36 protein-coding genes and 2 pseudogenes (1 of these 38 running past the window's edge) are annotated in these 57,671 nt (G+C 49.3%); 14 read left to right on the top strand and 24 right to left on the bottom strand.

Translation table 11 applies throughout. The features are described 5' to 3' along the window. The 3 genes in view from RW114_RS08850 to hemC are tightly spaced (at most 10 nt apart) and all read right to left on the bottom strand, a layout consistent with a single transcriptional unit that may run on beyond the window. A protein-coding gene (locus RW114_RS08850; protein ID WP_340122388.1) for a uroporphyrinogen-III C-methyltransferase crosses the window boundary here: on the bottom strand, window positions 1-369 show its start. The gene continues 894 nt to the left of window position 1, outside the view; the window shows 369 of its 1,263 coding nt (coding positions 1-369); its start codon is at window positions 367-369; its stop codon lies off the left edge, out of view. A gap of 10 nt (window positions 370-379) precedes the next feature. Beyond that, entirely contained in the window at window positions 380-1,147 is a 768-nt protein-coding gene (locus RW114_RS08845) for a uroporphyrinogen-III synthase (protein ID WP_340122387.1), read from the bottom strand. Between the two features lie 2 nt (window positions 1,148-1,149). Next, on the bottom strand, window positions 1,150-2,091 hold the full coding sequence (hemC, locus tag RW114_RS08840) for a hydroxymethylbilane synthase (protein WP_422614798.1): 942 nt from the start codon (window positions 2,089-2,091) through the stop codon (window positions 1,150-1,152). A gap of 207 nt (window positions 2,092-2,298) precedes the next feature. On the opposite strand from hemC, the gene argH reads away from it, so the two are divergent. From argH to pyk, 3 genes are all read left to right on the top strand, one after another. Continuing rightward, window positions 2,299-3,705: an argininosuccinate lyase gene (argH, locus tag RW114_RS08835; RefSeq protein ID WP_340122385.1), complete on the top strand. Its 1,407-nt coding sequence runs from the start codon at window positions 2,299-2,301 to the stop codon at window positions 3,703-3,705. A gap of 184 nt (window positions 3,706-3,889) precedes the next feature. Beyond that, window positions 3,890-4,903 (top strand): type I glyceraldehyde-3-phosphate dehydrogenase, encoded by a 1,014-nt coding sequence (gene gap, locus RW114_RS08830; protein ID WP_340122384.1) that lies wholly within the window; start codon window positions 3,890-3,892, stop codon window positions 4,901-4,903. A gap of 15 nt (window positions 4,904-4,918) precedes the next feature. Then, window positions 4,919-6,358, top strand: a complete 1,440-nt coding sequence (pyk, locus tag RW114_RS08825; RefSeq protein ID WP_340122383.1) for a pyruvate kinase — start codon at window positions 4,919-4,921, stop codon at window positions 6,356-6,358. A gap of 576 nt (window positions 6,359-6,934) precedes the next feature. Here pyk and RW114_RS08820 read toward each other — a convergent pair. Next, window positions 6,935-7,048 (bottom strand): annotated as a pseudogene (locus RW114_RS08820) (ISAs1 family transposase); the annotation flags it as partial. A 275-nt stretch (window positions 7,049-7,323) separates the two neighbouring features. Here RW114_RS08820 and RW114_RS08815 point away from each other — a divergent pair. Then, complete coding sequence (locus RW114_RS08815; RefSeq protein ID WP_340122382.1) at window positions 7,324-7,557, top strand: transposase; 234 nt, start codon at window positions 7,324-7,326, stop codon at window positions 7,555-7,557. 157 nt (window positions 7,558-7,714) lie between these two features. On the opposite strand, the gene amoB is transcribed toward RW114_RS08815, so the two are convergent. From amoB to amoC, 3 genes are all read right to left on the bottom strand, one after another. Further along, the gene (gene amoB / locus RW114_RS08810) at window positions 7,715-8,959 is read right to left on the bottom strand and encodes a bacterial ammonia monooxygenase, subunit AmoB (RefSeq protein WP_340122381.1); all 1,245 of its coding nucleotides are present in this window, start codon (window positions 8,957-8,959) and stop codon (window positions 7,715-7,717) included. Window positions 8,960-9,067: 108 nt separating this feature from the next. Continuing rightward, window positions 9,068-9,811, bottom strand: a complete 744-nt coding sequence (gene amoA, locus RW114_RS08805) for a bacterial ammonia monooxygenase, subunit AmoA (RefSeq protein WP_340122380.1) — start codon at window positions 9,809-9,811, stop codon at window positions 9,068-9,070. A 122-nt stretch (window positions 9,812-9,933) separates the two neighbouring features. Beyond that, window positions 9,934-10,686: a bacterial ammonia monooxygenase, subunit AmoC gene (gene amoC, locus RW114_RS08800; protein WP_340122379.1), complete on the bottom strand. Its 753-nt coding sequence runs from the start codon at window positions 10,684-10,686 to the stop codon at window positions 9,934-9,936. 282 nt (window positions 10,687-10,968) lie between these two features. Here amoC and RW114_RS08795 point away from each other — a divergent pair, with 282 nt between their 5' ends. Further along, complete coding sequence (locus RW114_RS08795) at window positions 10,969-11,406, top strand: hypothetical protein (protein WP_340122378.1); 438 nt, start codon at window positions 10,969-10,971, stop codon at window positions 11,404-11,406. A 260-nt stretch (window positions 11,407-11,666) separates the two neighbouring features. Here the strand turns inward: RW114_RS08795 and rpmE are convergent, their stop codons facing one another. Further along, on the bottom strand, window positions 11,667-11,867 hold the full coding sequence (gene rpmE / locus RW114_RS08790) for a 50S ribosomal protein L31 (RefSeq protein ID WP_340122377.1): 201 nt from the start codon (window positions 11,865-11,867) through the stop codon (window positions 11,667-11,669). Window positions 11,868-11,962: 95 nt separating this feature from the next. Between rpmE and RW114_RS08785 the strand changes: the two genes are divergently transcribed. Then, window positions 11,963-12,145 carry an endonuclease/exonuclease/phosphatase family protein gene (locus tag RW114_RS08785; protein WP_340122376.1) on the top strand — a complete coding sequence of 61 codons (183 nt, stop codon included), beginning with the start codon at window positions 11,963-11,965 and terminating at the stop codon, window positions 12,143-12,145. Window positions 12,146-12,706: 561 nt separating this feature from the next. Here the strand turns inward: RW114_RS08785 and RW114_RS08780 are convergent. After that, window positions 12,707-14,044 (bottom strand): AmpG family muropeptide MFS transporter, encoded by a 1,338-nt coding sequence (locus tag RW114_RS08780; protein ID WP_340122375.1) that lies wholly within the window; start codon window positions 14,042-14,044, stop codon window positions 12,707-12,709. A 194-nt stretch (window positions 14,045-14,238) separates the two neighbouring features. Then, window positions 14,239-15,552: a sodium:proton antiporter NhaD gene (nhaD, locus tag RW114_RS08775; RefSeq protein ID WP_422614799.1), complete on the bottom strand. Its 1,314-nt coding sequence runs from the start codon at window positions 15,550-15,552 to the stop codon at window positions 14,239-14,241. A 203-nt stretch (window positions 15,553-15,755) separates the two neighbouring features. Between nhaD and RW114_RS08770 the strand changes: the two genes are divergently transcribed. The 5 genes from RW114_RS08770 to RW114_RS08750 all read left to right on the top strand — a co-directional run bounded on the left by RW114_RS08770 (window position 15,756) and on the right by RW114_RS08750 (window position 23,000). Next, window positions 15,756-17,408 (top strand): nitrite/sulfite reductase, encoded by a 1,653-nt coding sequence (locus RW114_RS08770; protein ID WP_340122374.1) that lies wholly within the window; start codon window positions 15,756-15,758, stop codon window positions 17,406-17,408. Beyond that, window positions 17,395-17,847, top strand: coding sequence for a DUF934 domain-containing protein (locus tag RW114_RS08765; RefSeq protein WP_340122373.1), 453 nt, complete (start codon window positions 17,395-17,397; stop codon window positions 17,845-17,847). Before RW114_RS08770 ends, RW114_RS08765 begins: the two co-directional genes overlap by 14 nt. Window positions 17,848-17,927: 80 nt before the next feature. Next, on the top strand, window positions 17,928-18,374 hold the full coding sequence (locus RW114_RS08760; protein ID WP_340122372.1) for a nucleoside deaminase: 447 nt from the start codon (window positions 17,928-17,930) through the stop codon (window positions 18,372-18,374). A 401-nt stretch (window positions 18,375-18,775) separates the two neighbouring features. Further along, window positions 18,776-21,583: a class I adenylate cyclase gene (locus tag RW114_RS08755; RefSeq protein ID WP_340122371.1), complete on the top strand. Its 2,808-nt coding sequence runs from the start codon at window positions 18,776-18,778 to the stop codon at window positions 21,581-21,583. 385 nt (window positions 21,584-21,968) lie between these two features. Continuing rightward, a complete protein-coding gene (locus RW114_RS08750; RefSeq protein ID WP_340122370.1) occupies window positions 21,969-23,000 on the top strand; it encodes a sterol desaturase family protein in 1,032 nt (343 codons plus the stop codon). 98 nt (window positions 23,001-23,098) lie between these two features. Here RW114_RS08750 and treY read toward each other — a convergent pair whose 3' ends face one another. The 7 genes from treY to RW114_RS08715 all read right to left on the bottom strand — a co-directional run bounded on the left by treY (window position 23,099) and on the right by RW114_RS08715 (window position 36,756). Further along, window positions 23,099-26,104 (bottom strand): malto-oligosyltrehalose synthase, encoded by a 3,006-nt coding sequence (treY, locus tag RW114_RS08745; protein ID WP_340122369.1) that lies wholly within the window; start codon window positions 26,102-26,104, stop codon window positions 23,099-23,101. After that, on the bottom strand, window positions 26,101-27,933 hold the full coding sequence (gene treZ / locus RW114_RS08740; RefSeq protein WP_340122368.1) for a malto-oligosyltrehalose trehalohydrolase: 1,833 nt from the start codon (window positions 27,931-27,933) through the stop codon (window positions 26,101-26,103). Before treZ ends, treY begins: the two co-directional genes overlap by 4 nt. Beyond that, window positions 27,930-30,059 (bottom strand): glycogen debranching protein GlgX, encoded by a 2,130-nt coding sequence (gene glgX, locus RW114_RS08735; RefSeq protein ID WP_340122367.1) that lies wholly within the window; start codon window positions 30,057-30,059, stop codon window positions 27,930-27,932. The genes treZ and glgX overlap by 4 nt, the downstream gene beginning before the upstream one ends. Window positions 30,060-30,246: 187 nt before the next feature. Continuing rightward, window positions 30,247-33,585, bottom strand: a complete 3,339-nt coding sequence (gene treS, locus RW114_RS08730; protein ID WP_340122366.1) for a maltose alpha-D-glucosyltransferase — start codon at window positions 33,583-33,585, stop codon at window positions 30,247-30,249. Beyond that, complete coding sequence (locus RW114_RS08725; RefSeq protein ID WP_340122365.1) at window positions 33,582-33,839, bottom strand: maltotransferase domain-containing protein; 258 nt, start codon at window positions 33,837-33,839, stop codon at window positions 33,582-33,584. The genes treS and RW114_RS08725 overlap by 4 nt, the downstream gene beginning before the upstream one ends. Continuing rightward, on the bottom strand, window positions 33,836-35,776 hold the full coding sequence (gene glgB, locus RW114_RS08720) for a 1,4-alpha-glucan branching protein GlgB (RefSeq protein ID WP_340122364.1): 1,941 nt from the start codon (window positions 35,774-35,776) through the stop codon (window positions 33,836-33,838). The genes RW114_RS08725 and glgB overlap by 4 nt, the downstream gene beginning before the upstream one ends. A gap of 665 nt (window positions 35,777-36,441) precedes the next feature. Further along, a complete protein-coding gene (locus RW114_RS08715; RefSeq protein WP_340122363.1) occupies window positions 36,442-36,756 on the bottom strand; it encodes a BON domain-containing protein in 315 nt (104 codons plus the stop codon). An 802-nt stretch (window positions 36,757-37,558) separates the two neighbouring features. Between RW114_RS08715 and RW114_RS08710 the strand changes: the two genes are divergently transcribed. The 3 genes from RW114_RS08710 to RW114_RS08700 all read left to right on the top strand — a co-directional run bounded on the left by RW114_RS08710 (window position 37,559) and on the right by RW114_RS08700 (window position 48,650). Continuing rightward, on the top strand, window positions 37,559-38,017 hold the full coding sequence (locus tag RW114_RS08710; protein ID WP_340122362.1) for a BON domain-containing protein: 459 nt from the start codon (window positions 37,559-37,561) through the stop codon (window positions 38,015-38,017). Window positions 38,018-38,019: 2 nt separating this feature from the next. Then, on the top strand, window positions 38,020-39,150 hold the full coding sequence (locus tag RW114_RS08705; protein ID WP_340122361.1) for a DUF1207 domain-containing protein: 1,131 nt from the start codon (window positions 38,020-38,022) through the stop codon (window positions 39,148-39,150). Between the two features lie 962 nt (window positions 39,151-40,112). Then, window positions 40,113-48,650, top strand: a complete 8,538-nt coding sequence (locus tag RW114_RS08700) for a GH36-type glycosyl hydrolase domain-containing protein (protein ID WP_340122360.1) — start codon at window positions 40,113-40,115, stop codon at window positions 48,648-48,650. A gap of 46 nt (window positions 48,651-48,696) precedes the next feature. On the opposite strand, the gene RW114_RS08695 is transcribed toward RW114_RS08700, so the two are convergent. The 7 genes and pseudogenes from RW114_RS08695 to RW114_RS20965 form a co-directional block, all read right to left on the bottom strand. After that, window positions 48,697-50,916 carry a sensor domain-containing protein gene (locus tag RW114_RS08695; protein ID WP_340122359.1) on the bottom strand — a complete coding sequence of 740 codons (2,220 nt, stop codon included), beginning with the start codon at window positions 50,914-50,916 and terminating at the stop codon, window positions 48,697-48,699. Window positions 50,917-50,982: 66 nt separating this feature from the next. Beyond that, entirely contained in the window at window positions 50,983-51,243 is a 261-nt protein-coding gene (locus RW114_RS08690) for a hypothetical protein (protein WP_340122358.1), read from the bottom strand. Beyond that, the gene (locus RW114_RS08685; protein ID WP_340122357.1) at window positions 51,224-54,154 is read right to left on the bottom strand and encodes a chemotaxis protein CheB; all 2,931 of its coding nucleotides are present in this window, start codon (window positions 54,152-54,154) and stop codon (window positions 51,224-51,226) included. The genes RW114_RS08690 and RW114_RS08685 overlap by 20 nt, the downstream gene beginning before the upstream one ends. A 227-nt stretch (window positions 54,155-54,381) precedes the next feature. Next, window positions 54,382-55,176 (bottom strand): hypothetical protein, encoded by a 795-nt coding sequence (locus RW114_RS08680; protein ID WP_340122356.1) that lies wholly within the window; start codon window positions 55,174-55,176, stop codon window positions 54,382-54,384. A 223-nt stretch (window positions 55,177-55,399) separates the two neighbouring features. Next, window positions 55,400-56,026, bottom strand: a complete 627-nt coding sequence (locus RW114_RS08675; RefSeq protein ID WP_340122355.1) for a septal ring lytic transglycosylase RlpA family protein — start codon at window positions 56,024-56,026, stop codon at window positions 55,400-55,402. A 255-nt stretch (window positions 56,027-56,281) separates the two neighbouring features. Next, entirely contained in the window at window positions 56,282-57,052 is a 771-nt protein-coding gene (locus RW114_RS08670) for a Crp/Fnr family transcriptional regulator (protein ID WP_340122354.1), read from the bottom strand. Between the two features lie 76 nt (window positions 57,053-57,128). Next, window positions 57,129-57,314, bottom strand: a pseudogene (locus RW114_RS20965) (IS1 family transposase); the annotation flags it as partial. Window positions 57,315-57,671 lie beyond the last annotated feature (357 nt).

Genomic DNA, 57,671 nt, shown 5'->3' with positions numbered 1-57,671 from the left:
GTCCAGTTTTTCGCTATGCAGCCGCGAAAAATCCGCCAGTGTTTTGGTAAAATGGGCATCTTTGCCGGCAACATCAGCTTCTACTGTTGCCAATTGCGATTGCATGGCGGCAAGTTGCATCTGATAACCGCTAATCTGTTTTGACAGCTCGATTAGATGCATATCGCCTTTATTAACTTCGCCACCTAGATTATCCTGTTGAGAGCGTAATTGCTGAAAAAGATAAAAACCGGCACCTGCCACACTGATAATAATGAGCAGCACAATGATGCCAAGCCAGAGCCCGCTACGCGACTTGCGAGGGGCGTTAGCAGGAACGGAAGTTTTGCTGCTATTTTCACTCACCTTTTGTTCTTGTTGTTCACTCACTTCGGCCACTCTATTCCCCTGTCACACACGTTATTACTGTCTCAAGAATTGCTGTATCGATAGGTCTATCGGTCACAGTAATTCGATTAAATCCCATATCGGCGGCTATGCACCTGATTCTATCGCTAACTACCACCAAGGGTATTAATGACAATAGCTTGTTGTTTTTTTCATCCAGCATGACATTCAAATTTTGCAAGGCTTCTGCACTGGTCACGGTAATGACATCCAGGCGATGTTGCGCAAGCAACTCGACAACCGGTGAACTATCAATACGGGGAATTATTCTTTTATAGACTTCCAGATAGTTAACTGCTGCGCCTCTGCTGCGTAACGTAGTCGCCAGCTGTTCGCGTCCACCTTTACCACGAACGATTAAAAAATCCTGCCCTTCGACCTGCTGTAGCTGTGGCATTGCCAGCAACGCTTCACTGTTATAAGTCTTTTCAGGCACTAAATCGACGGGTAACCCCGCCATTTTCATAGCCAGCGCCGTTGACTGCCCTACTGCGGCAAAACGCACAGATTTCATGAATCTTATTTTGCCACCATTCGCCTTTAGAGCAAAATTTACTGCATTGGCACTGATGAAAATAACCCAGTGGAAGCTATCCAGATTATCCAGCGTAGTTTTTATCGGTTCGGCATCATCCAGTGAAATAATCTCCAGCGTTGGAAACCGAACGGCTATGCCACCCCGCTGTTCAATTAAATGGCTCAGGTTTTCCGCCTGATGCTCAGGCCGCGTCACTAAAACATGCGCGCCATTTAAAATCATAATCAGTCAAACAGCGCTTGCAGAATTTTATCTGCGCCTTGAGCCAATAAGTCTTCGGCAATCATTGTGCCGATAGCTTCAGCTTTATCCAGTCCACCTGTCCGCTCAGACCGATAGATCACACTACCATCAGGACTGCCGACCAATCCGCGCATGAACAGTTTCTCACCCTGCAACCGTGCGAAACCGGCAATCGGCACCTGACAGCCGCCATTCAATCGCGCGCTCATGGCTCTTTCTGCCGCCAAACATAGCCCCGTTTCGCTATCATGCAACACGCTCAGCATCTGATTAACTTCCAGATCATCAACCCGACATTCTATGCCTATAGCGCCCTGACCGATCGCAGGCAAACTGATGCCGATATCCAGGCATTGGCTAATACGCTCTGCCATGCCCAATCTTTTTAATCCGGCTGAAGCCAGAATAATGGCATCGTATTCGCCTGCGTCCAGCTTGGACAGACGGGTATTCACATTTCCCCTTAACGACAATATCTCGGCATCGGGGTAAAGCTCTTTAATTTGGCATTGTCTGCGCAAGCTGCAGGTGCCGATTCTGGCATTAGCCGGTAAATCCTGTAAGGTCGGATAATGATTGGAAACAAAAGCATCGGTCGGATCTTCACGGGTCAAAATAGCTGACAAATGCAAACCCTCTGGAAACTCTACCGGCACATCCTTCATGGAATGCACCGCAATGTCGGCAGAACCGTCCAACATGCCTTGCTCGAGTTCTTTAACAAACAAACCCTTACCGCCAATTTTGGCTAAAGGTGCATCAAGGATCTTATCGCCCTGAGTGGTCATTTTAACCAGCTCAGTCCTGCAGCCCGGAAATGTTCGCTCCAGCAGCTTTGCAACGTGCTCCGCCTGCCACAAGGCCAGAGGACTCCTGCGCGTTGCAATACGAATAATTTTTTCAGTCAAAAGAACACCATTCATTTTTAACAATAAATGGCCTTATTGTAACCCGTGTAAGTTAATGACGGTTAATCGAACTTGAATTATTGCCTGTATCGAAGCAGGAGCCGCATATCATTGTGCCTAGGAGCGGAAGTTTTGCCTACAGGGATGTAGGTAAGGAGCGTTAGCAGGAGCGGAAGCTTTAGATGTATAATTTTAATAACAGCCACTTATAATGAAACTATCATGACCAACGTTAATTCCGACAAACTTTCCAGCGCCCGATTTGCCCAAGCAACCGATGCCTTTGTCGAGGTATTCACCGCTTCTGTCGACTTTGACCAGCGTATGGCGCAGCAGGATATTGAAGGATCAATTGCCCACGCAAAAATGCTTTGCTCTTGCGGCATTTTGACCGAACAGGAACGTGATGACATTATTAATGGTCTGGGCCAAATCAGCCGGGAAATCATTAAGGACGAATTTGTCTGGTCGATCAAGCAGGAAGATGTTCATATGAACATTGAAGCCCGCCTGACTGATTTAATCGGCATTGCCGGAAAAAAACTGCATACCGGGCGCTCCCGCAATGATCAGGTGGCAACGGACATTCGTCTTTACCTGCGCAGTGAAATCCAGCAAATTACCACTCAGCTCACGCGCTTGCAAACCGCCATTCTGGATTTGGCAGAACAACATGCCGACACCATCATGCCGGGCTTTACGCATTTGCAGGTCGCCCAGCCGATTACCTTTGGCCATCACTTGATGGCATGGTTCGAAATGCTAAGCCGCGATAGGGAAAGACTTGAGGATTGCTGCAAGCGCGTCAACATCATGCCACTGGGTTCAGCGGCATTGGCTGGAACCAGTTACCCGATAGACCGTCAGATGACTGCTGATTTACTCGGTTTTAGCCGTCCGTCAGCCAATTCGCTGGACTCGGTCAGCGACCGTGATTTTGCGATTGAGTTTACCGCAGCAGGCAGCTTGATCATGATGCATTTATCGCGTTTTTCTGAAGAATTAATCTTATGGTCCAGCGCCCAGTTCGACTTTATTGAAATGCCCGATGCCTTTTGCACCGGCTCTTCAATTATGCCGCAAAAGAAAAACCCCGACGTACCCGAATTGGTTCGAGGCAAATCCGGCAGGGTAACCGGCCACCTGGTTTCTCTGTTGATGCTGATGAAAAGCCAGCCTCTGGCTTACAATAAAGACAATCAGGAAGATAAGGAACCGTTATTCGATACCGCCGATACCTTAATTAATTGCTTGCGGGCTTATGCGGATATGGTTCCCCATATCGAAGCCAAAAAAGCCAATATGTATAATTCAGCTAAACGCGGCTTTGCCACGGCGACCGATTTAGCCGATTATTTGGTACGTAAAGGCATGGCTTTTCGTGATGCACATGAAGTTGTCGGTCTAGCTGTACGCCTAGGATTAGAAACTCAACGCGATTTATCGGAACTTCCCCTGTCAGAGTTACAGCATTTTTCAAGCTTGGTTACTGATGATGTTTTTGGCTACCTAACTCTGGAAGGCTCGGTCGCAGCGCGTAAACATATTGGCGGCACTGCTCCCGATACCGTTAGACTCGCCATTCAGACTGCAAGACAAAGCATCTACTTCTTGCCTAAATTTCTGTAGGCAATATTTAACCCGCCTAGATTTATTTCCTCGGCGAGGCCTGCTGGAATACTCAAAAATCAACAGTCGCTTTCCATCTCAATAGACTAATCGTCTTAATTTTTGATATAATTAACAAGTTTCTCGGAAGCTTTAGGGTTATCCGTTTTTGTAAGTTTTCATTTCATCATTCTGGAGAATATCTATGCCAATTAAAGTTGCAATCAATGGTTATGGTCGTATTGGACGTAATATCGTTCGCGCATTATACGAGGCAGGCCGCACCAATGAAATTCAAATTGTTGCAATCAACGATTTAGGCGACGCTGCAACCAATGCTCACCTGACTCAGTATGATTCAGTGCATGGAAAATTCCCTTTCGAAGTGAGCGTTGATGGCGATTACATCGTCATTAACGGTGATAAGATTAAGGTTTTCTCAGAAAGAGACCCTTCAAAACTGCCATGGAAAGAGCTGGATATTGACGTCGTTCATGAATGTACCGGTTTTTTCACCAGCAAAGCCAAGGCATCAGCTCATATCACTGCTGGCGCAAAAAAAGTTATTATTTCAGCACCCGGCGGCAACGATGTTGATGCCACTATCGTCTATGGCGTAAATCATGATGTACTGAAAGCTTCAGATACCGTTATTTCCAACGCATCATGCACAACCAACTGTTTATCGCCATTAGTTAAGCCATTACTTGACACCATTGGTGTGGTACATGGTTTAATGACCACCATTCACTCTTACACCAACGATCAGGTTTTAACTGACGTTTATCACAGCGATTTACACCGCGCTCGTTCAGCCACGCAATCCATGATTCCTACAAAAACCGGCGCTGCTGCTGCTGTTGGCCTGGTACTGCCTGAATTGGTTGGAAAAATGGACGGTTTCGCCATGCGCGTGCCGACTATTAACGTTTCTGTTGTTGATTTAACCTTTCAAGCAGGCAGAAATACCACCAAAGAAGAAGTTGACCAAATTCTGAAAACAGCATCTGAAAGCTCATTAAAAGGCATTTTGGAATTCAACACCAAGCCACTGGTTTCAATTGACTTTAATCACAATCCTGCGTCATCAATTTATGAAGCCTCATTGACCAAAGTCATGAATGGTAACTTTGTAAAAGTTCTAGCTTGGTATGACAACGAATGGGGCTTCTCAAATCGTATGCTGGACACGACAATTGCTTTAGTCAACGCTAAATAACGGATTTTCCACATAATGTTAAGAAGAACCAAAATTTTAGCCACACTAGGTCCCGCTACAGACAAGCCCGGCGTACTTGAAGGCATGTTTGCAGCGGGTCTTGATTTTGTTCGCATGAACTTTTCACACGGCTCTGCTCAAGATCACATCAACAGAGCCAACGCTGTCCGCGAACTTAGCTTAAAAACCGGCAGACTGGTGGGTATTTTAGCTGATTTGCAAGGACCTAAAATTCGTATTGCCCGCTTTAAAGACACCAAAGTATTTTTAAATGAGGGACAGAATTTTGCTTTGGATATCAACCTGGATCCACTGGCTGGCGATAATACTCAAGTAGGCATTACCTATGAACCCTTGGCTTTAGAAGTTAAGCCGGGAAGCAGGCTGCTACTGGATGATGGCCGTATCGTACTTGATGTAGTCAACGTTGAAAATATGCGCGTTAACTGTATTGTTATCGTTGGCGGCGACCTGTCGAATAACAAAGGTATCAACCTGATGGGCGGCGGCCTTTCTGCTGCGGCATTAACCGACAAGGACAAGGAAGATATTAAAACGATTGCGATAATGAAATGCGATTATGTCGCCATTTCTTTTCCACGCACCGCTGAAGATCTTCATGAAGCACGTCGCCTGTTAGTTGCCGCAGGCTGCTATGCAGGCATCGTGGCAAAGGTTGAACGGGCTGAAGCCCTGGATGTTATTGACGAAATCATTTTGGCATCAGATGCCGTCATGGTTGCTCGCGGTGATCTTGGCGTCGAAATTGGTGATGCCAACCTGCCTGCCGTGCAAAAAATGTTGATTAATCGTACTCGGTCGCTGAATCGTGTTGCGATTACCGCTACGCAAATGATGGAATCAATGATTGATAACCCGATTCCGACTCGTGCTGAAGTTTTTGATGTTGCTAATGCAGTTTATGACGGCACCGATGTCATCATGTTATCGGCAGAGACGGCATCCGGCAAATACCCGATTAAAGCCATTGAAGCCATGCATCGCGTTTGCGTTGAAGCGGAAAAACAGGCCAAAGTTCGCGTTTCAAGACATCGCGTTGACCTCCAGTTTGATCGCGTCGACGAAGCCATTGCAATGTCTGCAATGTATTTAGCCAACCACTCCAAAATCAATGGCATTGCTGCCTTGACCGAATCAGGCTCAACACCATTATGGATGTCCAGAATCAGCTCAGGTATTCCGATTTTTGCGCTCAGCCCTAATAAAGAAACGCTAGGCAAGGTCACCTTATACCGCGGCGTTTTTCCGGTACTTTTCATCCATGACCTTAGTGATCATGTTGAAGTCAACCGAGCGATCCTAGCTGAATTAAAAAGGCGTGGCGTAGCTGAGGTTGGTGACACATTTATCATCACTCAAGGCGATCTGGAAGGAATACCGGGCGGAACCAACGCTTTAAAAGTCGTCACGGTTGAACCTGACATAACCCATTAAAACCTTATTGGCTACTGGATAGCGCCTCTCTCAAAGAATTACACCTTCCAGTAGATGCCCCGCCTCAATGGCCTGGAAAATATTTACTTTTCAGGCCATTTTTTTAATATAAACTTTCAGAAAATTAATTCCCTAAACAAAAAATATCTCCTTTGAAGATATACTTATTCCCACTGAAAAACCATCAAAGAAGTATTTGAATATCATAATACTGCGCTTTTCAAAATCAATTGTAAAAAAAACTGCAAGAAACATATTAACAGCTGATGTTACGCACTCATCATCTAGAATCAATGAGTTACAATTTTTTGAATTCGCTACAACCATTGATTCTTTTGAACGCCTGCGTAATATCAGTAAACAGCTCTGAAATCAAGAAATATTCGTTATATTGGTTAACGCAAGCTTTACTCTGGTTTTTTTGAAGAAATAGGAATAAAAGAAATAGAAAATCGGATCTGGATGGACACAGGGCAAACGCATTAAAACATTCAGTCAAATGCGTAAGTCATCGTTCAATGCAGACCTATAGCACTGTTTTTTGCTGCTAAGCTTTGACACTTACTTTTGAAAATTATTTAGACAGATATGTCGAATGGTCGTCATAATAGCAGGCGCATTGCCCTTGCGAATTCGACTTTCATCCTCACGAAACATCACATCTAAGCACCAATGTAATCGATGGTGAATAGAGACCGCAGGAACTTCCCCCACACTCTCGCAGAACGGTACATGCAGGTATTTCTGGACGAAACCAGTGCCTCGCGACCGACATGATCGCTATGGACGTGTTTTAGCCGGTGCCTGTCGCGTAGATACCCCCCGCCGGCATTGGCAGACGCTGACTTTTATTGCCGGCTTGCGGGCGGACCAACTCACGGCGCCCTGGCGCTTGAGTCAGGCCATGAATGGCGAAGCTTTCAAAGAGTATTTACACTCGCAGTTGGGTCTCACATTAAGACCCAGTGATATCGTCATCTGCGACAATCTTCCCGGCCCATAAAGCAGCGGACGATAAGGAGCTGATTGAAGCCAGAGGCGCGACGCTTAAATATCTGCCTGTTTATAGTCCTGGCCTGAATCCGATTGAACAGGTGTTTGCCAAACCGGACGCACTGTTACGCAAGTCGGCTGAACGAAGTTGCGACAAGCTCTGGCAGAGCGATCGGCCAGATCATGGATCATTTCCGCGCCGGTGAATACCTGAATTATTTTAAAAAATCGGACTATGCTTCTGGCTAACGAAGAAATGCTCTAGGTTTAAAATTCATCCAAAAAAAACCCCCGCTACCTATTGGTAGCGAGGGTCCTCTCAATCCCTTAGCTGATAGCCGAAATTATCAGCTAATTATTTCATTAAATGAAAGATGGAATTAATGGAGCGTCTACAGTAACCATTTGACGGTCGCCAGCTTCATCAAAGAAGAATAACAAACCAGCAAAACGGCTGTCTGGATCATAGATCAAGTCAGCTAAACGGTAAACTTCCCAAGCAGCGTCAGAAGCAGTTACTTGCACAGTTCTTGAAGTACCTGGAGCGATTGGGCTGTTATCACTAACAGTCAAACCTTCTTCAGCCAACAAGTCATCTGGATAGCCTGTTTCATCTTCATGTACAGCAGGATCTAAGAAACGAACACCAGCAGTATTAAACTCACCCAAACGCACTGCTGAATCACCATTGTTAGTGATAGTCAATGTCATTTGCATAGCACGACCTGGCACACGATAAGTTGCATCTTCAACTTTAACGTTAACAGTTCTTGCAGGCATTTCAAGAGTCTTCATGCCACGGATCAAACCGGCTTGCAATGGAGTTGTTACTGGATAAGCTGCATTTGTGCTGCTCATACCAAAAGCGACAATACCGATAGTAGCCGCCGCAAAACCCATAGCAACTTTTCTATCAGTAGCACTGATCAAAGAGTCTGCTTTACCGGCTTCAACTGCAAGGTAACGAGGAACGAATACAGGCTTACGAACCCAATATGCCAACCAAGCCAAACCTAATGCGTACCAAAAAGCGTGCCAGAAGTAAACGTTACCCAAGTTATATGTTTCTAAATCGATAGTGTCGCCTAGCAACGTAGTAACTGGATTAACGAATGTGCCCATTGAACCAGTAACAGTTACCCATTTACCTGGACCAATGATTGGACCACCACCTTGAACGTTCATCATAGTGTGAATGTGCCAATCGCCTGGACGACGTGCTTTCAACAATACTTTAAACTCATAAGTCTCACCCAGTTCAAGAGAAACTGAACGAGGAACCAATTGACCACCGATCCATGAACCTTGACGAATAAAAACAGGTCCTGGAATACCAATGTTCAAGAAAGACACTTCTGGTTTATCAACAGTTTCAGGCCATCCCGCGAAAACGTGGAATTTACCAGAAATCGTCATAGTATCATTCACAGGCACAGTATCTTTTGACCAGTTCAGGTCAAACCAGTGAATTGTACGCATACGCATAAATGCGGCTTGCGACTTTTCACCATGAGCAGATGCAGTTGGTGTGTAAAACATCGCTGCTGTAACAGTTACCAGCAGTGCGACAAAGGATAATTTAGCAACCTTGTCTTTAATTAATTTCATATATCCTCCTCTATAATAGAGAATCTATAGTTTTCAGAGTATCTGATGTCAACAGCATATATTGTTGGTAACATCAGTCTTTTTGTGTGTTTTCCTACAACCGAGTGCTTACGCGCTCTGGGTGAATGAAGTACCACCGAACCATTTACCGAAGAAATGCCACAAGAAGTAAATCAAAATACTCACGAAAGCTGAGAAGAACGCTGATACTGGAGCAACGTCTTTACCGAAAGTTCTTAATGTACCTTTTTCGACCATTCTGATATACTCAGGTGTACCAGTTCTTACGTAATGGTAACCTTGTAAATCAGCTAGTGTCATCATCATGCCATTATATTCAACAGGAACATGTAATGGAGCAATAATTGGCCAGTTGCCAGGGTAGAATAAAAGACCCCAAGCCATACCGCCCAGTACTGCTGTTACTGTCATACTACCTGACAGCATCAACACAACGTCAAGTACAATTGCACCTGGCATCAAGTTTGATGGGAAGCAGAAATTTACTGGGAAGTAAGTCCAACCCCAGAAATTCAAATATCTGTTAACCCACTCACCTAAGAGCAGACCTAAGATACACATTACCGCACCGAAAGGCAAACGGTAACGCCACCACATCACAGCTTGAACAGCTGCTGGGAAAGTAATTGAAACGATTGGCGCTACGGTTACCCATAGACGCCTATCTTTCCAGTCAGTCCAGAAATCCCAGTCACCACCGGTTAACATGTAGTGAATGTGATAACCACCAAGTACAACGAAGAACAATGTAAACAGAATTAGCCAGTCGAACGTGCGTGAAACTTTTACGGCTTCAGCGCGTGAACGTACAGCTGATTGAGATGCGCTCATTAGCTTACCTCCTAAAGGATTTAAATTATTTTTATTAATGACTATCTTCAGCCTTAGCTGTTTCGCCCTGAAAAAAAGCGAAACAGCCGGAGGGAGATAGTAATTACAGCCAAAGACTTATATTAAGCTAAGTCTTTTTTCAGAAGTTTAGCAATCGCTGCAACTTCTGTGTTCACAACACCCATTACACCTAAAGCTGCCCATCCGAAGAATACGAAGCCATAATGTAAAGGAGCCACAAACAACTCTTCCATAAACCAGAAAGTATGACCCCACTCATTCAAACCAACATTTGGCAGAATCATGAAAGGACCAAGTATTGCAACCATATACTGAAGATGCAGACCTTGCTGGTAAGTAGGAAGTCTTGTTTTTGCATATAAGAAACAAGCACCACCAGTAATGATGTAGATAGGATAGCTCAAGTAGAATTCGATGATGTGACTTGGTGTAAAGTCAGTATCACGAACGATAGTTTGATGCCATGTTCCATCTTGCTCTGTAAAGTAGCTAGCGCCGTAATAAATAGCGATGCCATACATTACCAACCAAGTCCAATGAGTCATGTGTCTTCTTAACTCTTCTCTTGGTGTGATTGACATTACTTTACGATCACGGCTTTTCCACAAGTAACCCCACAAAAGACCTGCGGTTATTACTTCCAAAACAAACTCGATATAAAGAAAGTTCATCCAATATGTTTCGAATTCAGGTGCAAATGAATCCAGACCAGCTGACCAGCCATAGACTCCTTCATACCAACGAACCCAACCATAGAACACTACATACAGCGTTGCTCCAAGGAACATATTTCTTTTATTTAAAAGCGGTGCTTCCGCAGCATCAGCTCGCACTGATTCAGTTGTAGCTGCCATTTCTACCTCCTAAAATTATAAAATCCCCAGCTGGTTATGGCCAGGGGCTATAGTTACAACTCCATTTTCTCACCCGGACTTAAAAAACTTAAGTACCCAGTAACACCAAGTCAATTTAGTGAGCAGTCAGTCTACCAGTTCGATTAGCCTTGTCAAGTCAAAAACTAGCACTCAATACATTTCTTTGAACCCAAGCTTTACCTGCTAAATTCCTATACACTTAAGACACTGATTCCTGCTAAAATTAATTTTGATTTTTTCCAACTTAGCCAACTTAATCCCATGAAGAAATACTCCATCTTAATTTTTATCGTCAGCTTGGTAGCTCTAATTTTATTTCAACATAAAGTTATCATGCCTTTCGTTTACAAGGTAATCCAATCCGATTTATTCCTTGTTGACAGTAAAGATCAAGGAAGCCAATTACCCATATCCACTCCGCTATCAGAGATCGCTTTTATGCATTGTAATAATTATATCAAGTCTAAGCTTGGATCCGATGTATCGGTAAGTTTTGCCGATAAGCCTCTTAATGCATGGAGCCTAGGGAATTACCAATATGTTATTAACGCCGAGATTGATATCACTAGCCCCACTGCAAGCACAATCACCAAAAAATATGCCTGCCGTATTAACTATAAAAACGGCGACAACGACGAAGGCTCTCTTGATTTTGCCAACTGGTCCGTTGAAGGATTGTCCGGCTTGGATTCTATTTAGGAAAACATAGCGAAGCGACCTTAACTGCCTAACAATTTAGGCGGCATCGTCCAAAGCAAGCACCCATAAAGCAAAAAGCCAGTACAACATGTTGTACTGGCTTTTTGCTTTATGGGTGCCGTGCAAAATAAAAACGCTTAACGTGTCTTTTTCACCTACTCACGCAAACCCAATTTCTTTATTTGCTATATTTTTTTCAGCTTAACTAATATTCTTGCGGTATGCCGGGATCAACCATCCAAGCAAAAACCCACAAAAATTTACTTTCCGTATCTTTTACGGAATTTATCAACACGACCCGCTGTATCAACAACACGCTGTTTTCCTGTATAAAAAGGATGGCATGAAGAACAAACCTCAACCTGCAAATCCTTACCCAATACAGAACCTGTCTCAAATTTATTACCGCAACCGCAGGTCACAGTAATTTGCTTATATTCTGGATGAATTTCTGGTTTCATATCACTTTCACATTACCCGAAACGGGCTACATACTTTATTAAAGAACCCCGTATAATACGTATTTCATTAAAAGTTCGCAACTCAATTTATATTTATGCGCATTATTACTTTAAATGCAAATGGCATCCGCTCCGCAGAACGCAAAGGTTTCTTCACTTGGATGCAACAACAAAACGCTGACATTATTTGCATACAAGAAACAAAAGCTCAGTTACATCAGCTTCATTCTGCCCCTTTTTTTCCTCCAGCTATCATTGTTTTTACCATGATGCAGTAAAAAAAGGCTATAAAGGCTATAGTGGAGCAGTGCTCTATATTGCAAAAACATTAGCGGCATAGGCTGACAATATGTCGACGTAAAGGATCATCGCTTTATTGAGGCTCAATTTGGCAATTTAAGCATTATCTCGCTTTATTTACCTTCCGACTCGTCTGGAGATGAACGACAAGCCTTCAAGTTTAGATTCATGGAGAAGTTCACTCCTTATTTACAAGAATGCTCACAAAATGGCCGTAACTATATAATATGTGGCGATTGAAACATTGCCCACAAAGAAATTGACTTAAAAAACTGACGTGGAAACCAAAAGAACTCGGGATTTTCACCTGAAGAAAGAGCGTGGCTGGACCAATTATTTACAGATGATCATTTGGAGCGACGCGTTCAGACTTATTAATAAAGAAGCCGAGCAATACACTTGGTAGTCAAACAGAGGCCAATCTTTGGCAAAAAACGTCGGCTGGCGCATTGATTACCAAATAATCAGCAATGCTCTTAAAGATAAAGTAACAGCAGTATCCATCTATAAAGATGAACGTTTTTCCGATCACGCTCCACTTATTCTGGATTATGATTATTTGCTTTAACCCGACCTTGATAGCGCATCAATAAAAGTACCAGCACTATTGCCGGCAATCCGACTGTTGACGCATAAATAAAAAAAACAGTGTAGCCGTAACTATCTACAACCACTCCGGAAAATCCCCCCAATAACTGAGCAGGTAAAGTCATCAGTGAACTGAACAACGCATATTGCGTTGCGGTGTACGCAGTACTAGTTAAACTGGATAGATAAGCAATGAATACCGATGTTGCTATACCTCCACTTAAATTATCTGCGCTGATAACGCCGGACAGCAATAAAAGACTCGGCTCACTGACTGCCAAAACGGCAAATAGTAGATTAGTCCCCGCCACCATTAACGCTCCAAGCAGTAAAGGACGCATAATTCCGTACCTAACAACCAGCACCCCACCCACTGCCGCACCAACAATAGTCATAAAAAAACCAAAGACCTTGCTAATATCAGCAATATCTTTCTTACTAAAACCCAAATCAAGGTAAAACGGATTCGCCATAACTCCCATGGTGATGTCGCTCATTTTATAAACGGCAATAAGCATCAAAATCAATAAACCAACTTTACCATTGCGATTAAAAAACTCCATAAACGGGCTCAATACTGCGCCCATAAAACCTGTCAAAAATCGCTGCCAAATATTTTGACCCTTAACAGCTGCATTCTCGCGTAACTTCGTCACATCAGCAGGCTTATGCTCCGGCTCTTTAAGGCAAAGCGTCGCTATCAGCCCTACAACCATAGCCGATGCCATCACAAAATAAGCCACTTTCCAACTGGCATAATCCGCGATATAAAAAGCACCCGCTCCTGCCATCAATAAAGCAATCCGATACCCCAGCACGTAGGTCGCTGCCATAGCGCCCTGATATTCAGGATTTACAGATTCAATTCGATAAGCATCGATAACAACATCTTGGGTAGCCGAACAAAATGCCACCCAGACAGATAACAGGGCAATCTGTTGCAATTGAGTATGCGAATCCGAACTTCCCATACCCATCAGACCGACAACAATCCCCAACTGCGCAAGCAACATCCAACTACGCCTCTTGCCCATCCATTTAGTTAGCAATGGCAGCGGTAGCCTGTCAATAACGGGAGCCCAGAAAACCTTTATTGAATAGGTAACCCCGACCCAGCTGAAAAATCCTATAACTGATCTTTCCACGCCTTCATCCCGCAACCAGGCTGATAATGTCGAAAAAACCAATAAAAAAGGAAGTCCGGCCGAGAAACCAAGAAAGACCATACTCCGGACTCGGGGCTGAGCATATATTGAAAAGGCTGACCGCCATCTTTTATCTTTAGCCATTAGCCTGACCTGACAAACGTACAGATATATCATCTAAGGCGCCTGTTTTTGGCGCTACTGGAATAGGTGAACCCACCACATACCCGCGGATTATGCCGAAGGCACAATCCCATAAACGAGAAAGAATGAATCGCAACTGAAACAGCGATGCAACTGAGAACACCGCACAGAAAGCGCGGTGTATATTCAAATTATCAACCATTAACCAGATAATGAGTGAGAATGCTCGCCGCGTAACCGCCAGCAATTGCAGGCGTCCATTTCAAATGACTGAAAAATGTATATTTATGGTCAGACTGACCCATTAATGCGACACCCGCAGCCGAGCCCACTGATAGCATTGAACCACCAACACCCGCTGTTAACGTCACCAACAGCCACTGATATAAGTCCATATCCAGATTCATATTCAGCACTGCAAACATAACAGGGATGTTATCAACAACCGCCGAGATGACACCCACTAAGATATTCGCCGTTGTCGCACCTAAACCATCATACATCGCACCGGACAGCAGCTCAAGATAGCCGATATAACCTAAACCACCGACCGCAAATACCACGCCAAAGAAAAACAACAAGGTGTCCCATTCGGCATGACGCACTTTGTCGAAAATATCGAAATGATCACCGCCTTCAACGCGAAAAACTGTCTTTAAACGATAGCCGTAAAGCATCAGCACAGAAAGACCGACCATCATGCCCATAAATGGTGGCAGATGCAGGACTTGTTTAAAGCTTACTGCCGTAACGATAGTCAGCAAAAACAACACACAAACTTGAATTGCGCCCGGTTTTAACTGCACCGCAGTTTCAGTAGAGACTTTAGGCTGCTCATCGGGCACGGCAAAATACATTATCCCTGCAGGTATCGCGTAATTCACAACCGATGGAATAAACAGCTTAAAGAAATCAAAGAACTCGGCATACTCAGCCTGCCACACCATTAGCGTTGTAATATCGCCAAATGGACAAAACGCCCCACCCGCATTAGCTGCAACCACTAAATTAACCAAACCGATACTGATAAACTTCGGATTCTCCGCGCCCACGGCCATCACTACTGCGCCGACCAATAAGGCCGCCGTCAAGTTATCCGCTACTGCGGACAGGAAGAAAGTAATGACACCGGTAATCAAAAACAACTTGCGATAACCCAGTTGCTTTCTTACCAACCAGGAACGCAACGCCTCAAACACGTTACGTTCAGCCATTGAATTGATATAAGTCATCGCAACCAGCAGGAATAACATTAACTCCGCATATTCTTTCAAATTGTATTCGAAAGCCTCATGCATGTCCTCGACGGAAACACCCGCTTGAGTCGCTAACACGGCAGCATTTGCCCAAATAATACCGGCCGCCAAAATAACCGGCTTGGACTTACGCAGATGGGTAAACTCCTCGGTCATCACAAAGCCATAGGCAATAATAAAGATCAGAACCGTATAAATACCCCGCTCCGTTCCCGTCAGACCGAGACTTTCAAAACCGCCCGCCATCGCCATTTCAGGCAACAGCAATAGAGACAACAAGACAAACAATGACCGAACCAAAATAACCCCCTTGCTTTTATTCAAAAAAATAACCAAAACCCCAAAAATTCAGCCGCCAATATTAGCACCATACAATAACCTTTGTCATTTTATGACCTACAGTATATGATTATTAGCCGTAATTACTCGCCTGGACAGACTTTAAGCGCTCATTTATGTATCAGTATAACGACACCGACCAGACACTCGTTGATCAACGGGTAGCCCAATTTAGAAGGCAAATGGAAAGCTTTTTAAAAGGCGAAATCTCAGACGACCAATTTCGCGCATTGCGCTTAATGAATGGCGTCTATATTCAAACTCACGCCCCGATGTTGCGAATTGCCGGTCCTTATGGCCTGCTTAACGCCAGACAGTTTCGTAAACTGGCTCATATTGCCCGTACCTACGACAAAAACTACTGTCACTTTACCACCCGGCAAAACGTCCAGTTTAACTGGCCTCAACTGGAAAAAATTCCCGATATTCTTGAAGAATTGGCCGAAGTCCAGATGCATGCCATTCAAACCAGCGGCAATTGCCTGAGAAATACCTCATCGGATCATTTGGCCGGTGTTTGTATTGATGAGATTGAAGATCCCCGTCCTTATTGCGAAATTATCCGCCAATGGACTACCCTGCATCCCGAGTTCGCCTACTTGCCGCGCAAATTCAAGATTGCCGTCAGCGGCGCCAAGCTTGATCGGGCAGCCACCCAATTTCATGACATCGGTCTGCATCTGGTTAACAATGATGCCGGAGAAACCGGTTTTAGGGTGCTCGTCGGTGGCGGCTTGGGACGCACCCCGGTCATAGGCCAAGTCATCAAGCCCTATCTGGAAAAGAAACATCTATTGTCTTATCTGGAAGCCATACTGCGGATTTACAATCTGTTCGGACGTCGTGATAACAAATACAAGGCGCGTATTAAAATTCTGGTCAAAGAATCCGGCCTGGAGAAATTCTCCGAATTGGTTGAAAAAGAATGGCGGCTAATTCGGGATAAGCTGGAGCTAGACTCCGATTATATAACCACCGTAAAAGCTCAATTTGCTCCACCTGCCTACGAGACAGATGCCGCACAAGACACCCGCTTTGCACAGCATCAACTCGAAAACAAGGCGTTTGCCACCTGGGTTAAATACAATACCGCCGATCACAAAGTACCCGGCTACCGCGCGGCATTCCTATCGCTAAAAGCGCCGGACTCACCTCCAGGCGACATGACCGATACGCAGCTTGACGCTGTTGCAGACTTGGCAGACCTTTACAGCTTTGGTGAAATCAGAAGTACGCACCGACAAAACCTGATTCTTGCCGATATCAAACAGGCAGATCTATACTCGCTGTGGCAACAGCTCGATACACTGAAACTGGCCACAGCCAATATCGGCACCGCAACCGATATGATTTGTTGCCCCGGCCTCGATTTTTGCTCGCTTGCCAATGCAGGATCTATCGGTATAGCCAAAGAAATCAATGAAGCGCTTGACGATCTGGACTACATTCACGATATAGGCGAGATAAAAATCAACATGTCCGGCTGCATGAACGGCTGCGCGCACCAAAGCGTAGGACATATCGGGATACTGGGCGTCGATAAGAAAGGCGCTGAATGGTATCAGCTGACCCTGGGCGGCTCCTCGGAAAACGAGGCAGCTATCGGCGAACGCCTTGGACCTGCGGTTGCCAAAGACCAAGTCACCCAAGCCATCACCACCATACTGGATGTCTATATCAAACATCGCCTGGATGACGAGTCCTTTCTGAATATGATAAAACGCGTCGGCATCAACCCATTCAAAGAGCAAGTCTATGCAAATAATTAAAGACAAACAGATTATTGACGACAGTTGGAGTTATGTTGCCGATGATGCTGAATTAAAAGACGGAGACATCAGCGTTTCACTCGCCCGCTGGAAAAAAGACAAACAACAATTGCTTAAGTCTACCAGCAAGATAGGCGTCCGAATCGGCCCCGCCGATTCGGTTGAAGACATCGCGGCTGATTTAAAAGACATCCCGTTAATCGAGCTGGATTTTCCCGCCTTTGCCGATGGCCGCATTTTTTCTCATGCCTGGCTGCTCAGAGGCCGTTACAATTATCAAGGTGAAATCAGGGCAACCGGCCACTTCATGCCGGATCAGGTATTTTATTTATCGCGGGTCGGCGTTAATGCGTTTAGCCTTGAAAAAATCGAAGACTTGCCTGCCGCGCTATCTACTTTGAATGACTTTACCGTCAATTATCAAAAATCGATCCATTAATAAGCAAACGAACAAGGCGCATCACTTTCATGCGTCTTGTTCTACCCTCTATTCCAGCCAACAATAAACGATATACCCAGATGAACTATGCAAACATGCTGTCCGTGGCGTTTGCTGAAGCGCAAACCGGCTTTGATGAAGGCGGCGTACCGGTCGGCGCGGCGCTGTTCGACGCTACCGGCAACCTGCTCGGACGCGGGCGCAACCGCCGGGTGCAGGACAGCGATCCGTCCGTCCACGGTGAAACCGATGCCTTTCGTAACGCCGGTCGTCAAACCGATTATCGCGACAAGATTTTAGTGACGACCTTAGCACCTTGCTGGTATTGCTCGGGTTTGATCCGGCAGTTTAATATCGGTACAGTCGTAATCGGAGAATCGGTCAATTTTGAAGGCCACTTGGATTGGCTCAAAGATGCCGGAGTAAAGATCATCGAAATGAACGATGCCGGTTGTATCGCGCTGATGCGGCGCTTCATCGAGCAATCGCCGCAGCTTTGGCTTGAAGACATCGGCGAATGCGCTTAACGTCCGTAGACACCTTATTCAAACTCGTTCGTTGATGTTCTTGCCTGACATTGCGCTTAACCAGAGCGCGGCTTATACTCTACCTCATATTTTATGAGCTTTCAGCTCCAATGAGTGCCGATGCGTAACAATGTCTCATTGGTCCTTTATCCAGTTTATATCTTGTTTTTATGACCATGAAGGACATGAAGATAATGAAGGAAGTAAATACAGTAAATTCTTCAAGCCCTTCATGCTCTTCATGGTAAAAACAAATGACATTCCCTGAAATCAACACCCGCTTTAATGCTAGCTTAGCTTCATAAGTGCAATCGACAAATAGCGGAAATGAAAAAGATTAGCTGATATTGTTTCATGCTTTTTTCAATCCAAACAGCACGACATATCTATACATTTTCACCATGATTAAATCACACCAAGAGCTATCCATCCATTTAGGCTCGCCCGGCGAAGAAATCAGCATACAAGACCTTCAGACGATCAAGCGACGATTTAAACGTTTGAACCAGCTTCGTGAACAGCGTGTTCAAGAATTTTTGCAGCCTCGTCAGCAAATATTCTTAGCGTTATTGCCTTTGCTTTTTCATGGTAACTTTACGACGTTGCCGGGATTTATTTCCTCAGCCACCCCCGCAGGAATACCGGAATACAATCCTGGCATTCAAACAATAAATTCCGCCAGACAGTTTGCAAAAAATTTCAGTTATACTCGTGCGCCATCCCATAGTTACCCTATTGAAGGATTGTTTTTAATGGGCAGTGTCGGTAGCATTGCCTTTTCAAGAAACAGCGACATGGACATCTGGTTATGTCATCAATCCGACTTAGCTGCCAGCGCTATCGATGAGCTGCAACAAAAAGCCTCTGCTATAGAAATCTGGGCCGAATCATTAGGATTGGAAGTCCATTTTTTCCTGATGGACAGCAGACAATTTCGACTCGGCCAAAACACGCCGATTTCTACTGAAAGTAGTGGTCAAGCGCAGCATTATCTGCTGCTTGAAGAATTTTACCGGACGGCAATTTACATTGCTGGAAAAAGCCCTGCATGGTGGCTGGTTCCTCCTCATGAAGAAGGCAATTACACTCGCTATATCGAACATCTGACCAGTAATCGCTTCATTCCCGAGCATGAGCTTATCGATTTTGGTGGTTTTGAAGCAGTCCCGGCCGAGGAATTTACCAGCGCAACCCTTTGGCACCTTTATAAAGCACTACATTCTCCGCACAAGTCATTATTGAAACTGCTATTAATGGAATGCTATGCCAGCGAATACCCTCTGACCGAATGGCTATGCCAAGACATTAAAAAGGCCGTTTTTCAGGGCAATTTTCTAATAACCGATCTCGATCCGTATTTTCTCATTTACCAGAAAGTCGAAAGATATTTGCAAAAAGCGCATAGTCACGACAGATTAGCCTTGGCTCGCCAGAATTTTTATTTAAAAGTCATGGGCTCATCCGACAATACTATGGATGCCTCAACCCGTGCATCCAGAGAACAATACATCCAACATATTGCTAAATGCTGGAATTGGCCTACAACCACGATTGATGGGCTTAAACATACACGATCATGGAATATACAAAAAGCCACAGCAGAACATGCCATTATAGTGCAGCAACTGACTCACAGTTACCGCATGATCATGGGCTTCGCCAGAGACCATGTGAGGCCAAACCAGGAAAACAGTGATGATCTTAATCTGATAGGCAGGAAGCTTCATTCATTTTTAGAAAAAAAACCGGGTAAGATCGAAATCATTACCACGCATTCTGAAGTTCACTCAAAAGAAAACGCATTATCTATCGTAGAAAACAGCCCTACGGGTAACAACAGTGGATGGGCTTTATATCTAAAATACGTACAAATGACGACTGCCAAAGATTTTGAGCCGATACAAAAATGCCGGACTTTAATAGAGACCCTTTGCTGGTTAGTCATCAATGGCCTCTATCACAAACAGTTGCTAATCAATTTCAGCTCACATTCTCTTAATATGTCGGATCCAGAGCTACGTTCAATCTTGAGGCAGATCACAACATTTTTAACCCAGAACTTTATCTTCGACGCTCCGCTGGATGTCTACCAAACCCAAAAGACCCCGCTGTATTCAATGGTTCTGATCAACATGGGGATCTCAGATAACGAGCGCCTGTGCGTTATCAGTAAGCGGTCTGACCCACTGAGTTATGGCGCAAACCGGCAGTGCTTTATTCAAACCATCAGTCAAGTTTCATTATCCAGCTGGAGCGAGATTACCACCAGTCATGAAAACGGCTTGGATGGATTATTTAAGTGTTTAACAGACATCATTAATAACCACCAAAAACCGCTGTCTTTGAGCAATGTGAAGTTTGTTTGTCACACGCCGAACCGGGCTAGAGACATTATCTTCCGCATTGAGGCACTCTTTAGCATCTTGGTTAAACTTTTCTCCACGCCGCAGCATAATCGCTCCCCCCGTTATATTTTGCCTGGAGGAACCTCATTTTATGTTTTCCAGTCAGTGAATAAAACGCTAAATTACCAGGCACTAGCCTCTGAAAAACTGCTGTTAAACGAATTGGCCCGCCCGCAGGAACAATTCAGCACCATTCATTTTGATCACGCGACCCTCGAAAATACACCGATCCCTCTTATTTACTCGCTGAATAGGCCGCAAGTCATCCAGCTTTTTTATTATGAATATAATACGAACATTGGCATATATATTGTTGATGAAAAAGGAGCCTTGTATACCCAACGGCATAACAAGGCTAGTGCCAGCCGTCTGCTAAAACAATACTCCATTTTTTTAGAGTCGATTATCAGCCGCGCTCTGTTTGAAAACTTTTTGACCATTGAATATTACGCAATCGAGAGGAGTCCTGTCGGCATCTTTTCATCTGATCCGGTACAACTGGATACAAGCTCTTCAACTCAGGAATTAAACTTACGCATAACGGGTGAAGATACCGACAAGGGCATTATTTATACGATCTACTGTAATGAAAAAGAATTTTCTTCGCTAGATCACGGTAATCAAATCTTTTATGCCGCTTATCAACATATACTCCAATTCAGGAATGTTAAGAATCATTATCCAATTCACATCACCGATATAGACTTGCCTCTTTCTGCATTTCGAATCGACAACCTTGAGCAACTACAAACCATCCATTATTTAAACTACAAACAAAAAATTGAAGATAAATTTAACGTTTAATGGCAAATTCATATACTTTTGTTGTTTTGGTGTTGGAAAGGTGCGTAAAAAAGAACAATTGCACCGGACTGAGGCAATCTCGCGGCTAAAAAATAAACTTTCCCCCAACGCTGTCGGCAATCCCCTTTCCTCTTCATAGACCAAAAACCTTTGACAATCATGACTTGCAGGAAATTTTGAGTAGCGCCTTGCGGACTTGCGAGATCAAAAAAGTTTATGGCGTGGATTTTGCTTTTATTTAATCAAAGCTATCAAAGTATTTCCTTAAGTAAATCAGCAGCGCATATCCGAATTTACCACTCAACCTTTTTCATCAAATTGTCACCCGCTTTACTTAAGATATCGTTGCATTAGGTTCACGCAGTTTTATATCGAGGAAAAGTCAATGTCCAGCGAAATCATGTCATTAATCACCTTGGTTAAGTCCTATTTAACATGGCTATCAAGCATGTCAGGAGAATTGGCGACATTTATCCTGCTTATTGCCTTTGTCGTGCTATCGGCTCTTGAGCTTAACTATCCCAAGCGCAACTTATCCCTTAAACAATCGCGTCAGTCTTATCAAACTAATGTCAGCCTGTTCATTTTTAACAGTATCGTTATTTCGTTATTGTCGGCAACACCCTTGTTGATGGTGGCCGAACATTATTCAGATCGGGGGCTGCTAAGTTATATCGCCAATCCTGCATGGAAAGCCCTGCTGTCGTTTCTATTGCTCGATTTGATGCTCTATTGCTGGCATAAAGCCAGTCACAGCTTTGATTGCCTGTGGCTGTTTCACAAAGTGCACCACAACGATCCGTATTTGAATGTTTCAACCGCATTCCGGCTGCACATTGTGGAGCTGTTAATCATCACCATGCTGAAATCGGCGTACATTATCATCCTGGGTGTAAACCAAACGATGGCACTCACTAATGAAGCCCTATTAACCTTGTTCATCATGTTTCATCACACCAATATTTCATTTCGCGGAGAGAAACAATTGGGACAGGTCATCATCGCGCCCTATTTGCACCGCGCCCACCATTCAACCGAGCGTCACGAACACGACACTAATTACGGCGCAGTCTTTTCGTTATGGGATCGTCTTTTCGGCACCTTGGCGGAACTGGAGCCCGAGGAAATAGGCATTAAAAACAGCTCGCCACAAACCGTTTTTGGCCTGGTAAAATTCGGCTTTAGCCCGGAGAACCCCGCTCCTGTATACGAACTTGACTTGAGTCTTAAGTCGATGATCGCCGAAGCAGCCTATTACAAAGCGGAAAAACGCGCTTTTACGCCTGGGAACGAGCTTCGTGACTGGCTGGAAGCCAAAAAGGAAATTATCAGGATGGTTTATGGCGATAAAGCCGTCAGAAAACAATCCAGCGAATCTGACTGTTCCTCAATACAGCGGCCATTTACGCTTTGTTGATCATGACTGCATGACCGAACGGGGTCATAGGATAGTGATATACTCATTTGTTCCGGCGTTTTTGATGGGATACAGCATTTATCCGATACCATTCGACTTCACTTCGTTTCACGGGTGATTAGTCCCACCGGAAAGTCTGCCAGCAGTTGTGCAACGGGTAAGCGCCATCCGGATAAATGCTGTTGCGGCTTCAGCACCTTCCCGGTGAAGGCGCATGAGTATTGACTATCGTGCTGATGAAAAGGTAAGTTCACTGTGGTATTGGCCCAAACCTTTTCTCCCAGAGGCAGCCTGTCGGCTTCACTCAACAGCTGTGCGAAGAAACGCGGCGCCACTGTAATGACGATACGCTCACCGGCAATGCGTGCATAGGCGCATAAATGAGCAGCATGTTCTCCCTTGACGGCCAGCGGCAAATAGCTTCCTTGCAAAAACACTTCCGGCCAGCGTTGCCGCAACGCCAGCGCCGTTCTGACCACCAGCAATTTTGCCTTGCCGTCTTCCAGCGTGTCGCATAATGCGCGCACCCCAGCACTGCGTTGTTGCGATTCCAGTGTAGCAAGCGTCTGCAAGGCATCGAGCGAGGCTAGGCGGTGACCGAAGTCAACCGGCCGTCGATTATCGGGGTCCACCAAGCTGAAATCCCAACATTCGCAACCTTGATAAATATCCGGCACCCCCGGCACAGTGAGCTTGATCAATGTCTGCGACAGGCTGTTGAATAGCCCTAGCCGCGCAATTCGTCGCTGAAAAGGCAGAAAATCGGCCAGAAACGCACTTTCCTCAGGCGCATTGATCAGCCTATCGGCGAATGCAACGACGGCATCTTCATACGCTGTATTGGGATTTATCCAGCTGGTATGTACCTTAGCTTCACGCACCGCTTTGAGCAGATATTCCGCCATCCGGACGCTAAAACGCGCCATTTCATCGGTGTCCGGTTCGCCGGGCGGCCAGATACCCAACAAGGTTTGATAGATGAAATATTCATCGTTCGGCGTGGGCATCGGCATCCCGTCCACCGTGAGCTTGAGACTGCGATTGGCGCGACTCCAATGTCGTAACGCCAGTCGCCAGGCAGCCGGTATTTCAGACAGCACATTGAGGCGCGCACGCACATCCTCGCTGCGCTTGGTGTCATGAGTGGACGTGGTCAACATCGCATGCGGCCAGTTCTTTGCCCGCGTTTGGTTAGCTCGATGGAATGCGGTAAGCGTCACCCCGAATCGACGCGGGTCGCCGCCGACTTCGTTGAGCGACAGCAAACGGTGATAGATATAGGCACTGGTGTCCTCCAGTCCTTTCGCCATAACCGGGCTGGTGAATTGCTGGAATTTCATCGCAAATGCAAGTACCTGCTGATAGTACGCCGGTGATTTCCGATCGGCTGCGGCAAGTGTGAGTACCTCACGCAGAAAATCGAAAACACTGATATCTGCCGTTGTACTCCTGCGTTTAGCCGCTGCCGTTGCCTGTTCGATGTTACGAAGATCTTCCGTTCCCACTTCGCGGTCGCTGATGTAACCACGATAAACCGGGAAGCACGCGACTATTTCAGCCAATGCCGAGCGCAATCCGTTCAGCGTGTAATCGCGGGTATGACGGTCGGCTTCGGCGATTTTCGAGAGCTGGTTGGCCAACACATTCAGCTCCGCCGATAGCGAGGTCTTCATGATAAGCTGCTTGGAACGGTAGAGCAGGTCATCGAAATTGACATGTTCCCCGATGAAACTGTTATACAGGCGCGTCATCCGCTCGGCGGCACCGGTAACCACAAACAGCCCGTTGAGCAGATTAGTGAATTCGTAGCCCGTAGTACCCTGCACCGGCCAACTGTTACGCAAATCCTCGCGTACCGCCAGGATTTTTTCCACCACCAGATAAGGCGTGTGACCGACGCGACGACATTGCTCGACCAGCTGGCAAAAATACGCCTCCGGATCGTACAGTCCGTCCGGATGATCCAGACGCAGACCCTCCAGCTTGCCTTCCCGAACCAGTCGCAGCACTAACTGATGGGTTGCATCGAAAACGTCGTCGTTTTCCATACGTAGCCCGGCAAGATCGTTGATATCGAAAAACCGCCGGTAATTAATTTCGTCTGCGGCTACCCGCCAAAACGTCAGTCGGTAAGCTTGAGCCTCAAGCAAGTGATGGAGCTGATCGAAACTGGATGATTGCCCTGCCGTGCCGTTGAAGATGCACAGATTTTCTTGCAGAAAACCGGCGATGTCGGAAGATTGCTTAACGAGACCGGCAAGATGACGCTTATACACTTCCTTGTCACGCCTGCGCTCAAGCTGACGTTCAGACAAGACTTCATCACGGTGCGGAAGATGACGGAATGCCGTTACCAGGCTCTGGTATTCCATCAGTAACGCATTGTCCTGACCTAAGCTTGCGCTGAAGGTATCTATGCGATAGGCCAGGATATGCGGGTATTCGGCCGGATCTACCGGAAAGTGGTTCTCGTGGTAATAAATGGCAAATTCACCGTGTTCCGCAGCAAAGCGCAGTTGTAATTCGGCATTGTCCAGCACCGCACCATAAGAGTTACCCAGCACCGGCAATAGCACCTTGCCATACAGCTTAGCCTTGATCGGCGCCCAGTCAATATCGAAGAACCCGGCATACACGGATGCCGGACCGTTTTCCAGTATGTCCAGCCACCAGGCATTATTGCCGCCTTGTACGCCCATATGATTAGGCACCACATCGAGTATCTGCCCCATGCCGTGCTCGGCGAGGGTGGCGCAAAGCTGCTCAAACTCCTCGTCCGTGCCGATCTCGGGATTCAGCATATTGTGATCGATGATGTCGTAGCCATGCCGACTACCCGGCCGCGCCTTAAAATAGGGTGAGGCATACAGGTGTGAAATGCCCAACGCGCTCAAGTAGGGAACAATTTCGCGCGCCTGATTAAAGGTGAAATCGCGGTTGAATTGCAAACGATAGGTGGATAATGGAATACGCGGTTCGGGCGGCTGGGATAAGGTCTTTTCACGCTCACTGTGTTCCTGTGCCAATAGCCAGCGAGAGCCACTATCCGACAGTGCAGACGGCAGCGTAGCCGGTGCGTTTTCAGGCGTCTTGGGATGTTTCATATAGCGTCTTCCTCGATGAACCAGGCCGCACACCAGGACGGCATACGCCCGGCGGCAAAAATTTCCGGCAGGTCGGGGTGGCTAAGATAGAAAGCCGTACCGGTAAAATCGATGACACCTTCGACCGGACTATCGCCCAGATTGGCCAACAGCGTCAGCCGGGCACCGTCACCCAGACGCCAGCGCACCACCAGTCCGGAAGTTCCAATTAATTCGAATTCGGCGCCGCCGCCCATGCCCGGCAAACGTGGTACCACATGGGTACCTCGTAGCGTCAGTAAATTCTTGTAATGCTCAAGCCAAACTTTGTGTTGCGGCTCGTCCAGACAGTCCCAATTGAGCTTGCAGCGCACAAAGGTAGCCGGATCGTTAGGATCGGGAATAGCTGCACGCGCAGCGGGATCGGAAAATTTTCGGAAACCGGCGAATTCTCGACGTCGTCCTTCGGTGACTGCGTCGGCCAGTTCACCCTGGAAATCGCAGAAAAACTGGAACGGCGTTGCCGCAGCAAATTCCTCGCCCATGAACAGCATCGGCGGCGATGGTGCCAGCAGCAACACAGCCAGCGCAACTTGCAGCGGCTTTTGTTGCGCCAGCATCGCAATGCGTTCGCCGTAAGCGCGGTTGCCTATCTGGTCGTGTGTCTGGATGAAATTGATGAAAGCGCCGGGCGGCAGGTGTCCGCTAGGTTCGCCGCGCAGCCGACCCTCGCGAAACGGTGAAGGCTCGCCCTGGAAGGCAAAGCCTTCAGCCAGACAACGTGCCAGATGGCGTATCGGCTGAACGGCATAATCGGCATAGTAGCCGTCGTGTTCGCCGGTCAACAGCAGGTGCAGGGCATGGTGACTATCGTCGTTCCACTGGGCGGCAATGGTTCCCTGTTGTAGATAGCCGGCTGCATTGGCGTCATTCTCAAGTATCAGGTATACCTGACGGGTGCGTCCAGGCCCTGCCTGTACCGCTGCCGCCAGCTCTTCGACGATGTCCGGCCGACTGTCGTCGACAATGGCATGCACCGCATCGAGCCGCAGACCGTCGAAATGATATTCCTCAAGCCAGTACAACGCGTTATGAATAAAAAAATCGCGCACTATGCGGCTGTCGTTGCCGTCAAAATTAATGGCCGCGCCCCACGGGGTGTGATGGCGCTCGCTAAAGAACTGCGGCGCATAGGCATGAAGATAATTGCCGTCCGGCCCGAAGTGGTTGTACACCACGTCGAGCAACACCATCAAGCCGCGCGCATGCGCCGCCAGCACCAGTGCCTTCAGTTCGTCCGGACTGCCGTAACCGCTGTCGGGCGCAAACAGCAGTGCGCCGTCGTAGCCCCAGTTGCGTGTGCCCGGAAAATCCGCCACCGGCATCAGCTCAATGGCGGTAATGCCTAATTCCACCAGATAGTCGAGACGCTGGATGGCGGCGCTAAAGGTACCCTCATCGGTGAAGGTGCCCAGATGCAGTTCATAGATGACCGCTTCATGCCAGGGACGGCCATTCCAGGCATCGTCCTGCCAGATAAAGGCGGTCGCATCGACGACCTGACTGGGGCCGTGCACGTCTTGGGGGTTGGCGCGCGACGCCGGATCGGGTACGATCAGCCCGCCGTCCAGACGGTAATGATATAGGGTCCCGGATGCCGCCTGTAACGGCAAAGTCTCAAGCTGGAACCAGCCGTCTGCAAGCGGGTGCATCGCCAAGCTAATTTCTTTGCCGGTGTTATTTTCCAGTATGAGCTCGACCTGTCTGACCGCCGGTGCCCACAGGCGGAAACGGATGCGGCCGTCAGGCAGCATGCAGGCGCCAAAAGGCATATCGTGCGCTCTTCTCATCGATTTTTGCCTTGTTTCAACAGCACCAGTGATCGTCCATGCACGGGGTAGCCTTGTCCGGCTTTGTAGCGGGAAGATTCGGGGGTGCCGGTGGCATCAAAGGTATCGAGCAATACATCCCAAGCGTGATGCCCATCGAATTCCGGCAGCGTGAAGGCAATGTCTTCATGATGTGCGTTGATCAGCAACAGTAAATTATCGTCGATTAAACGCCGTCCGCGCCCGTCGGTTTCAAACAAGGAATCGCCGACAAAATGCACGCCCAGGCAACGCGAAAATGACTGATTCCAGTCTTCATCGCTCATTTCCGACCCATCCGGATTGAGCCAGGCCAGATCTTTTACCTCGGCGCCGCGAATAGGGCGTCCCTGAAAGAAATAACGTCGCCGGAACAAGGGATGCTCGTTACGCAAACTGATAATACGCCGGGTGAATGCAAGTAAATCCTTATCCTGTTGTTTCAGTTCCCACGAGAGCCAGCTAATTGCGTTGTCCTGACAATAGGCGTTGTTATTGCCCTGCTGGGTATGCCCCATCTCGTCGCCTGCAAGCAGCATCGGAACTCCTTTTGAAAACAGCAGGGTTGCGAGAAGGTTGCGTTTCTGGCGGGCACGCAAGGCATTAATCTCAGGATCGTCAGTTTCGCCCTCGACGCCGCAATTCCATGACTGGTTATTGTCGTTACCATCGCCGTTGTCTTCCTGATTAGCCTCGTTGTGCTTGGTGTCGTAGGTCACCAGGTCATGCAAGGTAAAGCCGTCGTGCGCACTGATGAAATTGATGCTGGCATGAGATCGCCCGCTGTGTTCATACAGGTCGCTGGATCCTGTCAAGCGTTGCGCCATCTCCCCGAGCAAGCCGCCATCGCCTTTCCAATAGGCGCGAATACTGTCGCGATACTTATCGTTCCATTCCGACCAACCCAGCGGGAAATTGCCCACTTGATAGCCGCCTTCGCCCAGATCCCAGGGTTCGGCAATCAGCTTGATGGTGCTCAGCACAGGATCCTGACGGATGGTATTGAAGAAGGTGCCCAACTGGTTGACTTCGTGCAACTCTCTTGCCAATGCAGAAGCCAGATCGAAACGGAAGCCGTCCACATGCATGTCCAGCACCCAATAACGCAGGCTGTCCATGATCAACTGGAGTACGCACGACTGGCGCATGTCCAGGGTGTTGCCGCAGCCGGTGTAGTCTCTATAATAGCGAGGATTATTAGCTTCCAGGCGATAGTAGGAAGCATTGTCGATGCCGCGGAAGGACAGCGTCGGCCCCAGCTGATTGCCTTCGGCGGTATGGTTGTAGACCACATCCAGAATGACTTCAATGCCCGCCTTATGGAGCGCCTTGACCATGGTTTTAAACTCGCTGATCTGGCCGCTCGCCGAATAACGGGAATCGGGCGCCAGGTAGCCAATCGAGTTATAGCCCCAGTAATTGCGCAGCCCTCGTTCAACCAGGTGGCGATCATCGATGAAAGCATGCGCCGGCATCAGTTCAACCGTGGTCACGCCCAGGCGCTTGAGGTGTTCGATGGCCGGAGCCATCGCCAATCCGGCATAAGTGCCGCGAAACTGGGGCGGAATATCCGGATGTTGCATGGTAAAGCCTTTGACATGCAGCTCATAAATCACCATATCCTGCCATTGAATATCGGGGGGTTGATCGTTTCCCCAGATGAAGGTCTGATCGATAACCCGACACTTCGGCATCACGCTGGCATTGTCGCGACGACTGAAAGAAAGATCGGCGTGCTTGCTGCCGATGCTGTAACCGAAATGGGCGTCGCTCCAGCGCGGCGTTCCGACTATATCTTTCGCATAGGGTTCTAGCAGCAGCTTGTGCGGATTGAACCGATGTCCTTCCTGCGGTCGGTAAGGTCCGTGCACCCTGAAACCATAAAGCATCCCTGGACGGAGTTCGGGCAGATAACAGTGCCAGACAAAATCGGTACGCTCTTTCAGTTCGATGCGCTGGACTTCGCTCTTTCCCTTGGCATCGAACAGGCACAACTCGATTTTTTCAGCATGTTCGGAAAAAATGGCAAAATTCACGCCTTCGCCATCCCAATAGGCCCCGCGCGGATAGGGACGGCCCGGCCATACTGAAGTTATCGGTTTAATCATGTTGAGTCCTCTCGTTTGAAAAATTCACGTTAAACTGTAAGGTAACTGGCAAGAAATAAACCATCACAATCTACTAAGCAACCAAAAATAGAACGCAGATGACGCTGATCATTATGATTCAATAGATTATCTGTGTTTATCATATTCATCAGCGTCATCTGCGTTCCATTGCATTTGATGGTGCTGGTTAGATTACCGGTTGCAGTAGCGACAGGATGCCGCGTAGCGGAATGCTTACCCAATCCGGGCGGCCGTCAAGTTCGCAACGCAGCTCGTAAAGCATTTTTTCCAACAGGAACAGGTTTAGTAAGCCGCGCAACGATGCATCCCCTGCGAACAGTCCGGAACCGTGTACTGCTTCATCATAGGCGGCGAGGAAAACGCGTCCAACCTCGGCTTCCCAGTCGCAGACCCAAGGCTCAAACTTTGCCAAATCCGTGGGTCGTTCTGCGGTAGCCTGCCCAAGCGAGGTGTGGGCGGCATAGTTGAACGAGCGCAGCATGTCGGCCACATCGCGCAAGGGCGAGTGTTTGCGGCAACGCTCGGCGAACGGGCGTGCCGGTTCACCCTCAAAATCGGTAAACACGAAATCATTCTGGGTAAGCAGCACTTGTGCCAGATGAAAATCGCCGTGGTAGCGGGTCTTGACCGCGTTAAGCTGTCCGCAAATACAGGCGTTGAGACGATCCTTAAGTGTATTGCGTTGCGTGAGCAAGAGTTGTGCTAACTCGCGAGCAGTCCCGGCAAGTCCTTCCATTCGATGCTCAAGCAGGTCCAGCGTGGTTGCCGCCTCTGCCTGCACCTGCTGTACCCAGTCGGCGAGATCGGTGTCGGTAACCGCTTCGGGATCGAAGGCCGAATCCCCGGTCGCCTTACCCAGCGCATTGTGCAGTTCACCGGTACGCTGACCGAGCGTGTGCATTAGCAGCAGATAGGCGCTATGTGCTTCTGCTGCCGGTTCGACTGCGGTGCGGCATTCTTCCAGAAAACGCCCCAGGTAATCCAGGGTGTAGCTCCAGCAGTCGCCCTGGTTTTCGACATAGCCCTGCAGCAACGCAAGCGTCATGTTGCTGCCGCCGCTGCCTTGATACTCGACGACACCAAGCACGGGCACCGTATTGGGGAATTTCGCCACTTCGGTTAGAAAACGTCCGATCTCAAATTCCGGGCGTGCACCGATGTGCAGATGCCGATAGCCTTTCAGGAATAACTGTTCACCCAACACCACCGCGGTATTGCTGCCCTGAATGGCGGTTGGTCGTACGGGTAGCCTGGCCAATGCCTGCCTGTCGAGTACAGCGAAAGCGTCGGTGGGGGAAAAGCGAATAGAGCCTTGTTCGCAGGCTAGTGTTTGACGCGCGCCGATGGCCTCAACCACCGACCGACAAAATGCCCCGTCAGCAAATGCATCTCCCAGGATTCCAACTTGAGACTGCTGGCGCACTTTGGCAACAGTGACAGGCAACATGGCGTGCATGTGTTCCTCGTTGCCATTCTCCCACGTGAGTGCGAGGGGCAAAAAGCAGGTAAACGGCTTTCCGCCCATGCCTTCAATATCGAACAGGGCTACCAGCCACTTATGATCCGCATTGACCCACTCGGAATAGTCGGTCATGACCACTCGTTTTATCGCCTCGCCCTTGCCTCCATACCAGCGTTGCGCTGCGACAAAACGCGGCAATGCGTCTTCTTCGAGCTGGGTACGCGCCTTTTCCGCCATCGCAATACGCCAGGATTCAACCTGATGACGGAAAAAGCTATGCCAACCATCGAACAGTACCAGCATCGGTGTGTCCTCGGGTAATAGATGTTCCTCATGCCAAGCCGGAACTTCTTCGCTGCTTGCCAGCCGGAACCAATAGTAGTTATAGCCGGGCAAAGTAAGCAGGTAGGGTAATTCGCCAATAGGCGGAAAAGCGGCGCGTCCCAACATTTCCACCGGCACGCAGCCCTTGTAAGCCGAAAGATCAAGCTCGACCGCTTGCGCGGCACGCGACAGGTTGGCGACGCACAAAATAATATCGTCTTGGTATAATCTGAAATAGGCGAGTATCTTGCGATTTCCGGGGTGCAAAAAAACCAGCTTGCCGCGCCCGAAAGCCTGATGATTTTCCCGCAACGCCAATACACGCTGCATCCAATTTAACAGTGAGGAGCGATCACGCAGCTGCGCCTCCACATTGACGGCCCCATAACCATACACCGTGTCCATGACCGGGGGCAGATACAGGCGCTGCGGATCGGCGCGCGAGAAACCGGCATTACGATCCGGACTCCACTGCATGGGCGTACGCACGCCATTGCGATCGCCCAGAAAGAAATTGTCGCCCATGCCGATTTCGTCGCCGTAATAGATAATGGGCGAGCCCGGCATCGACAGCAGCAAACTGTTCATCAGCTTGATTTTGTCTATCTCATTGTCCATCAGAGGCGCTAATCGGCGCCGAATGCCGACGTTCAAGCGTGCGCGCGGATCACCGACATACATCTGGTACATGTAATCACGTTCTTTGTCAGTGACCATCTCCAAAGTAAGCTCGTCGTGATTGCGCAGAAAAATGGCCCATTGGCAGTTTTCCGGAATAGCCGGAGTCTGGCGCATGATGTCGACGATCGGATGACGATCTTCCTGGGCGATGGCCATGTACATCCGCGGCATCAGCGGGAAATGGTAAGCCATGTGACATTCATCGCCGTCACTGAAGTAGTCGCGTACGTCTTCCGGCCACTGATTGACTTCGGCGAGAAATACGCAGTGCGGGTAATGCTCATCAACCACCGCACGCATTTGTTTGATCACGGCGTGGGTTTCCGGCAGGTTTTCGTTTTGGGTGCCTTCCTGCACGCACAGATAGGGGATAGCGTCCAGACGCATGCCGTCCACACCCTGATCCAACCAAAAGCGCATCAATTTGATAACCGCTTTGACCACCTGTGGGTTATTGAAATTGAGATCCGGTTGATGGGAAAAGAAACGATGCCAGTAATAGGCATGGGCTTCATCGTCCCAGGTCCAGTTCGACTTTTCGGTATCCTCGAAAATAATGCGCGTCTCGGGAAATTTCTGCTTGGTATCGCTCCATACGTAAAAATTACGCTTGCTCGATCCGGCAGGTGCCCGGCGCGCCGCCTGAAACCAGGAATGCTGATCGGAAGTGTGATTGATGACCAGTTCGGTAATGACCTTGAAACCGCGGCGGTGCGCTTCCTTCATGAATTGCCTGAAATCGGCCATGGTGCCGTAATCGGGATGGATATTGCGATAGTCGGCTATATCATAACCGTCGTCGCGCATTGGTGAAGGATAGAAGGGTAACAACCAGAGCGTATTCACGCCTAAATTCTGGAGATAATCGAGCTTCTGGATCAAGCCGGAAAAATCTCCGGAGCCGTTATTGTCGCTGTCAAAAAAAGCCTTGATGTGCAGTTCGTAAATAACGGCGTCTTTAAACCAGAGTGGGTCGTCCATCCATGGTGTATTGTCCACGAGCGTTTTTTTCATCTCGTTGGGTTTTGTTTCGTTCATAGCTTTCTCTTTCTTGTAGGGACGAATTCATTCGCCCTGTTTGGTCGGCATCTCACGCTTGGGCGAACGAATTCGCCCCTACAAGGGTTTGCTTTCACCGTTTGGGGCGATGAATCAATATCACCATGATCGTTTCCCACCTTCAGGTTCTGACCAATGACCCGCTTGATCGGAAAACGCCCCGAATCGATTTCAGCTTGCACATTTTCGATAACGACGCGCCGTCTGCCATCGAGTAAAGGCAAACCGTTCATGACCTGTTCCCCTGTTTGAAGAACAACACGCCCAGTGGCGGAAGACGCAGCATCAGTGAATGATGCATGTCACCGGCAGAGACGGAGCTCGCTTCAACGCCGCCAAGATTGCCTACGCCGCTGCCTCCATAAAGTTCGATATCGCTGTTGAGCAGTTCATGCCAGTAACCGCCACTGGGCACTCCGACCAAGTAATTGTCGCGAACGATGGGGGTAAAATTGCAGACTACCAACACCGTATCCTCAGGGTTATAGCCACGGCGCACAAAGCTCAGCACACTTTTTTCCGCGTAGTGACAATCCATCCATTGAAAGCCGTCTCGACTGAAGTCTTGTTGATAGAGCGCCGCTTCATTGCGGTAAAAACGATTGAGATCCTCGACCCAGCGCCGCAGTCCGGCATGCTGCGGCTGTTGCAGCAGCCCCCATTCCAGGCTCTCGTCGTGCTGCCACTCGCGTTTCTGTCCGAATTCGCAACCCATGAACAACAGCTTCTTGCCCGGATGCCCCCACATATAGCCATACAATAAACGCAGATTGGCGAACTGCTGCCATTCGTCTCCGGGCATTTTTCCGATCAATGAACGCTTGCCGTAGACTACTTCGTCGTGCGACAAAGGCAGCACGAAGTTCTCTGAAAATGCATACCAGATGCTGAAAATAAGCTGTGCGTGGTGATATTTTCGATCAAGCGGATCTTCTAAAAAATACTCCAGCGTGTCATGCATCCAACCCATATTCCACTTCAGGCCAAAGCCCAGACCGCCCGTATTGGCAGGATGAGAGACCATCGGCCAGTCAGTCGATTCTTCGGCGAAAGTCTGCGTATCGGGGTAATCGCGATAGATAGCCTCGTTCAGCTTGCGCAGAAAAGTAACCGCGTCCAGGTTCTCCCTGCCACCATTGCGGTTGGCAATCCATTCGCCGTCCTTGCGGCCATAATCCAGGTAAAGCATCGACGTTACAGCGTCCATGCGTAGTCCATCGATATGATATTTATCAAGCCAGAACAACGCACTGCTGGTCAGAAATGCGCGTACCTCGTGCCGACCGTAATTGAACAGGAAACTATGCCAGTCCGGTTGAAAGCCTTGGCGCGGGTCGGCATGTTCGAACAGAAAGGTTCCATCGAAATGCGCAAGACCGTGGGCATCATCGGGAAAATGCGCTGGCACCCAGTCCATGATCACGCCGATACCCTGCTGATGTAAGCTATCCACCAGAAACATGAAATCCTGCGGAGTGCCATAGCGTGCCGTGGGCGCAAAATAGCCGGTGGTCTGGTAGCCCCAGGAACCGTAAAAAGGATGTTCTGTCAGCGGCAGGAACTCGACGTGGGTGAAATTCAACGCTGCGATGTAACTCGGCAGCCATTTTGCCATCTCGCGGTAGCTGAGGAAGCGGTTGCCGTCTTCAGGAATACGGCGCCAGGAACCCAGATGCACTTCGTAAATGGAACAAGGCGCGTTCAGCCGGTTTTTCTCGCCGCGCTGCGCCATCCATGCCTCGTCATTCCAGGCATAATCCAGTTCCCAGACACGGGAAGCGGTTAACGGCGGTATTTCCCAGCACAGAGCAAATGGATCGCCCTTATCGACTACGTTCCCGTCGCGGGAAACAAGTCGATATTTATAGAGTGCCCCGGCCGTGACATCGGCAATAAATCCTTCCCAAATTCCCGAGTCGTCGCCACGTAGATAGAGGGCGTTCATTGTTGCACCCCACTGATTGAAGTCGCCGATGACCGAAACGGCGGCGGCATTGGGCGCCCATACTGCAAAGCAAGTCCCTGTTACGCCATCAACGGTGATGCCGTGCGAACCCAGTTTTTCATACAGGCGAAAATCGCTGCCTTGCTTAAATAAATAAATATCGAGATCCGTAAGCAAACTGGCGTGAACTACTGCTTCCACGGGAAGATTCATTAACGTGGACATTGACTACCTCATTGTTTATTTTGGCGGATTTAACTTTTGAAATCACCTCCTTACGTAAGACTATGACGCATAGCCTTATGATATCCAGGACAATCAATATACGGCGACATAATCATTTGAGAACCTGGGTGCCAGTAAAAGTAAGACTCAAAATCAGTAAGCGCCACTGCGGACCCGTTCACCGCATTCACGATATTAACTTAGATTAATCAAAACCTTACTGTAAAAGTCGAACGTTGTCTGTACGCTGTCACACATAAAGCCGCTGCCGTTGATAGGCGGGCAATGCGTCTCAAATGGATGAAATCAAGTCCGTGAAGGTAAAGCGGCGACTACGAACATTAGGGAATGAAACCTAAATAACTTGAGCACATGATAAATTGTAGGGGCGACCGGTCGGTCGCCCATTGCGCAAAGGGTTGAGTTTTAATTTTCATCCCTAATTGGTTGATTGATTTTTACGATTGCTTGAGCTGTACCCCCCAAGATAAGCTTTACGGCAAAAATATCGCCTCACGCCTAAGTGGCCGTTCAAAAGTCTTTCCACATTTCTTATTCACCACGAAGACCACGGAGGACATGAAGTTACTGCTTTTCTTCGTGATCTTCGTGTCCTCCGTGATAAATATTTTTTTCGCTTTGTTAAAAAACTTTTGGTTTCCTGCTTATCTGAGCCGCATGTCATTTTTTACCGATTCCACGCCTTTGACGCTGCGTGCAATTTCGATTGCCCTGTCAATATCGGCACTGGAGTTCACGAAGCCGCTCAATTGCACCACGCCCTTGAAGGTTTCAACGTTGATCTGACCAGATCGCAGGTTGGGCTCATCGAGTAACAGGGCTTTGACCTTGGTGGTAATGACACTGTCGTCAACATACTCCCCGGTTCCCTCGTGCTTTTCCACCGATGCGCAACCTGCGGCAGTCAGTAATGTCAGGGTCAAAAAAAATGCAGAAAAAAATCTAATAAGGTGTTTCATCAGTAAATCTCCAATTAATAGAAAAAATTTAATATATGACTTGATCTTCAATTTAAGTGTCCATTCCGGTAGGCTGAAGAACCCCTTCGCTACCCTTCGACAGGCTCAGGACAGGCTTCAGGGTGAACGGTCTATTAGGTTAGGATAGATTCTAAATACAAAAACCAGCCAGCTAAGATTCGACTAACGATCAGGTGCTGTTCCCGCAACCGGTTATATGCCTGGTGCTGAATATTCGCCATTTGCTGACAAATAGCAAGTCACCTTAGCTTAAGAGTCCTGCTACGAGGCGAAACGGGATCGCGTTAAAACCTTGGAACACTTTAACGGCAAAACTTGTCTCAATCGGTACGGTACCGCACATTCAGACAGGGTGCGCTGACGATGTTCCCTATCGCCTGGATCCATGTCCTAAAACCGCCAAAAGCAGCAAGACTGATAGTTCGGGATGCTTGGTCAGACTTGTGTTCATAAGGTGAATGTTTCAAATAGGATTCTGCGGAGTTGACCTTGAATGCCAAGGAAACTCTCGATGGTGTCGCGGCAAACCTTGCTCCCTATCCTCAGAAAAAGGACATTGAAGTTTAGGGGCATACCAGCGTTGAAACCGGTTTCAACTAGTAGCCACTTAGATCTTATGTACGATACCGTACAGACCGACCCTGATCTTGTCGTTACAGTTTGAATGGCCTTTAAACTCGTTACGCTTATTGCAAAGAGAGATTTATTTATTTCTCTATCGTACTTGCCACTATGTCATGTGATACACTTTTAAAAAAATCAACATCTTAAGGAATAACCCATGAAAACAACAATTTTAGCAAATAGAGTTCTTGCCATTACCTGTTTATCTGCTGCACTTGGATTGGCGGGTTGCCAACAAGAAGGCACAGCAGAAAAGACAGGAAAAGAAATTGATAGTGCGGCTGAAAAAGCTGAACAAAAGATCGAGCAAACGACAGAAAAAGCAGAAAAAAAAATTGAAGGTGCAAAAGAGTCGGTCATTGATAAAGCCGAAACCGCTGGAAAATACATTGATGACTCGGTTATTACCACAAAGGTTAAGACAGCAATTTTAAATGATCCCTTTCTTTACTCATCCCATATCGAGGTGACTACAGATAAAGGCCTCGTGAAGTTGAGCGGCACAGTTGATTCCGAGAAAAACATCGCCAGAGCGATGGAAGTAGCCGGTAGCCAGGAAAATGTGCAATCAGTACAATCTGAACTGACCGTCAATACCAGTACAACGGGCGAATAATAATGGTTTACTTACGGTTTACGGCTGTTCTGGCAGGTATGCTGGCAGCGACATCTTTTGCTTATGCCGCACCGCCGGATGACGCTTATATTGCCGGTTACGCCGCTGGCTCGTTAAAACAAAATTTAAAGCTTGAAATACCGGTAACGGTGAAAGATGGCGTAATTACCTTGCCGGTAGCTGGCCTGGAAGATGCTGACAGGGCCAAAGCGGTACAGCTATTATGGGAAGTTCCTGGTGTTAATTCTGTAAAGACAGCGGAAACCACTAGCCAGCTGCCTACAGACAACAGCTTAACTGCTGTTCAGGTTGCCGATGATGGGACTACGGCAGTTACTGAATCAGTCATATTACCAACAGGACTTCTACCCAATGGGCATTTATTCAAGCCGTTATTGGCAGATACACGCTGGGCTCATTTCTCAGCTGCTTACCGCAATTACCAGAGCAACAATTTTGATGGCCGAGATATAGGCTCTGTCAGCTTCGGTGAAACGATACCGTTCTACCGCAGTAACTTCGGAAAATCTACTGCGCAATGGGAAGCAGGATTGCAAGCCGGAGTCTTTAGTGACTTCAATCTGGGTGCCTCATCGTCTGATCTGGTCAACACCGATTTTATTGCAGCAATCTATTCAAGTGCGCGCGCCGGTCAATTTTCCGCGTTTGGCCGTATTTATCACCAAAGTTCACATCTTGGCGACGAATTTCTGCTGCGCAAGATAGACACTAAATTCGAACGCGTGAACCTCAGTTACGAAGGTGCGGACTTAAAACTGTCTTATGAACTTCCCTATGGCGTGCGCTTATATGGCGGCGGCGGCGGACTGTTCCACAGAGAACCCGCCGACCTTAAGATATGGTCGGCGCAATACGGTATTGAGTTTCGAAGCCCTTGGCGTATAGATTTTGGGTCAATGCGGCCTATCGTTGCAGCTGACATCAAGAATTATGACGAAAATAACTGGAGTACCGATGTATCAGCCAGGGCAGGCGTTGAGTTTGAAAATTTGACGGTATTAGGCCGGAAACTTCAAATTCTTGCGGAATACTATAACGGCTTCACGCCTAGCGGCCAATTTTATAAAGATAAAGTGGAATATGTCGGCTTGGGTGCGCATTACCACTTCTAACTGAGTATAGAGACCAGCGTCCGCCCGTAAACGGCAGACACGGGTTCTCGGCACACGGAAGTGCCAGTATTGCTCTCGACACACCGCTACGCTGCCCCATGCGTCGCCTAAAACACCTACTTTTACATCCACGCAGTCTCCAGCAAGGTAAGAGAATTGCACTGACCAATCAAAAACGGTCAAGCTAATCTAACCCTCCCTCTATATTGTCCCAACAATCCCACGGTAAGAAAAACAAGTGGGAATGTCATATTTTTTCGCTATGTCATCGTTAAGTGTGGAGGCTACTGACTATCGGAGTACAGGCTTCGCCTGCCAGCACAAGCAAAGCTTGCACTCCCGCTGCGAGACAGGAGTCGAGTAGTCCCCAGAAGCGATAGTGCATGTGTTTTCACGAAGCGTCTTTTTGCGTAGTGAAAATACAGGCTTTCCGACATCGCGTCGAGTCATTGGAGAGCATGTGAGCTACCCCTTGTTGGGTAGCGATCGAGTGACCAGGACGACTGGGGCAGCCGCAGGCATCAGCGGTCGCGTGATTTTTGCCGCTTGTTGGGCAGGGATGCCCATAAAAGCTGTCGCAAAAATAGCGACTCCCCGCGCCGCTCTGCTTTGCCTAAGCATAATGCAATAAGTTGCCTTCAATATTTAACGATGACACCGCCTATTTTTTCGCTTCGTTCACGGCCTATTAGCGACAGCGTTTTTAAGTGCGTTACCGTACCGACGACGCTAAATGTTGTGATTAAACTGTTTTTCAGCACCTGAAATGATGAGGACTTGTCACAAAACAGGCGCTTATTAACCCTTGAGTCTATTTTGCTTGTGTCGGGCTGTACTCAATCTCCGGTCAAGAATGACATGAGCATTGTCAACGCCGGTACCGCCCATTGCTCCGTAGCCGAGTGGACGATAAAAGAGGCGTAAGAGTTTGACTGAGTGGTAACCTAAGCGGAGGAATACAAATGCTGAAATTACAGGAGCATAGACGGAAAACAAGGCTTGCCGATCCGGGCGGTGAGGATGAACCCATCCGCTTTGAGTTGTTTAGCAACGAACGACTGGAACAGCATGCCGTTAGTTTAGCGAAAGCGCAAAAAGCCGAAATTCGTCCTGACGGACTCAAACTGATGCCAAGGATCCGCGAAAATTCCAGGGTGTTGTTTGAGGCTTACAAATCTATCGGTAAGGCGGCGCGTGAACATAGAGCCATTACACCAGCCGCAGAATGGCTGCTCGACAATTTTCATGTGATTGAAGAGCAGATCAATGACATCAACGTTTACCTGCCCAAAAAATTTTACAAGCAATTACCCAAGTTAACCGATGGCTTCCTTATCGGTTATCCGCGTGTCTATGGCATTGCCTGGGCTCTAGTCGCTCATACCGATAGCCGTTTTTCTCCTGAACAGCTGGCTCTTTTCCTGCGCGCCTATCAGGAAATTCAGCCACTCAGTATTGGCGAGCTTTGGGCAATACCGATCACGCTACGTATCGTGATGATCGAGAATTTGCGTCGGTTGGCATTAAAAGTCATGCGTTCACAAGCCGGGCGACAGTTGGCTGATGACTTTATTAATCAAGCCGACAATCCTGATTTTTCGGCCAAGACCGCCGTACTACCCGCCGCGCCTTTGCGCCAGGCCTTTGCGGTTCAGATCGTACAACGCTTGCACGAACCGCATCCGGGTACCGCACCTACACTCGATTTTCTGAATCCGTTGCTGAGCGAACTGGGCGTTACTCTGGATGAAATCGTCCATCGTGAACACGCCGGTCAGATTGCCGCCAATCTGACCGTACGCAATATCATCACCAGCCTGCGAGCCATATCGGCATTCGATTGGCCGCAATTTGTTGAAGAGTCGAGTCTGGTGGATAAATGTCTGCGCACTCATCCCACTTACAACGCGATGGATTTTCTTACCCGCGACCGCTACCGTCATGCGATTGAAGATCTGGCCAAACGTTCGTCGTATTCCGAGGTAAAAATAGCCGCTAAAGTCATCGACAAGATTGATCGTGTTAGTAAAGAATCAGACGCTGACCGGAAAATACTGGAGCCCGGCTACTATTTGATCGGCGCCGGTCGGGGCGAATTCGAACAAGAAGTCGGCTTTCGTCCTACTTTCAGCCAAACACTACTGCGTGTATATATCGCCCATGCGGCCTATGCGTATCTGGGCAGTCTGGCAGTGTGCACACTGCTCGTAATGGCCCTGCCTCTGAGCGCGGCTGTCGAGGCTGGATTGGGCAGTTTGTCGATTGCCCTGATTACGCTGTTTGCGTTATTTCCTGCTTCGGATATTGCTACAAGTTTGGTCAACCGCTTCGTTATTGGCGTTGTGCCGCCACGCCATTTACCCAGACTCGAATTGAAAGAAGGCATTCCTGATACCTTAAGCACCTTTGTTGTGGTACCGACCCTGTTTGTCAACGAACAGAACGTGAAAAAACAATTCGATGAATTGGAGGTTCACTACTTGTCCAATCCGGGTGGCGATGTTCGTTTTGCGCTGTTATCCGATTGGGTGGATGCGGATCAGGAAACCCTGCCTGAAGATGATCTTTTGTTGAACGTTGCCATTACCGCGCTTGACGCGCTTAATGCCAAGTACGGAGAACAGCGGTTTTTTCTGTATCACCGCAAACGTAAATGGAACCCAGGTGAAAACAAATGGATGGGATGGGAGCGCAAGCGCGGCAAGTTGCATGAATTTAATCGACTGCTGCGCGGTGCAGACGACACTTCTTTTATGCCGATTCATGGCAAACCCGCGTTTGCCCCTCCGGGTGTCCATTATGTGATAACCCTGGATGCCGACACCAAATTGCCTATCGATTCGGTGCGTCAATTGGTGGGTACAGCGGCGCATCCGCTCAATTGGCCCGTCCTTGATCCGGTCACAAAGTGTATTATCAGCGGCTACAGCATTCTCCAACCTAGAGTCACGCCGACCCTGCCGCACCGGCGGGAACACTCGTTGTTTCATCGACTTTTTTCCGGCGCGTGCGGCATGGACGCTTATTCGACCGCAGTGTCCGAAGTCTATCAGGATCTGTTCGGACTCGGAACCTATAGCGGCAAGGGCTTATATGAGGTCGATTCATTTGAAGCCGCTTTGGCCGGACGCATCCCGGAAAATGCCTTACTCAGTCATGACTTGCTTGAGAGTGTGTTCGCCCGCTGTGCCTTTGTCAGCGATATTGAGTTGTTTGAAGAATTTCCCTCTCATACGGAAGTTGCCGCGTCTCGCTCGCACCGCTGGGCGCGTGGCGATTGGCAGTTATTACCCTGGATTTTCGGTTCCCTCGGCCAAGGTATGCCGCTGATTGGACGCTGGAAAATGCTCGATAACTTGCGTCGAACTTTCTCCGCGCCGGGCGCCTTTTTTACCCTGTTGGCGGCCTGGGCTATTCCGAACGCGCCACAATGGATACTGATGGGCATAGTGTTAATAATGTTGAGTATTCCCACCTTAATGGCCATCGTCGCCGGAATGAGACTGCGCGCCGACATTCCGTTGCGTAATCAGCTTCGCGCCACAGCAGAAAATGTCGTCATGGGCGTAAACCATAGCCTGATCTCGTTAACCCTGCTGGCGCAACAGGCTGGGTTGATGACTGACGCGATCGTCAGCACCCTGGTACGGCTATTTATTACCCGACGAAAATTGCTCAGCTGGGTTACTGCGCTGCAAGCGAAGACGGCGGCGGGGCAATCGGTGAAGAGCCTTATTCGGCCCATGGCTAGCGTGACTATCGTGGTCGTTTGCGCGGGCTCGGTCGTACTGTTATTCAATCCCGCTTCGATGGAGCTTGCCGCACCGTTCCTGCTGTTGTGGTTATTGTCTCCCATCATTGCCCATATCCTGAGTCTGCCGCCTAAACCGGATCAGGCTGAAGCATTACTTCCCGAGGATGCTTTACGGTTACGACAGGTTGCCAGGCGTACCTGGCGATTTTTTACCACTTTCGTGACCGAGCAGGAAAATTATCTGCCGCCGGATAACTTTCAGGAAGAACCTGATCCCGTTATCGCGCATCGCAGTTCGCCGACAAATTTCGGTCTTTATCTGTTATCGGTGCTCGCCGCACACGATTTTGGCTGGCTGGGGCTTATAGATACCATTGACCGGCTGGAGGCAACCCTGGATACGCTAAACAAGCTGCCGCGACTGCATGGACATTTTTATAACTGGTACGACACGCGCAGTTTGCACCCGCTGGAACCCAGGTATGTATCGACCGTGGATAGCGGCAATTTGGCAGGACATCTGCTGGTGCTGGTTCAGGGATGTAAAGAGTTGACGCAGCAACCGTATCAGTTTGCCACCGTGTTAAACGGTATTGCCGATACTCACCGACTGCTCACTTCTGCACTTACCGAAACCAACGATGACCAGCGCATGCTGATAGTGACGCGGGAAGAACTACAGAAAAAAGTAGAAAAACTTGGCGGCTTGTTGGCCGGCAGGCCTGCCGGCCACAAGGAATGGCTAAGTTTGTGGCGGCTAATCACGCCATGCGCCGATAACCTGTTGGATTTGGCTCGCGCTTACGCCGCTGAACGCGGCGAACTGATGGATGACAGCGAAGTGCTGGCATGGGCTACGCTGCTGCACGCTGACATCCATTCTCATCAACGTGACTTCGAAAACCTAGGCTCATCGATACCTGTCGGGCTTCCGCTTGATGACCACCCGCAACCGGAAGCGCAACGCTGGAGAGCACTGGTTCGGCGAATACAAGCGCTGGAAGAACAAGCGCATCAACTTTTCGTCAACATGGATTTTCGTTTTCTCTATGATCAAAACAGGCACTTGTTTTCGCTTGGCTACCGGGTTGAAAGCGGTGTTATCGACGACAGCTATTACGATCTGCTCGCCTCGGAAGCGCGCCTGACCAGCCTTATCGCTATCGCCAAGCGTGAAGTGCCGAGTATTCACTGGTTTCACTTAGGAAGACGGATGGCACGCACCGCGAACGGCACCGTATTGCTGTCCTGGTCCGGCTCGATGTTCGAATACCTGATGCCGTCACTGGTGACTTATACGCCGCGCTACAGCCTGCTCGATCAGACTTGTCGTCTGTCCGTGCAAAGCCAGATTGAATACGGGGAAGAACACAATGTGCCGTGGGGTGTCTCCGAATCGGCGTTTAACGGCCGCGACCGTTGGTTCACTTACCAGTATGCTGCTTTCGGCGTACCCGGTCTGGGGATGAAGCGCGGACTCGCCTTTGATCTGGTCATCGCCCCCTATGCCACAGCCTTGGCGGCGATGTACCACACGCATGCGGCTGCGGTGAATTTCGAACGCTTAGAACAACTTGGCGCTTTGGGGCGTTACGGCTTTTTCGAGGCGCTCGATTTCACGCCGACACGACTGGCGGAAAATCAAAAGGTGGCGTTTGTGCGCTGCTATATGGCTCATCATCAAGGCATGTCGTTGGTGGCTTTGACCAATGTCATGCTTGACGCGGTTATGCGCCGCCGTTTCCATCGTACCCCGATGATTCAGGGCGCTGAAATGTTATTGCAGGAGCGGGTTCCGCACGGTTCTGACAGCGGCATCCCTGACTTCACTCAAGCTGAGGCTGAAGTCAAAGAAATAGTACAACCGTCAGTGCGCCGCGAGCCTTCGCCGATGTCCATGGTACCCTCAGCGCATTTGCTTTCCAATGGCCGTTACGGGGTGATGGTCACCGCCGCCGGTTCGGGCTACAGTGTCTGTGAAAAGCTGGCGGTAACCCGCTGGCGCGAAGATGTGACGCGCGATTGCTGGGGCAGTTATGTCTATTTGCGCGAAATGGCTAGCGGCAGGATTTGGTCTGCCGGATACCAGCCGACGGCTGCGGTTCCTGATCAATACGAGGTGGTTTTTCTCGAAGACCGGGTGCGCATCTCTCGCGAAGACGGTACTATAACCAGTCACTTGGAAATCATTGTGTCGCCGGAGGATGACGCAGAAATCAGGTGTTTAAGTCTGACCAATAACGGCTCGTATATCCGGGAAATTGAGCTTACCTCCTACTCGGAAATTGTGCTGGCGCCACCCCTGGCCGATAGCGCTCATCCCGCGTTTTCCAATTTGTTCATCCAAACCGAGTTCCTGCCGCAGGCATGCGCACTGATCGCGCAACGGCGGCCTCGGGCAGAAAATGATCCGCAAATTTGGGCGGCTCATGTGCTGGCGTGTAGCGACATCGGTGAAGGCGTTCAATATGAAACCGACCGGGTAAAATTTTGCGGCCGAGGTCAAACATTGCGCGCGCCCGCCGCCGTGATCGATGGTCGCCCGCTCAGCAATACGGTCGGCGCTGTGCTTGATCCGATTTTCAGTCTGCGTACGCGGGTCAGCATCGAAGCGGGAGCGACGGTTCATGTGACCTTTACCACCTTGGTTGCCTCGTCACGACAGGCGGTTGAAGATTTAGCCGATAAGTATCACAACGCGGCGACTTTCGACCGGGTTTCCAACCTTGCCTGGACCCATGCGCACATCCAATTGCGGCATCTGCGCATCAAGCCTGACGAAGCCCAGTTATTTCAATCCCTGGCCAATCGCTTGCTGTATGCCGATTCTTGGCTGCGAGCGAGCAGCAAGCTTATGCAGTTGAACCGGTTAAATGTCACCGGTTTATGGCGGTTTGGTATTTCCGGTGACCGTCCGATGGTATTGCTGCGGGTAATGTCAACCGATGACCGGGCTATTGCCGATCAGTTATTGCGCGCCTACGAGTATTGGCGCATGAAACGTTTGTCTGTCGACCTGGTGATTTTGAATGAAAAAGAAATTACCTATGCCAATGAATTGCAGACCTTGTTGGAAAGCATGGTTCGCGAAACTCAAGCGTTTACCGCGATTCATGAATACGGCGGACATGGCGAGATTTTTGTGCTGCGGGCCGATCAGATCTCAGAGGAAGAGCGTGTGCTGTTGCAAACCTCGGCTCGCGTGGTGCTCTTAAGTAGTCGCGGCACCTTGGCCGAGCAATTGATGCGGCATCCCAAGCCTACGCCGGAGTTTATCCAAAGCAAAGCCTTGGCGGCATCCAGCGTTGACAGCAGTGGACCGTTAATCGCTGCTACAGAGCTCGAATATTTTAACGGGCTGGGCGGCTTTGCCGACGACGGGCGCGAATATGTGATCGTGCTGGGCAACGGACAATGGACGCCGGCACCCTGGATTAACGTGATCGCCAACGCGGAATTCGGGTTTACGGTCTCGGAGCTGGGCAGTGGCTACACCTGGAGCCTTAACAGCCGGATGAACCAGTTGACCCCGTGGTCGAACGATCCGGTCAGCGATCCGCCCGGCGAAATATTTTATTTGCAGGACGTCGAGACCGGCGATTTGTGGAGCCCGACTGCATTACCGATTCGAGTGGATAACGCCCGTTATGTGATTCGCCACGGCCAGGGCTACAGTCGTTTCGAGCATGTTTCTCACGGTATCCATAGCGAGCTGCTGCAATTCGTCAGTTCGGACGACCCGGTAAAAATTTCGGTTTTGACCTTAAAAAACACTTCCGGTCGTCCCCGCAAACTGTCGGTTACTGCCTATGTTGAATGGGTGCTCGGCGCTTCTCGAATCAACACCGCGCCTTATATTGTTACCGAATTGGATCAGGCGACCGGCGCCCTGTTTGCTTACAACCGCTTGGATATGGATTTTGGCCAGCGTATTGCTTTTGTCGATCTGGTCGGCCTGCAACCTACCTGGACCTGCAATAGAACCGAATTTATCGGCCGTAACGGCAGCCTGGATGCGCCGCTGGCCTTGAGCCTAGCCAAAGCGCTTAAACACCGCGTTGGCGCGGGGCTTGATCCCTGCGCGGCATTGACGACGCCGATAGAACTTGCAAGCGATCAAAGCATCGAAATCGTTTTTCTGTTGGGACAAGGCAATGACCGCGATCATGCCGGCGAACTGATCAAGCGTTATCGGTCTGCGGATCTGCAAAAAACCTTCGCCGCCGTGAAACAATTATGGTCCAAGACACTCAGGAAAGTTCAGGTAAAAACGCCGGACAGAGGCCTGGACTTGATGCTGAACGGTTGGCTGCTGTACCAGACCCTGAGTTGTCGAATGTGGGCGCGAGCCGCATTTTATCAGGCAGGCGGGGCTTTCGGTTTTCGCGATCAATTACAAGACAGCATGGCGCTTGCAGTAGCCCGGCCCGATCTTGCCCGCGCTCATATCCTCCGTGCGGCGACGCATCAGTTTGTCGAGGGCGATGTGCAGCATTGGTGGCACCCGCCTTCCAATCGCGGTGTGCGCACCCATTTTTCCGATGACCTTATCTGGCTGCCTTATGTGACATCCCACTATGTCAAGGTGAGCGGCGATAGCGCGGTACTCGACGAAATAATGCCGTTCCTGGAAGGCCCTATACTCACACAAGAACAGGAAGATGCCTATTTCGAGCCGACGCAATCGGAGCTGCAAGCCAGCCTGTTTGAGCACTGTGCGCGAACGCTGGATTTGAGTTTACAAGTCGGCGCACACGGTCTGCCGCTGATGGGCAGCGGCGATTGGAATGACGGCATGAACCGGGTGGGTCATCTGGGCAAAGGAGAGAGCGTCTGGCTCGCCTGGTTCCTGATGGCTACCTTATCGGAATTTGCCGATCTGGCCCAAGCGCGCGGAGACACCGCGCACGCCGCACGTTGGCGCGAACACGCTGCCAAGCTAGAAGTCGCAGTGGAAGCGGAAGGCTGGGATGTGTCCTGGTACAAGCGCGCCTATTACGATGACGGCACGCCGCTGGGGTCTGCGATCAACGCCGAGTGCCGTATCGACTCGCTGGCGCAAAGCTGGGCCGTTATTTCCGGCGCCGCCGACCCCGAGCGGGCGCGGCTGGCGATGAATTCGGTTCGGGAATATCTGATACGCTATGGTGACGATCTGGTGTTGCTGTTTACGCCGCCTTTCGATAAGACCCTACTGGACCCCGGTTACATCAAAGGCTATTTGCCGGGCGTACGGGAAAATGGCGGGCAATATACCCATGCGGCGATCTGGTGCGTTATCGCTTACGCGATGCTCGGAGACGGCGATCAGGCGGCAGAACTCCTGCACATGCTGAATCCGATCAATCGCACCGCTAACAGGACCGGCGTCTATGCCTATAAAGTCGAGCCTTATGTGCTAGCGGCCGATATCTATGCGGTACCGCCCCACGTGCGGCGCGGCGGTTGGACCTGGTACACCGGCGCTGCGGGATGGTTTTACCGCGCCGGTCTGGAATGGCTGTTGGGCCTGAATGTCCGCGCCGGCAAAATGCATTTCAATCCTTGTATTCCGCATGACTGGCGCAGTTATACTTTACGTTACCGGCACGAGGAAACTTGCTATGACATCACCGTCAACAATCCCAACGGAGTGTCGAAGGGCATCGTGTCGATTGAGTTGGACGGCGTAGCGCAAGCAGAGGGTGAGGGTATCCCGCTGCTGAACGATGGACAGAACCATCAGGTGTTGGTGCTGATGGGGTAATTCCCGTTCCCACGACGCGTTGTGTGGGAACGAGGCGAGGTTACGTTTAGCCTGCAACCAGCAGCTTCTCGAATTCATCTGCGGCCACCGGCCGCGAAAACAAATAACCTTGTCCATAATCGCAACCGGCGGCAATCAGTAAATCGCACTGCTCCTGCGTTTCTATGCCCTCTGCGATAACCTTGATGCCCAATTTATGCGCCATCACAATGATCGCTTCGCACAGCGCCAGATCATTGGCATTGGGACCGAGGTTGCGGGTGAACGACTGGTCAATCTTCAGATAGTCGATGTCGAATTTTTTCAGGTAAGATAATGAAGAATAACCGGTGCCGAAGTCATCCAGCGATACCTGAATACCGGCATCGCGAAAAGCCAACAGTTGGCCGGTAATTAAAGCCCCGGCATCCATCAGCAGTCCCTCGGTAATTTCTACGACCACGCTTTGTCCGGACAGACCGAGTTCGCGCAAATGCTCGAACCAGGCAAGATGTCCATTGTCCTCTTTTTGAAATTGTACCGGCGATTTATTGATGCTGATCTGGAACTGCTCGTGGTGTTTGGTACGCCAGTGTGCGGCCTGTTGCGCCGCCTCGCGAAACACCCACTCGCCGATGTCGATGATCATGCCGGTTGCTTCGGCGACCGGGATAAAATCGGCCGGACTGATCAAACCGCGGCTCGGATGCTGCCAACGAATCAACGCCTCCGCTTTGCGGATAAAGCCGGTGGTCAATTCCACAATCGGCTGGTAAGCCAGCCAGAACTGACGTTCGGCCAGTGCATTACGCAGGTCATTGATCAGCCGCCTTCTGGTCAGTGCGGCTTCCTGCATGGAGAGGGTAAAGTAGTGGCGGCAGTTGCGGCCCTGATCCTTTGCGGCATACATGGCCTGATCGGCATTTTTTATCAGCACGTCGATGTCATCGGTATCTTCAGGATATAAGGTGATACCGATACTGACCGACACATAGGCAATTTCGCCCTCTAACTCGAACGGTTTGGTCAGCTGCCACAGGATGTCCTGAGCGATGCGTTCAATACTGTCTTGCTCGTGTAATTCAGCCAGAATAATGGTGAATTCATCGCCGCCCAGACGTGCGACGGTATCGGTATTGCGTACGCAATTGAGTAAACGTTGCGCCATCTCCTTGAGCAGCAGGTCGCCTTTGCCGTGTCCCAGCGTATCGTTAACATCCTTGAAATGATCGAGATCGAGAAACAGCAATGCCAGCGGCAGGCCCATTCGTTGGGATTTCTTCATCTCCTGCGCCAGACGTTCATAAAACAGGTGGCGGTTGGGCAGTCCGGTCAACGAATCGAAGTTGGCCTGCTGCCAGATGGTCTGTTCTGCATGTTTCTGATCGGTGATATCCGAGAACGTCGCGACCCGATGCCGTACCTTGTTTTGGTGATCATAAACGGTGTTGATCGTCAACCATTCAAGGTAAGCTTCGCCGTTCTTGCGCCGGTTCCATATTTCACCCTGCCAACACCCTGTTGTTTCCAGTGTATGCCACATGATCTGGTAGAACGCTTCGTTTTGGTGTCCTGACTTGAGCAGCGTCGTGGATTGACCGATGGCCTCCTGCAAGGTGTAACCGGTCAGCTCGGTGAACGCCGGATTGACGGTGACAATCCGGTTATCGGCATCGGCCACCATGATGGCCTCACCAATCGCCTGATAAACCAGGTTCGCGAGTTTCAGTTTCTCTTCATTACCTTTACGCTCGGTAATATCGATGAGGATCACGCGACAGGTCTGGTCGTCATCGTTGGCAATGGCTTCGAACTGTATAATCAGCGTCGGGCTCCGGTCGACAGGGAGCAGGGTCAGCTCACAGTTTTGAGCCGTTCTGCCGACAAATACGCCGGACAGGAAATCGTTGAAAACGGGCAAGGAATCAACGCTGATAAAGCTTGAAAAGCGTTGCTGTTTTAGCTGTGAACGGAATATGCCCAACTGCCTGGCGGCCTTGAGATTGATCTGCTGGATAGCGCCGAAGCAATCCAGCGTAAGATAGCCGACCGGCGCCATGTCATAGAGTTCAGTGTAACGTTCCAGGCTCGCTTCCACTTCAATCTGCGCTATCAGCAGTTCCTCATTTTGCATTTCCAGCTCGATCTGGTGAACCTGTAATTCGTGCAGCAGTTTTTTTGCGTCCATTTCAATGCCGGATACGCTTGACTGTTGTTGGGCAAGCTGTTGATTGGCGCGGCGGCGCAGCTTGTCGGCGTCGGTAAATGGCTTGATTTTTTTTGTCACACGTTCTCTCTGTACATCGTGAATATCCCAATATTTTTGGCAGGTATTATAAACTGATGTCACACACTAAGGAATTTTTAAACCATAAAACGCTTCCTGATTCCTCGTTCCCACGCAGGAGCGCTCATCGTTATACACAAGTCCCAAGTAACTCGTCATACCCGCCGGGAAGCGGGTATCCAGTGCCATGGATGGCGAGCTGTGTACGTCCATGTAATCTGGATTCCGGCAATCCCTGCCGGAATGACGGCTGCCCATAGACTTGTGTATAACGACGAGCGCAGGAGCGTGGGAACGAGGAAAACTGCTACAAATAAATCCCGGCATTGGAATTATTCTCTGTGTCCGCATTTTCCTGCCGCACCGAGCCGGCTTTCTTCTTATGGTGAGTAATGACCGTGCGAATAACGACATATTGATATGGTTTGCCTTTCGCATCAAGAAAAGGAACGATGGTAGTGTCTACCCAATAGAGGGAACCATCTTTGGCTCGGTTACGGATTTCCCCCTTCCAGGTATGCCCGTGTCCAATGGTTCTCCACAGGTCGCGCATAAATTCCTTGGGGTGATACCCCGAGTTGATAATACGGTGATCCTGTCCGAGCAGTTCTTCGCGCGAATACTGGGAGATGGCGCAGAACTTGTCATTCACATAGGTGATCTCGCCTTTCCGGTTGGTCATCGCTACAATCGCATGTTCGTTCAGCGCCAGCTCAAGGTTTTTGGCGAGACTGATGTCGACAAACGTGATCACCACGCCGTCTATTACATTATCCATGGTGCGATAAGGCATGATGCGGACATCAAACCAGCGTCCGTCATGGGTCTGGATTTGCTTATCCGAAACCACCAGCGTACGCAGCACTTCTGTTGCATCCTGCCGCAACAGAGGATAATCCAGATCGGTCGCGATGTCGGATAGCGGCCGTCCTTCGTCTTGCGGCAACAGCCTGAAGATCTGCGAGGTATGGGCGGTAAAGCGCCGCAGATGCAATTTATTGTTGAGAAACACCGTGGCAATTTCGGTACTGTTAAGCAGGTTCTGCATGTCGTTGTTGACCCACTGCAGCGCATCCAGTTTGGCTTGCAGCTCCGCATTCACCGTCAGCACTTCCTCGTTCACTGACTGCATTTCTTCCTTGGAAATGAGCATTTCCTGATTTGCAAACTGGATCTCTTCATGGCTGGCTTTGAGTTCTTCCTGAAAAAACTGTATTTCATTGCGCAAGGTCTGTATTTCCAGCCGGGCCTGTTGCAGCGCTTCGGGCGGCGGGAGCTTGGCGGTGCGTTTGCGGGTACGCGCTGTCGCGACGTCGGTAAACACGATGATGACCTTGCCGCGCAATGCCTCGACCTGCTCGATAGCTTGTACGGTCACATTGACCGTATGGGTACCGCTTTCGCCGGTTATCTGCAGGCCTTCCAGGTGCACCGCTGTTAATTGCTGCAACGCCAGGCGGATTGAACCCGTTAGCGCCTGACGCAAGCCCTCGCGCGCCATCGCATGGATGTTCAGATTGGCTTTACCGGCAGAAGGTTCCAGATACTTGCCGGTGTGGCCGCTAAAATAAAGGATGTCGCCCTCGGCGTTAACCAGCACCGCTGCCGGGGCGTAATGCGCAAGCAGCAGGTGATCCATCAGTTGTTGCAGATTGACAGGCAGACTGGCATTATCAACTGTCTGCCTGGCGGCGGGCACCGCGGTAAAATGTTTATGTGGAAAGTTCACTTCAGGTTTCGGCAAAGGATTGTCAATACGCCGGTAGAGTCGCACCTTGGCCTTCACCGGCGTAAACAGATAGCCGAAATTGCCTGTGCTTTCGGCAGATCCCAGCAACAGCAAGCCATGCGGGTTTAGCGCATAGTGAAACAGCGGCAACAGTTTTTCCTGTAAATCAGCGGAAAAATAAATCAGCAGGTTACGGCAACTGATTATATCCAACCGGGTAAACGGCGGATCGGTGATGATATTCTGCGGCGCAAAAATGATCGTTTCGCAGATTTCATTTTTCATCCGGTAGCCGTTGTTTTCGGCGTTAAAGTAGCGGGTTAGACGCTCAGGTGAAACATCGGCGACGCTATGGGCCGCGTAAAATCCCTGGCGTGCATGCGCTATCGCATCCGTATCGAGGTCGGTAGCAAAAATCTGCAGCGGGTAGTGTGCGCGCGGCTTGACCTGTTCGACCGCTTCCATGAAGCTGATTGCCAGCGTATAGGCTTCCTCTCCGGTCGAACAGGCGGGCACCCACACTCTTATGGTCTTGCCGTCCGGATAGTTTGCTATCAGCGCGGGTATTGCGTCGGTCTTTAAAGTGTCCCATACCGCCGGATTACGAAAAAAACCGGTAACACCGATCAGTAATTCCTTGAACAATAAATCCTGCTCCTGCGGATTTTCGCGAAGATAACGGACATAAGTGGCGATATGATCGAGCTGGTGCAGTTCCATGCGCCGCTCAATACGGCGATATATCGTACTTTTCTTGTATAATGAAAAATCATTGCCGGTCCGGACGCGCAGCAGCACGGCAATTTTTTCCAGAGAGCTCAGGGAGCTGTCTTCCAAGAGCTGCCCTGAACCGGCCAAAGCATCCCTGTGGGGATGCTGGAGATAATTGATGATGTGCGCAGGCAGTTCTGCCGCCGTGCCGATAATATCGGCTAAGCCCACATCAATAACGCTGCGCGGCATACTGTCGTATTTGGCGTCGCTAGGATCCTGTACCAGCACCAGACCGGATTTTTCCTTGACGGCATGCAGGCCCAGCGTACCATCCGAACCCATGCCCGAAAGCAGGATGCCGATGCTTTGATCGCGCCGATCTTCAGCCAGACTACGGAAAAAAGCATCGATAGGCAGCCGTAATCCGCGCGGTACAACCGGGTCGAGCAGATAAAGCGTGCCGTGCAGGATGGACAGATTTTTATTCGGAGGATTGACATAAATGCAATCCGGTTTTATTTTCATGCGATTTTGGGCTTCTACTACCGTCATCGCCGTTATGCGTTGCAGTAATTCGGCCATCATGCCTTTGTGGTTGGGATCGAGATGCTGAATGACGACGAAAGCGACACCCATGTTATCAGGCACATGACTGAAAAAGTGTTCGAGCGCTTCAAGCCCGCCGGCCGAGGCTCCGATACCTACAATCGGCAGCAACCTGTCTACACAGGGGTAAGCAAAATCAGTCGCGGTGTCCGGAGAGAATGGGCCGTGGACGGCGGTCGATTTATCCATGCAGGAGTCCTACTATCTTTATGGTTGTATGGCTGTTTATACTTTTTGCCTGTCAAAACCCGGTTTCTTTAGATCGGCTCTCCCTGACGGGAAAAAGAGACGATGCCTTGTTGATGTGCAATGGGTATATATTACACCGCCTCTTCTGAAGCTGTTTAAAAACAGCGAATTCAAGATTGCAATCGCTTCATCATTCAATTGCATAGGAAAGCAGCGTATCGGTCTGGTTATTTTTCTTCCTGCAGCCAATTGATTTCTTTCGCCGTTTGTTCGCCGATAACACACTCGCTCAAACTGTCTGCCATGCGCATACTGGTTTCCGACAGGGGAATGCGGCCAACCATGATTTCCGCCTTGGTTTGCGGATAAAGGGGCGACTGCTCCGGATCGGCATAGCCTATTGGAAACAGGGCGCTGTTATCGGCCGTATATTTATCCGTTGCCCCGACTGTATGCAGCAATTCGTGGGCAATGACGATATTGTTTTGCTGATCCTGATCCTGATCGATAGAGGCAAAGGCATGGATCACGGCTGTCAAGCCTTTGTCGAGCCCTAGCGAATGTTGCAGGCTCCTGCCTTGCACTGCTTCATGGTAAAGCACAAAAACACGGATACGGCGCATATCCGAATCCGAATCGGGCGTATTTTTATAAGTCCAGTAGCGAAACTTAAGCCCCCACCAGATAATTGCGGCATACCCCGAACCGGGTAGCGGCGCTTCGGGCGGTTGTACCGTCAACACAGCTCCCATGCGTATTTGGGTGGGCTGTTTGGTGATGAGCGTATATTTTTCGCTTTGCTGCTGCATAAACCGGTCAACCGGCTCAAAAACGCCCTCGTCCAGTTCATTGATATATTCGTTGACGACCGGGCTATTGTTATCGCCGTTGATGCGGTAAATCACCACGCTTAAAGGTTCAGTCCACGACCTGGATTTTAGTTTTTGGTTTTTTGTATAAAAAGCCACGACTACAAATACGGTCAATAAAATCAGGATGCGGATAATTTTGAACAGGGTCATGGCTAATACACCATCTAGGAAATAGACTTAAAGGATACTGCATTTATGGATTCAATATTTCAATAGTCGCGCTTGATTAACACCTCGATAATCGTGCCGGTGGTTTTGAATTTTACTGAGGGGGCGGATAAAACGCCGCAATAACCCGCTGGACTATCAAGGCGACTATTTCGATCATCCGGTGGCAACAGAGGCGTTTGCCGCCTTATTGCAAGCCGGCATATTACTCGCCTTTACCGATTGATGACCCAGTGAATGGAGGTTTTTTCTTTCTGGACTGGCGGGTGGAGGAACGCTTTTTCTTGACGGGTTTAGTCTCAATCTTGACCTGACTGGTGCCGTCCTTTTTCATATCGAGCTTTTTAGCCGCTGCGGCGGAAAGATCGATGACGCGGTCTTTGGCAAAGGGGCCACGGTCATTGATTATGACCTCGACTTTCTTGTCATTCTCGAGGTTGGTCACCTTGGCCTTGGTTCCCATCGGCAAACTTGGATGGGCGGCCGTCATCTCTTTTTGGTTAAAGGTCTCGCCACTGGCGGTTTCCTTACCTTGAAATCCCGGGCCATACCACGACGCTTCGCCGACCTCCTTGTGAACAGGTTTGCTGGCGGCACTCCCTGTCTGTTGCTGCGCCGGTTTGCCTCGCTCATCCATGTGTTCAGTGCAGCCGGAAAAAACCAAAGCGCCGAGCAAGGTTACTCGATGCATACCCGAAAGCCATTTACGGATGGATAGGGTTCCGCCGGGCGCTATCATGATTTTCCAAAACAAGCGCTTTGAACCGGAAATAAATCGGAGTTTCTTGTTGTTGGGTGAGGCATCGCAGTGTTGAACGGTTTGATATGACATGTGCTCTCCTGTCGGGCAACCGGCTTTCGGTTGGCCCGCTTAGTCGTGACGGCTGGATACACGCTCTGTCGCAGTGCTTTTGTCTCTGTTGTGGCCGATGGTACGTCAAATCCCCGGAAGGATCTGTACGCCAGCGCACAAATTGCGTGCTCCGGCAAAGTTGGCGAGCGTCAACTCATCAGCGGATAACGGGGTTTGTCCAAACAGCGGCATCAAGGGAAGCGAACTTATCTTGTCACTTTCGTTTTGCGATTTCTACGTAGACGTTTCGTTCGAATGAACGATGTCAGCGGAATGCGGGGGGGGGGGGGGGAGTAGACGATCAAATTCCGTTCTGACCACTTGGTAGCATTCACAGACTCTCGCTTCCAATCCCGGCCTGTCCAGTACCGTGATACGGCCACGGCTATACTCAATCAACCCGGCTTGCTGCAATTTTCCTGCGGCCTCCGTTACGCCTTCGCGGCGCACGCCCAGCATATTAGCGATCAATTCCTGGGTCATGGTCAACTCGTTCGTAGCGAGCCGGTCGAGGCTTAACAGCAACCAACGACAGAGTTGCTGGTCCACGGAATGATGCCGATTACAGACTGCCGTTTGTGACATTTGGGTAATCAGTGCCTGGGTATAGCGCAGTAATAAATCATGTAATGTCCCGTAGCGACGCCCACCAAAGCGGTCGAATTCCAGCATGAGCTGCTGCGCCCGCAGCCGATAGGCGTAACCTTCGCTTTGCACGACGGCACGGTTAGGCATGGTTCCTCCGCCCATAAAAAGAGCGACGCCAATGATGCCGTCGTTGCCGACTACCGCTATTTCGGCTGAAGCGCCGTTTTCCATGACATAAAGCAGCGATACGATGCAGGTCGTCGGAAAATAGGCGTGATGCAACTCATCCCCCGACTCGTAGATGACTTTGCCCAGCGGCATCTGAACCAGTTCCAGATCCGGAAAAAGGCGCTCATATTCATCTGAGGGCAGGGTATTGAGGAGATAGTTTTGTCGAGGACTATGTGAGGCCGTCATAAGTAATCTTCATATTGGTGGTTAAACTCGAATTGCCGGTAACGGGTGGAATCTGTAATTTTATGTAACTATTGGGTCCAATCCCGAACTTATTGATTAAGCCGATGACCGTATCATGCATCAATTCGAGCTTTGAAAAGCAAATAGTTTGCGTACCGGACGTTTACTCCAGGTTCTGAAATTTAAGTTTTTGCGTTCTGTTTTTTTGGGTATTGCGCTTACCTACTTCATGTTTGTCGGCATCAAGATGACTCTGGTATGCCGTAGACCGGAGCCGGCGGATTGGATTTATCCCCCGCATAAGACCACTGTTCGTCAAGCCCGCTTGTTCTCGCCCGACGCTTAGCTCACCGCTTGCGCTCAGTGTTAATCATGGAGTTATTGATGGTATTTCCTCGCGCGACGTAATAGAAAATATTGATTAAAGGTCTGTAACGGAGCGGCAAAAAATGTAAGCCATAAATTATAACTGATGTTACGCACCCACCCCTCAAAAAGCGTATTATTTCGGGATGGAAAAAATAAAACTAGAATTATACACAGACTACCTGATCTGCAATAACGGGTTTGCGACGGCAACCGGATTGTCGGCAATGATGGAAGGGGATATAAGCCATGA

Source organism: Methylobacter svalbardensis (genome assembly GCF_037671525.1).
Taxonomy (GTDB): domain Bacteria; phylum Pseudomonadota; class Gammaproteobacteria; order Methylococcales; family Methylomonadaceae; genus Methylobacter_A; species Methylobacter_A svalbardensis.
This window is presented reverse-complemented; position numbering and strand designations above follow the sequence as displayed.

Excerpts from the sequence above, each read along its gene's own strand:
- RW114_RS08725 (WP_340122365.1), bottom strand. The coding sequence starts at position 33,839 with ATGAACGGTTTGCCTTTACTCGATGGCAGACGGCGCGTCGTTATCGAA.
- RW114_RS08755 (WP_340122371.1), top strand. The coding sequence starts at position 18,776 with ATGATTAAATCACACCAAGAGCTATCCATCCATTTAGGCTCGCCCGGC.
- treS (WP_340122366.1), bottom strand. The coding sequence starts at position 33,585 with ATGAACGAAACAAAACCCAACGAGATGAAAAAAACGCTCGTGGACAAT.
- gap (WP_340122384.1), top strand. The coding sequence starts at position 3,890 with ATGCCAATTAAAGTTGCAATCAATGGTTATGGTCGTATTGGACGTAAT.
- RW114_RS08715 (WP_340122363.1), bottom strand. The coding sequence starts at position 36,756 with ATGAAACACCTTATTAGATTTTTTTCTGCATTTTTTTTGACCCTGACA.
- nhaD (WP_422614799.1), bottom strand. The coding sequence starts at position 15,552 with ATGGCGATGGCGGGCGGTTTTGAAAGTCTCGGTCTGACGGGAACGGAG.
- glgB (WP_340122364.1), bottom strand. The coding sequence starts at position 35,776 with ATGTCCACGTTAATGAATCTTCCCGTGGAAGCAGTAGTTCACGCCAGT.
- amoA (WP_340122380.1), bottom strand. The coding sequence starts at position 9,811 with ATGAGCGCATCTCAATCAGCTGTACGTTCACGCGCTGAAGCCGTAAAA.
- treZ (WP_340122368.1), bottom strand. The coding sequence starts at position 27,933 with ATGAGAAGAGCGCACGATATGCCTTTTGGCGCCTGCATGCTGCCTGAC.
- RW114_RS08785 (WP_340122376.1), top strand. The coding sequence starts at position 11,963 with ATGCGCATTATTACTTTAAATGCAAATGGCATCCGCTCCGCAGAACGC.
- amoC (WP_340122379.1), bottom strand. The coding sequence starts at position 10,686 with ATGGCAGCTACAACTGAATCAGTGCGAGCTGATGCTGCGGAAGCACCG.
- RW114_RS08670 (WP_340122354.1), bottom strand. The coding sequence starts at position 57,052 with ATGACGGCCTCACATAGTCCTCGACAAAACTATCTCCTCAATACCCTG.
- RW114_RS08700 (WP_340122360.1), top strand. The coding sequence starts at position 40,113 with ATGCTGAAATTACAGGAGCATAGACGGAAAACAAGGCTTGCCGATCCG.
- treY (WP_340122369.1), bottom strand. The coding sequence starts at position 26,104 with ATGAAACATCCCAAGACGCCTGAAAACGCACCGGCTACGCTGCCGTCT.
- RW114_RS08675 (WP_340122355.1), bottom strand. The coding sequence starts at position 56,026 with ATGTCATATCAAACCGTTCAACACTGCGATGCCTCACCCAACAACAAG.
- RW114_RS08845 (WP_340122387.1), bottom strand. The coding sequence starts at position 1,147 with ATGATTTTAAATGGCGCGCATGTTTTAGTGACGCGGCCTGAGCATCAG.
- RW114_RS08680 (WP_340122356.1), bottom strand. The coding sequence starts at position 55,176 with ATGACCCTGTTCAAAATTATCCGCATCCTGATTTTATTGACCGTATTT.
- glgX (WP_340122367.1), bottom strand. The coding sequence starts at position 30,059 with ATGATTAAACCGATAACTTCAGTATGGCCGGGCCGTCCCTATCCGCGC.
- RW114_RS08770 (WP_340122374.1), top strand. The coding sequence starts at position 15,756 with ATGTATCAGTATAACGACACCGACCAGACACTCGTTGATCAACGGGTA.
- RW114_RS08710 (WP_340122362.1), top strand. The coding sequence starts at position 37,559 with ATGAAAACAACAATTTTAGCAAATAGAGTTCTTGCCATTACCTGTTTA.
- rpmE (WP_340122377.1), bottom strand. The coding sequence starts at position 11,867 with ATGAAACCAGAAATTCATCCAGAATATAAGCAAATTACTGTGACCTGC.
- argH (WP_340122385.1), top strand. The coding sequence starts at position 2,299 with ATGACCAACGTTAATTCCGACAAACTTTCCAGCGCCCGATTTGCCCAA.
- amoB (WP_340122381.1), bottom strand. The coding sequence starts at position 8,959 with ATGAAATTAATTAAAGACAAGGTTGCTAAATTATCCTTTGTCGCACTG.
- pyk (WP_340122383.1), top strand. The coding sequence starts at position 4,919 with ATGTTAAGAAGAACCAAAATTTTAGCCACACTAGGTCCCGCTACAGAC.
- RW114_RS08760 (WP_340122372.1), top strand. The coding sequence starts at position 17,928 with ATGAACTATGCAAACATGCTGTCCGTGGCGTTTGCTGAAGCGCAAACC.
- RW114_RS08780 (WP_340122375.1), bottom strand. The coding sequence starts at position 14,044 with ATGGCTAAAGATAAAAGATGGCGGTCAGCCTTTTCAATATATGCTCAG.
- RW114_RS08750 (WP_340122370.1), top strand. The coding sequence starts at position 21,969 with ATGTCCAGCGAAATCATGTCATTAATCACCTTGGTTAAGTCCTATTTA.
- RW114_RS08685 (WP_340122357.1), bottom strand. The coding sequence starts at position 54,154 with ATGGATAAATCGACCGCCGTCCACGGCCCATTCTCTCCGGACACCGCG.
- RW114_RS08765 (WP_340122373.1), top strand. The coding sequence starts at position 17,395 with ATGCAAATAATTAAAGACAAACAGATTATTGACGACAGTTGGAGTTAT.
- RW114_RS08690 (WP_340122358.1), bottom strand. The coding sequence starts at position 51,243 with ATGCCGGGATTTATTTGTAGCAGTTTTCCTCGTTCCCACGCTCCTGCG.
- hemC (WP_422614798.1), bottom strand. The coding sequence starts at position 2,091 with ATGAATGGTGTTCTTTTGACTGAAAAAATTATTCGTATTGCAACGCGC.
- RW114_RS08705 (WP_340122361.1), top strand. The coding sequence starts at position 38,020 with ATGGTTTACTTACGGTTTACGGCTGTTCTGGCAGGTATGCTGGCAGCG.
- RW114_RS08795 (WP_340122378.1), top strand. The coding sequence starts at position 10,969 with ATGAAGAAATACTCCATCTTAATTTTTATCGTCAGCTTGGTAGCTCTA.